Origin of the sequence: Bacillus sp. AFS055030, from assembly GCF_002574545.1 — a bacterium.
Taxonomy (GTDB): Bacteria; Bacillota; Bacilli; order Bacillales; family Bacillaceae_G; genus Gottfriedia.
The window spans coordinates 1-57,671 of the sequence record NZ_NUGT01000002.1 but is presented as its reverse complement, the minus strand read 5'-3'; the positions used below and the strand labels follow the sequence as shown (position 1 = coordinate 57,671).

General features: G+C 33.2%; 51 protein-coding genes, 2 tRNA genes and 2 other annotated features (1 of these 55 running past the window's edge). Of the genes, 47 read left to right on the top strand and 6 right to left on the bottom strand.

Annotated elements, in window-relative coordinates:
• Positions 1 to 158, bottom strand: the 5' portion of a protein-coding gene (locus CN925_RS00670; RefSeq protein WP_056472461.1) for a helix-turn-helix domain-containing protein. 67 nt of this gene lie to the left of the window's left edge; the window shows 158 of its 225 coding nt (coding positions 1–158); its start codon is at positions 156 to 158; its stop codon lies off the left edge, out of view.
• A 200-nt stretch (positions 159 to 358) separates the two neighbouring features.
• On the opposite strand from CN925_RS00670, the gene CN925_RS00665 reads away from it, so the two are divergent.
• The 15 genes from CN925_RS00665 (at position 359) to CN925_RS00595 (ending at position 18,182) form a co-directional block, all read left to right on the top strand.
• On the top strand, positions 359 to 1,402 hold the full coding sequence (locus CN925_RS00665; RefSeq protein ID WP_098843837.1) for a GerMN domain-containing protein: 1,044 nt from the start codon (positions 359 to 361) through the stop codon (positions 1,400 to 1,402).
• A 157-nt stretch (positions 1,403 to 1,559) separates the two neighbouring features.
• Complete coding sequence (gene rph / locus CN925_RS00660; protein ID WP_098843836.1) at positions 1,560 to 2,300, top strand: ribonuclease PH; 741 nt, start codon at positions 1,560 to 1,562, stop codon at positions 2,298 to 2,300.
• A 24-nt stretch (positions 2,301 to 2,324) separates the two neighbouring features.
• Positions 2,325 to 2,945 (top strand): XTP/dITP diphosphatase, encoded by a 621-nt coding sequence (locus tag CN925_RS00655; RefSeq protein ID WP_098843835.1) that lies wholly within the window; start codon positions 2,325 to 2,327, stop codon positions 2,943 to 2,945.
• Positions 2,945 to 3,451, top strand: a complete 507-nt coding sequence (locus CN925_RS00650) for a metallophosphoesterase family protein (RefSeq protein WP_098843834.1) — start codon at positions 2,945 to 2,947, stop codon at positions 3,449 to 3,451. The genes CN925_RS00655 and CN925_RS00650 overlap by 1 nt, the downstream gene beginning before the upstream one ends.
• Positions 3,452 to 3,697: 246 nt before the next feature.
• A tRNA-Gly gene (locus tag CN925_RS00645) sits at positions 3,698 to 3,771 on the top strand.
• Between the two features lie 3 nt (positions 3,772 to 3,774).
• A tRNA-Arg gene (locus tag CN925_RS00640) sits at positions 3,775 to 3,848 on the top strand.
• A 204-nt stretch (positions 3,849 to 4,052) separates the two neighbouring features.
• A complete protein-coding gene (locus CN925_RS00635) occupies positions 4,053 to 4,610 on the top strand; it encodes a DUF4240 domain-containing protein (protein ID WP_098843833.1) in 558 nt (185 codons plus the stop codon).
• A 137-nt stretch (positions 4,611 to 4,747) separates the two neighbouring features.
• Entirely contained in the window at positions 4,748 to 5,731 is a 984-nt protein-coding gene (locus tag CN925_RS00630; protein ID WP_098843832.1) for a hypothetical protein, read from the top strand.
• Between the two features lie 419 nt (positions 5,732 to 6,150).
• Positions 6,151 to 7,431, top strand: coding sequence for a trigger factor (gene tig, locus CN925_RS00625; RefSeq protein ID WP_098843831.1), 1,281 nt, complete (start codon positions 6,151 to 6,153; stop codon positions 7,429 to 7,431).
• A 357-nt stretch (positions 7,432 to 7,788) separates the two neighbouring features.
• Positions 7,789 to 9,060, top strand: coding sequence for an ATP-dependent protease ATP-binding subunit ClpX (gene clpX, locus CN925_RS00620; RefSeq protein ID WP_098843830.1), 1,272 nt, complete (start codon positions 7,789 to 7,791; stop codon positions 9,058 to 9,060).
• Between the two features lie 187 nt (positions 9,061 to 9,247).
• On the top strand, positions 9,248 to 10,945 hold the full coding sequence (gene lonB, locus CN925_RS00615) for an ATP-dependent protease LonB (protein WP_098843829.1): 1,698 nt from the start codon (positions 9,248 to 9,250) through the stop codon (positions 10,943 to 10,945).
• A 286-nt stretch (positions 10,946 to 11,231) separates the two neighbouring features.
• Positions 11,232 to 13,556: an endopeptidase La gene (gene lon / locus CN925_RS00610; protein ID WP_098843828.1), complete on the top strand. Its 2,325-nt coding sequence runs from the start codon at positions 11,232 to 11,234 to the stop codon at positions 13,554 to 13,556.
• The gene (gene yihA, locus CN925_RS00605) at positions 13,553 to 14,137 is read left to right on the top strand and encodes a ribosome biogenesis GTP-binding protein YihA/YsxC (RefSeq protein ID WP_098843827.1); all 585 of its coding nucleotides are present in this window, start codon (positions 13,553 to 13,555) and stop codon (positions 14,135 to 14,137) included. Before lon ends, yihA begins: the two co-directional genes overlap by 4 nt.
• 732 nt (positions 14,138 to 14,869) lie before the next feature.
• Positions 14,870 to 17,668 carry a DUF3289 family protein gene (locus tag CN925_RS00600; protein WP_180232771.1) on the top strand — a complete coding sequence of 933 codons (2,799 nt, stop codon included), beginning with the start codon at positions 14,870 to 14,872 and terminating at the stop codon, positions 17,666 to 17,668.
• Complete coding sequence (locus tag CN925_RS00595) at positions 17,661 to 18,182, top strand: hypothetical protein (protein ID WP_098843825.1); 522 nt, start codon at positions 17,661 to 17,663, stop codon at positions 18,180 to 18,182. Before CN925_RS00600 ends, CN925_RS00595 begins: the two co-directional genes overlap by 8 nt.
• A gap of 498 nt (positions 18,183 to 18,680) precedes the next feature.
• Here CN925_RS00595 and CN925_RS00590 read toward each other — a convergent pair whose 3' ends face one another.
• The gene (locus CN925_RS00590; RefSeq protein WP_098843824.1) at positions 18,681 to 19,163 is read right to left on the bottom strand and encodes a LiaF transmembrane domain-containing protein; all 483 of its coding nucleotides are present in this window, start codon (positions 19,161 to 19,163) and stop codon (positions 18,681 to 18,683) included.
• Positions 19,164 to 19,383: 220 nt separating this feature from the next.
• Between CN925_RS00590 and hemA the strand changes: the two genes are divergently transcribed.
• From hemA to ysxE, 8 genes are all read left to right on the top strand, one after another.
• Positions 19,384 to 20,736, top strand: coding sequence for a glutamyl-tRNA reductase (gene hemA / locus CN925_RS00585; RefSeq protein WP_098843823.1), 1,353 nt, complete (start codon positions 19,384 to 19,386; stop codon positions 20,734 to 20,736).
• Between the two features lie 10 nt (positions 20,737 to 20,746).
• The gene (ccsA, locus tag CN925_RS00580; protein WP_098843822.1) at positions 20,747 to 21,580 is read left to right on the top strand and encodes a cytochrome c biogenesis protein CcsA; all 834 of its coding nucleotides are present in this window, start codon (positions 20,747 to 20,749) and stop codon (positions 21,578 to 21,580) included.
• 12 nt (positions 21,581 to 21,592) lie between these two features.
• Positions 21,593 to 22,525: a hydroxymethylbilane synthase gene (gene hemC, locus CN925_RS00575; protein WP_098843821.1), complete on the top strand. Its 933-nt coding sequence runs from the start codon at positions 21,593 to 21,595 to the stop codon at positions 22,523 to 22,525.
• Positions 22,518 to 23,282, top strand: a complete 765-nt coding sequence (locus CN925_RS00570; protein ID WP_098843820.1) for a uroporphyrinogen-III synthase — start codon at positions 22,518 to 22,520, stop codon at positions 23,280 to 23,282. Before hemC ends, CN925_RS00570 begins: the two co-directional genes overlap by 8 nt.
• Positions 23,283 to 23,313: 31 nt before the next feature.
• On the top strand, positions 23,314 to 24,300 hold the full coding sequence (gene hemB / locus CN925_RS00565) for a porphobilinogen synthase (RefSeq protein WP_098843819.1): 987 nt from the start codon (positions 23,314 to 23,316) through the stop codon (positions 24,298 to 24,300).
• A 6-nt stretch (positions 24,301 to 24,306) separates the two neighbouring features.
• On the top strand, positions 24,307 to 25,593 hold the full coding sequence (hemL, locus tag CN925_RS00560) for a glutamate-1-semialdehyde 2,1-aminomutase (protein ID WP_098843818.1): 1,287 nt from the start codon (positions 24,307 to 24,309) through the stop codon (positions 25,591 to 25,593).
• 353 nt (positions 25,594 to 25,946) lie between these two features.
• A complete protein-coding gene (gene spoVID / locus CN925_RS00555) occupies positions 25,947 to 27,743 on the top strand; it encodes a stage VI sporulation protein D (RefSeq protein WP_098843817.1) in 1,797 nt (598 codons plus the stop codon).
• An 86-nt stretch (positions 27,744 to 27,829) separates the two neighbouring features.
• A complete protein-coding gene (gene ysxE / locus CN925_RS00550) occupies positions 27,830 to 28,861 on the top strand; it encodes a spore coat protein YsxE (protein ID WP_180232770.1) in 1,032 nt (343 codons plus the stop codon).
• Between the two features lie 101 nt (positions 28,862 to 28,962).
• Here the strand turns inward: ysxE and CN925_RS00545 are convergent, their stop codons facing one another.
• The gene (locus CN925_RS00545; protein ID WP_098843815.1) at positions 28,963 to 29,727 is read right to left on the bottom strand and encodes a sporulation protein; all 765 of its coding nucleotides are present in this window, start codon (positions 29,725 to 29,727) and stop codon (positions 28,963 to 28,965) included.
• A 226-nt stretch (positions 29,728 to 29,953) separates the two neighbouring features.
• Positions 29,954 to 30,189 (top strand) — a binding site (T-box leader).
• Positions 30,190 to 30,244: 55 nt separating this feature from the next.
• Between CN925_RS00545 and CN925_RS00540 the strand changes: the two genes are divergently transcribed.
• From CN925_RS00540 to CN925_RS00485, 12 genes are all read left to right on the top strand, one after another.
• Positions 30,245 to 32,887 (top strand): valine--tRNA ligase, encoded by a 2,643-nt coding sequence (locus CN925_RS00540; protein WP_098843814.1) that lies wholly within the window; start codon positions 30,245 to 30,247, stop codon positions 32,885 to 32,887.
• 105 nt (positions 32,888 to 32,992) lie between these two features.
• Positions 32,993 to 34,294, top strand: a complete 1,302-nt coding sequence (locus CN925_RS00535) for a bifunctional folylpolyglutamate synthase/dihydrofolate synthase (protein WP_098843813.1) — start codon at positions 32,993 to 32,995, stop codon at positions 34,292 to 34,294.
• A 296-nt stretch (positions 34,295 to 34,590) separates the two neighbouring features.
• The gene (locus CN925_RS00530; RefSeq protein ID WP_098843812.1) at positions 34,591 to 35,556 is read left to right on the top strand and encodes a hypothetical protein; all 966 of its coding nucleotides are present in this window, start codon (positions 34,591 to 34,593) and stop codon (positions 35,554 to 35,556) included.
• A gap of 315 nt (positions 35,557 to 35,871) precedes the next feature.
• The gene (locus CN925_RS00525) at positions 35,872 to 36,432 is read left to right on the top strand and encodes a Maf family protein (RefSeq protein WP_098843811.1); all 561 of its coding nucleotides are present in this window, start codon (positions 35,872 to 35,874) and stop codon (positions 36,430 to 36,432) included.
• A 21-nt stretch (positions 36,433 to 36,453) separates the two neighbouring features.
• Positions 36,454 to 37,140 carry a RadC family protein gene (gene radC / locus CN925_RS00520; RefSeq protein ID WP_098843810.1) on the top strand — a complete coding sequence of 229 codons (687 nt, stop codon included), beginning with the start codon at positions 36,454 to 36,456 and terminating at the stop codon, positions 37,138 to 37,140.
• A gap of 135 nt (positions 37,141 to 37,275) precedes the next feature.
• Positions 37,276 to 38,316: a rod shape-determining protein gene (locus CN925_RS00515; RefSeq protein ID WP_098843809.1), complete on the top strand. Its 1,041-nt coding sequence runs from the start codon at positions 37,276 to 37,278 to the stop codon at positions 38,314 to 38,316.
• A 171-nt stretch (positions 38,317 to 38,487) separates the two neighbouring features.
• Positions 38,488 to 39,345, top strand: coding sequence for a rod shape-determining protein MreC (gene mreC / locus CN925_RS00510; protein ID WP_098843808.1), 858 nt, complete (start codon positions 38,488 to 38,490; stop codon positions 39,343 to 39,345).
• 7 nt (positions 39,346 to 39,352) lie between these two features.
• Positions 39,353 to 39,871, top strand: coding sequence for a rod shape-determining protein MreD (gene mreD / locus CN925_RS00505; RefSeq protein ID WP_098843807.1), 519 nt, complete (start codon positions 39,353 to 39,355; stop codon positions 39,869 to 39,871).
• 47 nt (positions 39,872 to 39,918) lie between these two features.
• Positions 39,919 to 40,605 (top strand): septum site-determining protein MinC, encoded by a 687-nt coding sequence (minC, locus tag CN925_RS00500; protein ID WP_098843806.1) that lies wholly within the window; start codon positions 39,919 to 39,921, stop codon positions 40,603 to 40,605.
• Between the two features lie 2 nt (positions 40,606 to 40,607).
• Positions 40,608 to 41,402, top strand: coding sequence for a septum site-determining protein MinD (gene minD / locus CN925_RS00495; protein ID WP_098843805.1), 795 nt, complete (start codon positions 40,608 to 40,610; stop codon positions 41,400 to 41,402).
• A gap of 171 nt (positions 41,403 to 41,573) precedes the next feature.
• A complete protein-coding gene (locus CN925_RS00490) occupies positions 41,574 to 42,344 on the top strand; it encodes a M23 family metallopeptidase (RefSeq protein WP_286138228.1) in 771 nt (256 codons plus the stop codon).
• Positions 42,337 to 43,197 carry a site-2 protease family protein gene (locus tag CN925_RS00485; RefSeq protein ID WP_098843804.1) on the top strand — a complete coding sequence of 287 codons (861 nt, stop codon included), beginning with the start codon at positions 42,337 to 42,339 and terminating at the stop codon, positions 43,195 to 43,197. The genes CN925_RS00490 and CN925_RS00485 overlap by 8 nt, the downstream gene beginning before the upstream one ends.
• 663 nt (positions 43,198 to 43,860) lie before the next feature.
• Here the strand turns inward: CN925_RS00485 and CN925_RS00480 are convergent.
• Positions 43,861 to 44,427 carry a glycosyltransferase family A protein gene (locus tag CN925_RS00480; RefSeq protein WP_098843803.1) on the bottom strand — a complete coding sequence of 189 codons (567 nt, stop codon included), beginning with the start codon at positions 44,425 to 44,427 and terminating at the stop codon, positions 43,861 to 43,863.
• A 226-nt stretch (positions 44,428 to 44,653) separates the two neighbouring features.
• Here CN925_RS00480 and CN925_RS00475 point away from each other — a divergent pair, with 226 nt between their 5' ends.
• From CN925_RS00475 to CN925_RS00440, 8 genes are all read left to right on the top strand, one after another.
• A complete protein-coding gene (locus tag CN925_RS00475; RefSeq protein WP_180232768.1) occupies positions 44,654 to 46,111 on the top strand; it encodes an Rne/Rng family ribonuclease in 1,458 nt (485 codons plus the stop codon).
• Positions 46,112 to 46,172: 61 nt separating this feature from the next.
• Positions 46,173 to 46,250: a sequence feature (ribosomal protein L21 leader region), on the top strand.
• A 13-nt stretch (positions 46,251 to 46,263) separates the two neighbouring features.
• Complete coding sequence (gene rplU / locus CN925_RS00470; RefSeq protein ID WP_025672164.1) at positions 46,264 to 46,572, top strand: 50S ribosomal protein L21; 309 nt, start codon at positions 46,264 to 46,266, stop codon at positions 46,570 to 46,572.
• A 9-nt stretch (positions 46,573 to 46,581) separates the two neighbouring features.
• On the top strand, positions 46,582 to 46,917 hold the full coding sequence (locus CN925_RS00465; RefSeq protein WP_098843801.1) for a ribosomal-processing cysteine protease Prp: 336 nt from the start codon (positions 46,582 to 46,584) through the stop codon (positions 46,915 to 46,917).
• A 16-nt stretch (positions 46,918 to 46,933) separates the two neighbouring features.
• Entirely contained in the window at positions 46,934 to 47,224 is a 291-nt protein-coding gene (gene rpmA, locus CN925_RS00460; RefSeq protein ID WP_025672162.1) for a 50S ribosomal protein L27, read from the top strand.
• 252 nt (positions 47,225 to 47,476) lie between these two features.
• Positions 47,477 to 48,019, top strand: coding sequence for a Spo0B C-terminal domain-containing protein (locus CN925_RS00455; protein ID WP_098843800.1), 543 nt, complete (start codon positions 47,477 to 47,479; stop codon positions 48,017 to 48,019).
• Between the two features lie 15 nt (positions 48,020 to 48,034).
• On the top strand, positions 48,035 to 49,321 hold the full coding sequence (obgE, locus tag CN925_RS00450; RefSeq protein ID WP_098843799.1) for a GTPase ObgE: 1,287 nt from the start codon (positions 48,035 to 48,037) through the stop codon (positions 49,319 to 49,321).
• A gap of 111 nt (positions 49,322 to 49,432) precedes the next feature.
• A complete protein-coding gene (locus CN925_RS00445; protein ID WP_098843798.1) occupies positions 49,433 to 50,002 on the top strand; it encodes a transposase in 570 nt (189 codons plus the stop codon).
• Between the two features lie 142 nt (positions 50,003 to 50,144).
• Positions 50,145 to 50,714 carry a transposase gene (locus CN925_RS00440; protein ID WP_142339169.1) on the top strand — a complete coding sequence of 190 codons (570 nt, stop codon included), beginning with the start codon at positions 50,145 to 50,147 and terminating at the stop codon, positions 50,712 to 50,714.
• A gap of 171 nt (positions 50,715 to 50,885) precedes the next feature.
• On the opposite strand, the gene CN925_RS00435 is transcribed toward CN925_RS00440, so the two are convergent.
• Both CN925_RS00435 and CN925_RS00430 read right to left on the bottom strand, forming a co-directional pair.
• Positions 50,886 to 51,428 carry a transcription repressor NadR gene (locus CN925_RS00435; RefSeq protein ID WP_098843796.1) on the bottom strand — a complete coding sequence of 181 codons (543 nt, stop codon included), beginning with the start codon at positions 51,426 to 51,428 and terminating at the stop codon, positions 50,886 to 50,888.
• An 8-nt stretch (positions 51,429 to 51,436) separates the two neighbouring features.
• A complete protein-coding gene (locus tag CN925_RS00430; RefSeq protein ID WP_098843795.1) occupies positions 51,437 to 52,567 on the bottom strand; it encodes an IscS subfamily cysteine desulfurase in 1,131 nt (376 codons plus the stop codon).
• Positions 52,568 to 52,705: 138 nt separating this feature from the next.
• Here CN925_RS00430 and nadB point away from each other — a divergent pair, with 138 nt between their 5' ends.
• From nadB to CN925_RS00410, 4 genes are all read left to right on the top strand, one after another.
• Complete coding sequence (gene nadB / locus CN925_RS00425) at positions 52,706 to 54,187, top strand: L-aspartate oxidase (RefSeq protein ID WP_098843794.1); 1,482 nt, start codon at positions 52,706 to 52,708, stop codon at positions 54,185 to 54,187.
• Between the two features lie 12 nt (positions 54,188 to 54,199).
• Complete coding sequence (nadC, locus tag CN925_RS00420; protein ID WP_098843793.1) at positions 54,200 to 55,027, top strand: carboxylating nicotinate-nucleotide diphosphorylase; 828 nt, start codon at positions 54,200 to 54,202, stop codon at positions 55,025 to 55,027.
• 25 nt (positions 55,028 to 55,052) lie between these two features.
• Positions 55,053 to 56,162, top strand: coding sequence for a quinolinate synthase NadA (gene nadA, locus CN925_RS00415; RefSeq protein WP_098843792.1), 1,110 nt, complete (start codon positions 55,053 to 55,055; stop codon positions 56,160 to 56,162).
• A 212-nt stretch (positions 56,163 to 56,374) separates the two neighbouring features.
• Positions 56,375 to 57,671, top strand: a 1,297-nt coding sequence (locus tag CN925_RS00410) for a LysM peptidoglycan-binding domain-containing protein (protein WP_142339168.1), incomplete at its 3' end; no start/stop codon positions are given.

Genomic DNA, 57,671 nt, shown 5'->3' with positions numbered 1-57,671 from the left:
TTCTGCATTGCATTTGAAATATGATTTCTCACAGTTTTTTCACTTATAAAAAGCTCTTCAGCAATTTCTCTTGTAGTCTTATCTTGAACAAGAAGCTCGAATACTTCTTTTTCACGCTTTGTGAGTGTGTGCTTTGTTTGATAGTCTCTATCCTTCAACTGTGCTAACCCTCCTTGCTTGACCGAGCTGTTCTTCGGATGGGTATTCATTTAGTCTTTTTATCATATGAAAGATAGGTCTTTTAGGTGAATATTTCCAGTAAATTTAGAGCTAGATTTAAATTATTTATTTTTTTCTATTTAGCTTGTTCTAAAAAATGTACAGGCTCGTATAAATAGTAAAAAAGCGTGGGGGGAGTATGTTGATGAAAAAAAGATTGTTAGTAACAGCGGCAGCGGTATGTGGAATCGCAACTTTGAGTGGATGTAGTTTGGTCCCAACGAAATCTTCAACTGATATTGATCCACCTAAAACTGTAGTTTATAAAAGTGATCAACCTTCAAAAGAAGTAGCAAAGAAGGAAGAAACGGTAAAAAGGGAATTATATTTACTTGACCGTAATGGTTATGTTGTACCACAAACCTTCCAATTACCTAAATCTACCAGCCTAGCTAAACAAGCGTTAGAATACTTAGTAAAAGATGGTCCTGTTACAGACGAATTACCGAATGGTTTCCAAGCAGTTTTACCTCCAAATACAGAAGTTCTAGGTGTTCAAACTCAAAAGGATGGTACAATCATTGCTGATTTTTCACCAGAATTTAAACAATATCGTGCTGAAGATGAATTAAAAGTATTTCAAGCTGTTACTTGGACGTTAACTCAATTTGAAAATGTGACAAAGGTGAAAATTCGAGTAAACGGAAAAGAACTAGCATCGATGCCAGCAAATAAGGCTCAAATTGGTGATGGGTTAACAAGAGATGATGGAATAAACTTTGATAAAGGTGATATTGTAGATATTATGAACTCCAGACCAGTTACCCTATATTATGTATCTCAAGGGGAAATGGGAGACACTTATTATGTACCTGTAACGACTAGGATTTCAAATGCTGAAACAGATCCATATACAGCAATTGTAAATGAACTTGTAAAAGGTCCTTCTGAATATTCAAATTTAGTTTCCGATTTTGGAAGTGATACGAAACTAGTTAGCCAACCTGTATTCAAAGGCGGTAAGCTAGTCCTTAATTTTAACGATGGTATCTATGGAAATATTGCCAAAAATATGATTAATAATGATGTATTACAGCCATTAGTTCTTTCTTTAACTGAGCAAAAAGGTGTGAAGTCCATTGAAATTCAAATCAATGGTAAATTAACTGCGATCGACCAGCAAGGCAAGCCTTTAAGCCAACCAGTTTCTAGACCTAAGGATGTAAATACGAAAAAATTGTAAGCCTTTGTTATGTAAAGATCCTATTAACCTTGTACAAAAATTGTGAGGATTTTTGTACAAGGTTTTTAATTTTATCTTTAAATTTACTCAATAAGTAGAAATGAAATCACATTTTTGTCTATACTAGTATTTGGAAGATTTTGTAGGAGGAACAATCATGACAAGAACAGATGGAAGATTAAATAATGAACTTAGACCTATCGAGATTATTACTCACTATACAAAACATGCAGAAGGTTCTGTGCTAATAAGTATTGGTGATACTAAGGTAATTTGTAATGCAACAGTTGAAGACCGTGTACCACCATTTTTAAGAAATAGTGGAAAAGGTTGGATTTCTGCTGAATATTCTATGTTACCTAGAGCTACTCAAGAGCGTACAATACGTGAATCATCTAAAGGTAAAGTAACTGGTCGAACAATGGAAATTCAACGATTAATTGGAAGAGCGTTAAGAGCAGTTGTCGATTTAGAAGCACTTGGCGAAAAGACAATTTGGATCGATTGTGATGTCATCCAAGCAGATGGAGGAACACGAACAACTTCAATTACTGGTGCATTTGTTGCAATGATGCTCGCTTTTGATAAATTAGTTAAAATGGATAAATTGAAATCATATCCTGTAAAAGATTATTTAGCAGCAACTTCAGTTGGTATTTTAGAAGACCTTGGACCGGTTCTAGATTTATATTATGTAGAAGATTCGGCTGCAAGTGTTGATATGAATATTATTATGACTGGAAAAGGACAGTTTGTTGAACTTCAAGGAACTGGTGAAGAATCAACTTTTTCAAGAGAAGAATTAAATGAGTTATTATCTTTGGGTGAATTAGGCATTAAATCTCTAATTGAAAAACAAAAAGAAGTGTTATTACAAGAAGGTATTAAATTTCAATAATCATTTCGAGGAGAAACTTTAAGGATGGAAACAATCATTATTGCGACAAATAATCAAGGCAAAGTGAAGGATTTTGAAGTGCTTTTTAACCCAATGGGATTTCAAGTTAAATCTTTAAAAGACTTTCCTGAAATTCAAGAAATTGAAGAAACAGGAACTACATTTGAAGAAAATGCGATCTTAAAAGCTGAGTATTTAGCGAGTGAGTTAAATGCACCAGTCATTGCAGATGACTCTGGTTTAATAGTGGATGCACTTGAAGGTAGACCAGGTGTTTATTCTGCTCGATATGCTGGATTACATAAAAGTGACGAAGATAATATGCAAAAAGTTTTAAGTGAATTAGAAGGCGTTTTTCCTGGCGAAAGAACTGCGCGATTTTATTGTGCATTAGCTTTAGCAGTTCCAGGTAAAGAAACGATTACTGTTCATGGTACAGTTGAAGGGTATATTGCTAACGAAAAACGAGGAACAAACGGTTTTGGCTACGATCCGATTTTCTTTTTGCCAGAATTGGATAAAACGATGGCTGAATTAACAAAAGATGAAAAAGGTGGCTTGAGTCATCGCGCAAATGCAATCAAATCATTAATGAATGTAATCAATAAAGAAGATAAAGACTTATTATTTAAAGGTTCAAATTAATGAAAGTACTAATCGTAAGTGATAGTCATGGATTGACAAAACCATTGCAAGAAATCGCCGATCGATATCGTGACAGAGTAGATCTAATGATCCATTGTGGGGATTCGGAATTAGAAGTTAATGCTAAGGAACTAGAGGGTTATCATGTTGTAAGAGGAAATTGTGATTTCAGGGGAGAATTCCCTGAGGAATTTATTCACCGTGGGAATGAATATACTATCTTTGCAACACATGGTCATTTACATGGAATAAAACAGTCATTACAAAAGCTGTATTATCGTTGTAAAGAAGTTGGTGCTACAATTGCTTGCTTCGGCCATTCACATGTATTAGGAGCAGAATTAATTGATGGCGTGCTTTTTATTAATCCTGGCAGCATTTTACTACCGAGAATGCGAAAAGAAAAGACTTATGCAATTCTTGAAACAATTGAAAATAAAGCTAGTGTTACTTTCTATCATACAGATGGAACAAAGCTTTTAACATCTACATTTGAATTATCATGAATAAAAGGTGGTTAGTAGCTCTTATGACGCTACTAACCATATATAGAAACAAAATAATTCGGAGTAATAAAAGCTTGAAAACCCTAATAAACTAAGGTAATTATACAACTTTAAAATTTTTTCCTTTATTTTGGAAAAAAAGTTTAAAAATAGTGTTGACTTTATTTTGCATAGTGACTATAATAAATTATGTCGACAGGGTGATGTCGCCAAGAAATAAAAAAGAATCAAGAAAATGAAAAATATGCGGGTGTAGTTTAATGGTAAAATAGAAGCCTTCCAAGCTTCGGTCGTGGGTTCGATTCCCATCACCCGCTCCATATGTCCTGGTAGCTCAGCAGGATAGAGCAACGGCCTTCTAAGCCGTCGGTCGGGGGTTCGAATCCCTCTCAGGACGTCCAAAAGACACTTGTTTTACTTAATGTAAAATAAGTGTCTTTTTTTGTATTTTAATGAAATGACCTAAGAAATAAAATGATGAAATACGTTTACTATATAAATTAGTACATATTCCGATTCTTAAATAGAAAACTTTGATCATCATAAAATTTATACTAGTTATGTTATTCTAAAATATAAATAAAAAAGTGGAGTGATATAAATGAACGAAAAAGAATTTTGGAGCCTAATATCTAAAATGCATATTGTTGAAGAACCATATGAATGGGTAATCAATCATTTAGCTAAACAATCTGATGATGAGATAGCTAGTTTTGAAATTCAATTTGAAACTTTATTTTCCAAAGCATATACCGCAAATCTTTTAGGAGCTGCATGGATCATTATGGACGGCTGTTCGGAGGATTCGTTTGCCCATTTTAGGGCTTGGTTAATCGGTCAAGGAGAACAAGTTTACAAGAAAACATTAAATGACCCTGATTATTTAGCTGAATACATTTTTCCTATTTATGAAGAAGAAGGACTTACGCCAGAATTAGAAGATATGTTAGATTTGGCTTTACAAGCATATTCAATCAAGCGTAAAGGCGATGATGATTGGGATGATCAATTGTGGAATGAGTTCAATTCACTGATCGAAAACAAAGGTTACGAATATCCTCAACAACAATTAACAATTGATTGGAAATCAAAAGACGAATTAAAAGCTAAATTTCCAAAGTTATGGAAAAGATTTGGCAATAAACCATTAGGGTACTAAAAATAGCCAAATGCAGTGTTATCATAAAAACGATTCAACTATACTCGTATCATTAATATTTTAAATAATTTTAATTCATGATACACTTTTTCATAATTAGTTTGTGCAGGAAATAACAAATGTTAGGGGAGAGTAACATGGATGACAATATTGTCTTTTTTCCTAAACTGAAGGATCGGATCATAAATTTAGGTAAAAAAGCATTAGAAGAAAAAAACTTTAGTAAAGCTTTAATGTTATGTAATCAATTAAAAGAAATGAATGAGCATAACTCTCAAACAGAGCTTGCTGCAGTCGCGTGTCTATTAGAAGGAAATCGGGCTAGGGAAGCTAAGGAAAGATGTGAGTATTTAGTTTTCGGTCCATTTGAGAGTGATGAAGCAATTGAAGTATACATAAGCATTTTATTCCAATTAAAAGAATATGAAGAAATACAAAAAAATATAAAAAGACTACTCGCTCAAAAACGGATTGATGAAAATCAATTGAATAAGTTTCAGGCAATGCTCTCATTATCAAATAAAGTAATTTCAGATCGTGAAGGCATTAAGGGTGAAGTTGTTAATTTACATAAGATCGTTGGAAATTCTGTGCCGATTGATAAGCAGCTTGAATTAATTAATGAATTAAGGGGAATAGATTGTAACTTAGTTATCGACCAAATTAGCGAAATTTTAAAAAGTCCAAAAGCAAATCCGTTAATTCAAAGTTTTATTTTGTTTATTCTACAGGAACAATCAATCGAGAAAGATTTTGAACTGAACAAAGTCAACCAACGAATGATTTGGAATACATCAGTTTCAGTCGAAGAACATAAAAATTTTGTAGATGCTATATTAAAAAAATTAAGTGACGTATTAGAAAGTGAAGATCCTTCAGCTTTCGAAATCGCAAAAACGCATTTCCAACATTTTATGACAATTTACTTCCCGTTTATCCCAATGCCAGCGGATCGAAATATTTGGGCAGCCTGTTTCTATTGCATCGTCCAACAATTTTTTGATCGCAGTGTAGATGAAGAGGAAATAAAAGATATATTTAATGTAGAATATTTTCCTGTAAAAAGTGCAATTGCTTTAGTGAAGCGCTTTGAAGATGAAGGATATTTTAATATAAAATAATATGAAATTGTTGGAAAAAACATAGATGATCCAATCGGGCTTCTATGTTTTTTTCGTTAAAAGAATTAAAAATGTTGGAGATGGGGGAGTCATTTTTATAGTAGATGTAAGAAGACCAAGCATTCGTATAGGTAAACGTGACTAGGTATCCCTCGAAAAGAGTAGTCATCAAAAATGAAGATCAGTTTTCTAAGTAGTAGTAGAAACGATTTCCGTTCCCAATTAAAAAATCCTAATATTTTCTCCTTATAAAAATAGGAAATATTGAAACAAAAAAGGAATGTGTTATAATAGAATGGTTGTAACGACTATTTACTTAATTATACATGAATTTTCTATATGAAATATGGACAGGCATGTATAGTACGAAAATACGTAAACACATATATTTTTTTAGATAATTTTGGAGGGAACTAACAATGACTGCTAAATGGGAAAAATTAGAAGCTAACGTTGGTCTATTAACTGTAGAAGTTGAAGCTTCTGAAGTAGATAAAGGTTTAGATGCAGCTTTCAAAAAAGTTGTAAAAACTATCAATGTACCGGGATTCCGTAAAGGTAAATTACCTCGCCCAATTTTCGAACAAAAATTTGGCGTTGAAGCACTTTACAATGATGCTTTAGATGTAATCTTACCAGAAGCTTACAGCAAAGCGATCGAAGAAGTTGGTATTGAGCCAGTTGACCGTCCAGAAGTTGACGTTGAGCAAATGGAAAAAGGTAAAACTTTAATCTTCAAAGCAAAAGTTACTGTAAAACCTGAAGTAAAATTAGGCGAATACAAAGGCTTAGAAGTTGAAGAAATGGATGCAACTGTAACTGACGAAGACGTACAAGCTGAATTAACTAAATTACAAGAGCGTCAAGCTGAGTTAGTAGTTAAAGAAGATGGTACTGTTGAAAACGGTGATACAGCTGTTATTGATTTCGAAGGTTTCGTTGATGGCGTAGCTTTCGAAGGTGGAAAAGGTGAAAACTACCCATTAGAAATCGGTTCAGGTTCTTTCATTCCTGGATTTGAAGAAGCTTTAATCGGTGCTAAATCTGGAGTAGAAACAGATGTAAATGTAACATTCCCTGAAGAATACCACAGTGCTGAATTAGCTGGAAAAGCTGCTACTTTCAAAGTAACTGTTCATGAAATCAAAGCTAAAGAACTTCCTGAGTTAAACGACGAGTTTGCTAAAGATGTAAATGACGAAGTAGAAACTTTAGAAGAACTTAAAGCAAAAATCAAAAATGACTTAGTTGAATCTAAAAAATCTCAAGCTGAAGGTAGCTTACGTGATGCTTTAGTTCAAAAAGCAGCTGAAAATGCTGAAATTGAAATCCCAGAAGTAATGTTCGAAAGCCAAGTTGACCGTATGGTTAAAGACTTTGAACAACGTATTGCACAACAAGGATTAAACTTAGAGCTTTACTACCAATTCACTGGTACTAAAGAAGAAGATCTTCGTGCTCAAATGCGTCAAGATGCTGAAGCTCGTGTAAGAATCGACTTAACAATCGATGCGATCATCGAAGCTGAAAAAATTGAGGCAACTGAAGAAGAAATGAACGAAGAATTAGCTCGTTTATCTGAAATGTACAATATTCCTTCTGAGCAATTAGTAACAATGCTAGGTGGAACTGACGCTGTACGTGACGATATTCAAATCCGTAAAGCTGTTGAGTTATTAGTAGATAGCAGAAAAAAATAAGCGTTAAATAAACATATATTCACTTAAAACAAGGCGCGAGATTTTTCGTGCCTTGTTTTTAAATAAAGAAATATTTGGTAAAGTGAACTGTTTCCTTTAAAATACACATATACATATGTTAGAATCTGTTATACAGATTTTAAAAAATTATTGTGGCTATACTAAAAATAATTCTTCAAAAGAAGGATTATTGACTTTAGATTAGAATATATATATTCTAAAAATTTAAACAATTTTAGAGTAGTAATTAATTGCTTTGTTTGTTTTGTATGCTATTATATAGCTACAAGATACATATTTTTTTGGGATTACATACATATTGAGTGTTTTTTAGAAATTTTTAGAGGGAGTGAACATATGTTCAAATTTAACGAAGAAAAAGGACAGCTAAAATGTTCGTTCTGTGGGAAGTCACAGTCTCAGGTTAGAAAATTAGTGGCAGGACCTGGTGTATATATTTGTGACGAATGTATTGAGCTTTGTACTGAAATTGTTCAAGAAGAGCTAGCAAAAGAAGAGGAAGTAGAGTTTAAAGACGTTCCGAAACCGAAAGAGATTTGCGAAATTCTTGATGAATATGTTATTGGTCAAGACAATGCAAAAAAAGCCTTATCAGTTGCTGTTTATAATCACTACAAACGTATTAATTCAAACAGTAAAATTGATGAGGTTGAGTTATCAAAAAGTAATATTGCAATGATTGGGCCAACTGGTAGTGGTAAAACATTACTAGCTCAAACTTTAGCACGTATTTTAAATGTACCATTTGCGATTGCAGATGCAACTTCATTAACAGAGGCTGGATATGTTGGGGAAGATGTTGAAAACATTCTTTTAAAATTAATCCAAGCAGCTGATTATGATGTAGAACGTGCTGAAAAAGGTATTATTTATATCGATGAAATTGATAAAGTTGCACGTAAGTCTGAAAACCCATCAATTACACGTGATGTATCAGGTGAAGGTGTTCAGCAAGCACTTTTAAAAATTCTTGAAGGAACTGTTGCAAGTGTACCTCCTCAAGGTGGTCGTAAACATCCACATCAAGAATTCATTCAAATTGATACGACAAATATTTTATTTATTTGTGGTGGAGCATTTGATGGCATCGAACAAATTATCAAACGTCGTTTAGGTAAAAAGGTAATTGGTTTCAGTGGAGATTCTGAAAAGAGCGATTTAAGCTCAAAAGAAATCCTAAACCACGTATTACCAGAAGACTTATTACGCTTTGGTTTAATTCCAGAGTTCATTGGACGTTTACCAGTTTTAGCTAATTTAGAGCAACTTGATGAAGCATCATTAGTTGAAATTTTAACTAAACCTAAAAATGCTTTAATTAAGCAATATCAAAAATTGCTAGAGCTTGACCAAGTTGAACTTGAGTTTGAGGATAGCGCTTTAACTGAAATTGCTAAAAAAGCAATTGAGCGTAAAACTGGAGCTCGTGGACTACGTTCGATCATTGAAGGGATTATGTTAGATATTATGTTTGAATTACCTTCACGTGAGGATATTCAAAAATGTATTATCTCAGCAGAAACTGTTAAAACTGGTGCAGCTCCAAAGCTTGTATTAGAAGATGGAACAGAATTAGAGTTAAAGAAAAAAGCAAATAAATTAGCATAAATAAAAAACCAAATGCATTTGCATTTGGTTTTTTATTTTCACCTTTTTTTAGTGAGTTTTTTGAATTTTTTATAAATGCATTGGGATTTTACTAGGTACACCATGTCTTTAATTTTTAAAATTGGTTTATCCTTCCATTTTAAGGGCGATACTAAAAGTAATTTCTACTTCAGTGGAGGGGTAAAGAATGAGTTTAACAACTATTATTTTATTAGCTCAATTAGCATTAGGTACAATCGTTGCATTGTATTTTATTCATTTATTAAAAGGTCAACGAACAACTAAAGTTTCGATTGATAGGGAATCTAAAAAAGAAATGGAGCAGTTACGTAAATTAAAGTCAATCTCGTTAACAGTTCCGTTAGCAGAAAGAGTTAGACCAACCACTTTTGATGATATAGTTGGCCAAGAGGATGGAATAAAAGCATTAAAAGCTTCACTTTGCAGTGCGAATCCTCAACATGTGATCATTTATGGGCCTCCTGGTGTCGGAAAAACGGCAGCAGCAAGACTTGTATTAGAAGAAGCGAAAAAGAGCCCGAATACACCGTTTAAACAAGATGCAGTATTTATCGAATTAGACGCAACAACTGCTAGGTTTGATGAAAGAGGAATTGCAGATCCTTTAATTGGTTCAGTTCACGATCCAATCTATCAAGGCGCAGGTGCGATGGGGCAAGCGGGTGTTCCTCAACCTAAAAAAGGTGCTGTAACCGATGCGCATGGAGGTATTTTATTTATTGATGAAATAGGTGAGCTTCATCCAATTCAAATGAATAAAATGCTGAAAGTACTTGAAGACCGTAAAGTGAAATTTGAGAGTGCATATTACCAAGAAGAAAATCCTTCTATCCCCGCACATATTCATGAAATTTTCAAACACGGTTTACCAGCAGATTTCAGATTAGTGGGTGCAACAACAAGATCACCGGAAGATATCCCGCCGGCAATTCGTTCACGTTGTTTAGAAATATTTTTTAGAGAATTAGAACAAGATGAAATTCAAGCAGTAGCTAAACGATCTGCTGAAAAAATTGAATTAAGTCTTTCAGAAAAAGCGTTAGAATTAGTTGGTACATATGCAAAAAATGGTCGTGAAGCGATAAACTTAATTCAGTTAGCTGGTGGTATGGTTTTAACTTCTGGTCGAAAAGAATTAATTGAAGATGATATTGAGTGGGTTGTATCTGTCAGTCGTTTATCACCAAGACTTGTTAACAAAATTCCAGAAGCTCCTACTGTAGGATTGGTAAACGGTTTAGCTGTTTATGGAGCAAATATTGGTGCGTTACTACCAATTGAAGTTAGTGCAATGAAAGCAAAAGAAATCGGTAAAGGTACAATTACAATTACTGGAATTGTTGAAGAAGAAAGCTTAGGTAATCAAGCTAAATCGATTCGCAGAAAAAGTATGGCAAAAGGCTCATTAGAAAACGTTACGACAGTCTTACGAAAAATTGGTGTACCAATCGATGACTATACGATTCACATTAATTTTCCGAGTGGTGCATTAATTGACGGCCCATCGGCAGGGATTGCCATGGTAGTAGGTATTTTTTCAGCTGTTAATAATGTCCCAGTATTAAATACAATCGCTTTGACTGGTGAAATGAGTATTCAAGGCGATGTCAAACCAGTTGGTGGTGTTCCAGAAAAAGTAAAGGCAGCGGTTAAAGCAGGAGCAACTAAAATTATTGTACCGAAAGACAACGATCAAGCTACAATACATCAGTATAAAGATGTAGAAATATTAGCAGTAGATCGCATTGAAAAAGTTCTCCACGAAGTCTTTAAAGATAATTGGAAATTTGAATTACCAACTCAAACAAAAAATGATTTCCAGCAATTAACATTGTTTGAAGAGAATCAATCGCAATCTATGTAGATAAAAAGAAGTGTTCGAATCATTTCATATTGAATAAATAAAGAATACAAACTATTTTTGCATTCTATTTTTCAATGAATTGATCGAACACTTTTTATTTTGTAGAAATGATTTGCTTTTAGTGTTAATCAATAAAATCGCTAAAAACAATTATTTATGTTATGTTCTAGACAGTTTTTGATGGATTTTGTCGCTTCTTTTTTTCTTTTAATGCATATCATTGTAAATGATATATATGTTAAGGTAAAATAACTAAATAGAATGAAAAACATGGAGGTGTAACGTAATGAATGTTACAAAAGAAAAAGTTGTACCCCTCCTACCTTTAAGAGGAATTAGTGTATTTCCTGCCACTATTGCACATCTAGATGTAGGAAGAATGAAATCGATAAAGGCTATACAAGAAGCTGATGAGTTAGATCATTTAATTTTTGTTGTTACTCAAATAGATGCAGATACAGAAAATCCAAAGATTGACGAATTGTACCAATTTGGAACTTTAGCTAAATTAACACAAAAGATTACACTTCCAAATGGCACTGTTCGTATCACTGTAGAAGGATTACACAGAGGGAAAATAAAATCAATTATTGATCAAAATGATTTCTTAACTGCAAAGGTAGAAGAATATCCAGATGTAGAAGACGAATCTAAAGAGCTACGTGCTTTAATGAGAACTTTATTGCAGCATTTTAAACAATACAGTAAATTATCAAAGCGTATCTTACCAGAGACGATTGCTTCAATTGTTAAGCAAGACCGTCCAGGTAAACTTGCAGATGCAATGATCGATTCAATTCCATTAAGGGAAGAAGAAAAACAAAAAATATTAGCAACAATTGATGTTACAGAACGAATACATATTATCTTAAATTTCCTTCAAGATGAAAAAGAATTATTAAAGCTTGAAGAAAAGATTGGTTTACAAGTTAAGAAAAATATTGATAAAACTCAAAAAGAATATTTCTTAAGAGAGCAACTAAAGGTAATTCAACGTGAGCTAGGTGATCGTGAAGGTAAGACCGAAGAAGTTGATAAGTTTTTAACAAAAATTGAAGAAGCTAATATGCCAGAAGAAACGAAGGAAGTAGTGTTAAAAGAATTAGCTAGATATGAGAAACTTCCTCCTAATGCTGCTGAGGCAGGTGTAGTTCGTACATATTTAGATTGGATGGTAGCACTACCATGGTCTAAGCAAACAGAAGACACACTAGATATACATCGTTCTGAAAAGATACTAAATAATGAACACGAAGGTCTTGAAAAAGTAAAAGAAAGAATTTTAGAATATTTAGCTGTTCAACAACTTACAAATTCATTGCGTGGCCCAATTTTATGTCTAGCTGGTCCTCCTGGTGTTGGTAAAACATCTTTAGCGAAATCAATCGCAAACGCTTTGTCTAGAAACTTTGTACGTGTTTCTCTAGGTGGCGTTAGAGATGAATCAGAAATAAGAGGACATAGAAGAACTTACATTGGAGCTATGCCGGGTCGTATTATCCAAGGTATGAAGAAAGCAGGAACAAATAATCCTGTATTCTTACTAGATGAAATTGATAAAATGTCTAGCGATTTTAGAGGAGATCCAGCTTCAGCAATGTTAGAAGTTTTGGACCCTGAGCAAAATCATACTTTTAGTGATCATTACATCGAAGAGCCATTTGATTTATCTCAAGTATTATTTGTAGCTACTGCAAATGATTTATCAACTATTCCAGGTCCATTGCGTGATCGAATGGAAATTATTACTTTATCTGGATATACTGAACTTGAAAAAGTTAATATAGCAAAAAAACATTTATTCCCTAAAAAATTAGCTGAGCATGGCTTAAATAAATCTACTGTACAAATTCGTGAAAGTGCATTGGTTACAATTATTCGTCATTATACACGAGAAGCTGGAGTTAGGTCTTTAGAGCGAGTTTTAGCTACATTATGTAGAAAAGCTGCTAAGTTGATCGTTTCAAACGAAAGACAAAAAATAATCTTTACCGATAAAAATATTGAAGAATTTTTAGGTAAGAAAACATTCTCTTATGGTCAAATGGAAAGTGAAGACCAAATCGGGGTAGCAACTGGTTTAGCGTATACTGCATTTGGTGGAGACACACTTTCTATTGAAGTATCACTATATCCAGGAAAGGGTAAACTAACTTTAACTGGTAAGCTAGGGGATGTAATGAAGGAATCAGCACAGGCTGCGTTTAGCTATATTCGCTCAAAAGCAGAAGAGCTGAATATTGACGAAAATTTCCACGAGAAATATGATATTCATATTCATGTTCCAGAAGGTGCTGTTCCAAAAGATGGTCCTTCAGCTGGTATAACGATGGCTACAGCATTGATTTCGGCATTAACAAATAAACCAATTCGTAAAGAGGTTGGAATGACTGGAGAAATCACATTACGTGGTCGCGTATTACCAATTGGTGGGTTAAAAGAAAAAATGCTTAGTGCGCATCGTGCAGGTTTAACGACTGTTATCATACCAAAAGAGAACGAAAAAGATTTAGAAGATATTCCACCATTGGTGAAAGAAGGTTTAACTGTTATTCCTGTTTCACATTTAGATGAAGTACTTGCGCATGCAATAGTAGGAGTGAAAAAATGAAAGTAACAACAGCGGATATTGTCATAAGTGCAGTCCGACCAAATCAATATCCAGATACACAATTTCCTGAAATCGCTTTGGCAGGTCGTTCAAATGTTGGGAAATCTTCATTTATAAATAAAATGTTAAATCGTAAAGCATTAGCCCGAACATCATCAAAACCTGGAAAAACTCAAACATTAAATTTCTTTCTAATTAATGAACAGCTTTTCTACGTTGATGTACCAGGTTATGGTTATGCGAAAGTTTCCAAAAAGGAAAGAGAAGCATGGGGTAAAATGATCGAAACATATATAACAACTCGTGAGCAATTAAGAGCTGTTATATTACTCGTAGATTTACGTCATTCACCAACAGAAGATGATGTAATGATGTATGATTTCTTAAAGCATTACGGGATCCCAGTCATCATAGTAGCTACTAAAGCTGATAAAATCCCAAAAGGAAAATGGGATAAACATGCAAAAGTAGTTCGTGAAAAGTTACAGATTGAAGAAGGAGATGAATTAATTTTATTCTCATCTGAAACTGGTATGGGGAAAGAAAAAGCATGGTCTGTAATTGATCGTATGTGTAAATAAAAAAACTGGTGGAGAACATTCCACCAGTTTTTTTGTGCCTCAAACCGCTACTTTCTTAACTTCAATTCTTCGATTAATAGAAAAAGAAGGCTCAAAGAATGAAAATATTGTTTCCAATTTTTTACATTTACATAAACAAAAGTTTTAAAGGAATCTGACTATATATAGGTTCAATCGCTAAAGAAAGTTCATTATACATATGGCGGATAATAATATTTTAGGGAAAATTTACCTTTTATTCCATATTTTTAATCTGTAAACTATTACTTAGTTATTTTTTTGGGAGGAAAGGAGAGAAATGGATTTTTCCCTCTAGAACGATAGGAGCTAATACTGTTTTTTTAACCTCTACAATATTTTTGACATTATTCCGCATTCCAAGAACCACCAATCATCCCTTAACATGCTTCAAAAAAACACTTAGGAGCCAAACAAGATCCATTAATTTGTTAACAGAAAAACATATCTAGTAAGTTAAAAAATAATTAACTTTAACTATTCTTGTCTGCTTACTTTTTATTTCACAGAAAATTCCGCACTCATATTGTTTTGTATATAAAATTCAACTATCACTTACTTTTACTAACTAGTTGCATTTTGCATTACAAAAAAACACTTACATGTAGTTAGATTTAATCAGTTATCTTTAGGATTTAGATAATATTTCTTTGGAATAGAACTCGAGATATCGTATTTAGGAAAATTACTATTTTAATAGAGGAGACAAATATGATGGCAAATAAAGTGAGAATACTAATGAATTTTTTATTGATCTTTGTAATGATTCTTAGCGGATCTGGTCAAGCTGTGTATGCCCAGAGTAAAAACGTTGCTAATCAAGGGGGGGATACAAATTCTAGTGAACGAAATGTGAAGCAGTGGTTAAGTGAATATGAATTCTATGAAGATACTAGAATAGCAAAAATCTACGATCAGACTGCAATTAATGAATTAAAGCGCTTCGTACCAGTCATAAAAGAAACTAATGCTAAGTTTGATTCCAAACTGATCGCGCAAATTGATGATACCAAAGACTTAAAACAAAGGGATATAAATGAACTTGATACACTTCAACAATTGATTAATGAATATGAACAAGCTATTGAAGAGGAATACATACAAGAAGAAATTCTTAAAAGTGATCGGCTTATGGAAATCAAACATAAGCTAACCATATGTCTTTGGGGATATGTAACAAAAAATGATTTTAATGTACCAACTGAAGTACTCCTTTCAGATATACTCTTTAATTTTTATTTATCTGATAAAATCGTCAATAAAAATGCTATAGGCATCTTCAAAGATATATCAGATCATGTAGAACACAACGGTAATAAACTAAAAGCTCATTTGAATAACGCTGTGAAAATGTCTGAAAAAGCTAACGGATTTTTAGAAAAAGATCTTGCAATCCCTGCAGCAAAATCTTATCAAAATGCATATAAACAAGTTTTATTTGGACTTGAGAAAGCCGGCTATTCATTTAACACAAAATTCTTTGAATCTACTTCAGACACGGATGGCGACTCTATAACAGATGGAATAGAATTCCGAGAGGGAATGAATCCATTTAAAAATGATACAGATGGTGATGGGTTGCAAGATCATACCGAATATGAGGTCAGATCATTTCTTTCCCCAACAAAATACGATTCAGATCAAAATGGTATAAGTGATGCAGATGAAGATATCGATGAAGACGATCTAAGGAATATAGATGAGCAATCTTATCAAACTAATTTAATTAAGGGAGATTCAGACCAAGATGGTTTAACTGATGGATTTGAAGTACACCAGTTCAAATCATTACCTAATACATTTGATACAGAAAACGATGGGCTAAGTGATGGAGATGAATATGCGCTTAAGACGAATCCGAATGCTAAAGACAGCGACAATAACGGAGTCGAGGATACAAAAGAACTCTTTACACAATCAATTAGAAAATCATTGATTCAACCTGATCAATCAGAAATTAAAAGCGTTGAAGTTGAGTTTAGAACAAATGATAACATTAATAAAACAACTAGAATTAGTAACTCTAACAATCTAAATATTAAAACAACTAATTTACAAGGTATTATTGGTTCTCCTGTAAGCATCAATACGTACTCGAAATTTGAAAAAGCAAGTATTAAGTTTACGTATGATGAAACGAAATTAGAAGATTCTTCGGAAAAGGATCTAGCCATTGTTTGGTACAACGCAGATGAAGAAATGTATGAAAGCCCTCAAGCTGAGTTAAATACAAGTGAAAATACAATAAGTGTGGAAACTACTCATTTTGGCGAATTTATGGTGGTTGATAAGAAAAAATGGTTGGAACTTTGGGGGAGAGAAATCGACTACTCAAAACCTGATATTTCAAATGAAATGCTGTTTAAAAACAGTACAATGAAAACTGGCCTAGAAAATTATCTAGCTAAAAGCAACGAGAAATCAAATGGCATTGTTACTAGCGATGATTCAGATGATGGAGGTACAGAACCGAAAGATTCTGATGGGGATGGTTTATACGACGTCTATGAAATTAAAGGAATGAAAACACCATACGGTATAATTTACTCAGACCCTAATAAGAAAGATACTGACGGAGATGGATTAACTGATGGTCAAGAAATGGGGCAATTAAAATCTTTTACGATCGTAATTTTTGGCATAACGATTCATTTTGAAGGATTCTTTCCAACAAGTTTCCCAGACCGAAAAGATAGTGACGGAGATGGAAAGTCTGATAAAGAGGATTCAAGTCCGTTTTATGCTGAATATTCCGATACAGTAGTGTTTCAGTCAGATAGGCCAGCAGGCTATGATGAAAATGGAAATGTAGCGAACGATATGACAACAAATGATTATACAGAAGATGAATTAAAAGACATTAGCTGGATGTTCAGACTTCAATTACTTGAATCTTATTTCCCGAATATACTCTTTTCTGAGTTCAAGGATATGTCGACAAGTTTATTTTCAATGGGAGATATGGAAGATGTTGTTTTAGATATGATTGATCATTTTAAAGATGGAACTGGAACAGATTATAGAAACCAGACATTAACGAAAGAAGCGAGTGAGCATGAAACAACGAAATCCTATATTGAATTTGTCAAAAATGCATTAGTTGATGAGCTAAAGACTAATGGAGGGAATTTGACCGCACTTAAGTTTGATAAAAGTACAAAGAATACAAATGAATTTTATAATTTTGTACAGAGAAATGCTAGTTATCCGACGTTTAGCACATGGAGTGATCGAGTAGGTGGACTTACAATTACAGTAAATGATACTTGGGGAAATACCATCACCGTAAAAAACTATTCTGTAGAGAATAATCACTTTAAAGGTGTTATGCGTGTTCGTTTATATGATCATTTCGGGTTGGATCAGCCAGATGTGGAGAAGGTGTATGTCAACTTAGCAGGATTCCGTTCTTGGTTTGTCTTACAGCATTATGATGATTATGATGGGAAGTATAGGCCATTTGTTACTGTAATGGAAATGGATATACCATTTGAGGGGAATTTAAGTGATTAAGTTTAATGTTAAAATGATCGTTTTAATGTTTATTATATTTATACCTTTATTATCCTTAATAGGATGTAATAAGAATGAGGAATCAAGTGGAGAAATAAAGATTTTTGAAATAAATAATACAGAAGAAATCGTAGGAAAAAAGAATGATGAAGAGGTACGCTATAAAAAGCATTATATGATTCTAAATCCACCAAAAAATCTAAAAGAATTGAAAGAAATAATTGAAAAATACAGTAAGGAACATCCAATTGATGAAGAAAAGAAGGATATAGAAGGTGAAAATAGGATCTTTGAAATGTCCTTCTATAGGGAAAGTAAGGATTTACCAAGCGACTGGGAGCCGGATGAAAGTTACATGAATACAGATCGACTAGAACATCATAAGAATGATCTAATTGCCTATATCGTTTGGTCAGATGCGAAACCAGAAAAAGAATACGATTTATATGATAAAAGTAAGAAAGGTCAGATAAATAAAAGGATGCGTTTTATTGGGGATCAACTTATTAAATGATAAATTGTGAAATTTGAACTTGAACTTGAATATTCATTATAGACGTTGGACCGCTATCGCGCATTTAAGTACTTACCTATAAGACCATTATCTTAAATAAAATACCCTATAGAATAGATACTTAATAAAAGTCTATTCTATAGGGTATTTATAATCCGCCAGCTTTTAATCTTTAACACATCTCTATCTTATTTTCCGATTGCTTTTAATAAATACTCTTCACAATAAATAATATAAACGATCAGTAGAATCACTCTTTTAGCTTTTGAATATTCAACTGTTCATTTATCGCTAATAAGGTTGCTCCTTTTTCAAATAAATGTAGTAAGGCATCTTCATGCGTTTTCCATTCTTTATTAGGCTGTATGCCATGTATATTGCTTCCATCAAAAAAAGTTGAAATCTAATTAAAAGAGACAAATTTTTTCCATAGCACAAGGAAGTATAACAAAGTTCTGCCTCCTTTAAAAACTGCTAGTTATGTATAAAAAGGTATGCTTATTTTTTTGAGAATAGAAGATATAGACCGATAACAGCAATTAAAATTGGCCAATATTGTTGAAAATAAGTTACTTGTGATTGGAGTGAACCAAGCATTGTTGAAAGCTTTTCATTAAAAAGGAAAAATAAAGACATAATAAATAATAGTAAACCAGGTAATACCTCACCTTTTCCTTTTCGAGATTGTAGTAACATTCCGATTGAAATGATGAGTGTAAGTACGGACCAGTGGTTTGGCCAAGTTTGAAAGTGCTCGATCGCATAAAAATGAACTCCAAACCCTAGGACGACAATTCCGGGAAATACATAGTGGGTTTCTCTTCCTTTAAAAGCTTGAACTAAAAGTGCAATACCAGTAATCAAGATCGGAGTCGTCCAAAATGTGAAAATCTGTAAAGCCGGGACTTGCCATTTTGAAATAAGATAATAAATGCCAAAGCCAATTAATAGGATTCCAATAAATAATCGATTTTTTTTCATTTGCAACTCCTGTTTAACATTATTTGTAATCACTTTTATTTTAAAATTATTGTATAATAAAATTTGTGAACATTTAATAGTATAAATCGGATTAAAAATTCTACAAAATACTACATTTATGATAGCATATTGATGTAGAACATAGATATGATATTTTGCTTTAGCAAAGATAGAGATAAAAACACAAGTTTGTACAAAGTTTTTAGGGGGGCTTTAGGGCATGCACATCATTACAATAGGGATTAATTATAAAACTGCCCCAGTTGAAGTGCGAGAAAGGGTAGCATTTGCTCCAAATGAACTACAGGACGCAATGAACTCATTAAAAAATGAAAAAAGCATTTTAGAAAACATTATTGTTTCTACTTGTAATCGTACGGAGATTTATGCAGTTGTTGATCAAGTTCATACTGGTCAATATTATATGAAACGCTTTTTATTACAACGCTTCGGCTTAAAAGATGAAGAGTTATCGCCATATTTAATCATTAAAACTGGAAATGATGCAATCAATCATTTATTCACTGTTGCAAGTGGTTTAGATTCAATGGTAATAGGTGAGACTCAGATTCTTGGACAAGTAAAGGATAGTTATTTACTTGCTCAGGAGAATAATGTAATTGGTACGATCTTTAATCAATTATTTAAGCAAGCCATTACATTTGCTAAAAAAGTTCACTCAGAAACTGGAATCGGTGAAAATGCTGTATCTGTAAGTTATGCTGCTGTAGAGCTATCAAAAAAGATATTTAGCAATTTAAAAGGATGCAATGTACTGATTGTTGGAGCAGGGAAAATGAGTAACTTAGCTTTACAAAACTTGTATGCTCAAGGTGTAGGAAAAGTAACAGTTATAAACCGTACTGTTGAAAATGCTATTAGACTTGCAGACCAATTTAATGGAATTGGAAAAGGGTTAGAATCACTTGAAAACGCTTTGAAAGAAGCTGATATCGTTATTAGTTCAACCGGATCAAAAGAATACGTGATTACTGAAAAAATGATTCGTCGAATTGAAAAATCAAGAAAAGGTAACCCATTATTCTTAGTTGATATTGCTGTTCCAAGGGATATTGAACCTTCAATTCACCATATTGATAGTGCATTTTTGTATGATATTGATGATCTTCAAGGTATTGTTGCAGAGAATTTAGCAGAGCGTGAACGTGAGGCAGTAAAAATTAAGAAGGCAGTATCTGAAGAAATTGATAATTTTCAAACTTGGTTATCAATGCTAGGTGTTGTTCCAGTCATTTCTGCGTTACGTGAAAAGGCGTTAGATATTCAAGCAGATACAATGAGTAGCCTAGAGAGAAAACTTCCTCATTTATCTGAAAGAGATTTAAAAATTATTCAAAAGCACACAAAAAGTATCGTAAATCAACTTTTACGCGATCCAATTATGAAAGCAAAAGAAATGGGTACATCTAAACACTCAGAAGCACAAATTGCCCTTTTTAAAGAAATATTTAGTCTAGATGAACTTTTACAAGAATCAAAAGAAGAAAAACACATGCAAACTAACCAAGAAAAAGAGACTATTTCTTTAAAACAAAATTTAGGTTTTTTATGAGGTTTAGTTAGTGGCGCTTTTGGAAAGTAGTTTTATATATCACTTATTAATCTTATTGTTTGCATGGAGTATCGTTTTTTCTTTTATAGATTTTATAGATACAAATAGGATGGCAAGTCGAGTAGCATTTTATTTGCTAGCAATTGTTTGGGTGTTTTCTTCTGTTTTAATGATTTACACCGTTAGCCATTATAGCTTATATTCCTTTATTACTTCCAGGGAAGGGCTATATATTTATGTATGGATTATCATATCGTTATCAATGGTTATTAATTGGGTAGTAAAGCTAGAGTACTTAGTTTTCTTTACAAATGTTGTTTCATTTTTAGTTTTTTCATTATCAATTTTAATTCCGAAAGCGGGTAAGACTGCAACATTAGTTGACCAGTTAAAATCGGAGTTATTATATATCCATATTGGACTTGCTTTCTTAGCATACGGCGCTTTTACACTGTCCTTTATTTTTTCGGTTATGTACATTTTTCAATATGTTTTATTAAAAAAGAAGAAATGGTCTACACATTTAAAGAAATTGGGGAGTTTAGGCAAGCTGGAAAAAATGTTTATTACATTTAATTTATTCGGGGTTCCACTAATGCTAACTTCCCTTATTTTAGGTGTGATTTGGGCAAGTATTCGAGTACATACCTTTGTTTGGTATGATATGAAAGTGATAGGCTCATTTTTTGTTTTAATCATGTATAGTACATTTATGTATTTAAAGGTAAGCAACCGTTTTTATGGCAAATCTCTTTGCATATTTAACATCTGTTGCTTCTTAGTTTTGTTCGGAAATTATGTTGTTTCAAATCTATATTCAAAGTTTCATTTATGGAGTACGTAAGGAGATGTAGCAATGCGTAAAATAATAGTTGGTACAAGAAGAAGTAAACTAGCATTAACACAAACGAAATGGTTTGTAGAGAAACTAAAAGAAGTAGCACCTGATTATGAATTTGAATTAAAGGAAATCGTTACAAAAGGTGATGTGATACTTGATGTAACCTTGTCAAAAGTTGGAGGAAAAGGTTTATTTGTTAAAGAAATTGAACACGCAATGCTTACGAGTGAAATTGATTTAGCTGTACATAGTATGAAGGATATGCCGGCTATTTTACCAGAAGGTTTGATGATTGGTTGTACTCCAAAACGTGTTGATCCTAGAGATGCTCTACTTTCAAATAGTGGCAAAGGATTAATGGAACTTGAAGAAGGATCAATTGTTGGGACAAGTAGTTTAAGGAGAAGTGCTCAAATAAAAGCAGTTCGACCAGATCTACAAATTAAATGGATTCGTGGAAATATTGATACACGTATTCAAAAGTTAAAGGATAATGAGTACGATGCGATTATACTTGCTGCAGCTGGATTAACAAGAATGGGTTGGGCAGAGGAAAGTATAACTGAATACATTGACGAAACAATCTGTGTACCAGCAGTAGGTCAAGGTTCACTTGCTATCGAGTGTCGTGAAAATGATACAGAAATCCGTGAATTACTAAATAGACTTAATGATGAATTAACATATACAACTGTAGAAGCTGAACGTGTATTTCTTCATAAAATGGAAGGTGGTTGCCAAGTTCCTATTGCTGGATATGCAACGATCGATGAGAAAGATGAAATCTCGTTAACTGCATTAGTAGCTAAACCGGATGGAACAATCATTTTAAAAGAAACAGTAAAAGGTACTAATCCAACTGAAATTGGTGAAAAAGCTGCAAATCTATTAATTGAACGTGGAGCAAAGGATATTATAGATTCTGTAAAAGAGGCAGCGGATGAATAATTCCTTAAATGGAATGAAAATATTAGTGACAAGGGCAGCGCACCAAGCTGATGAATTTAATCAATTAATTCATCAGTTTGGTGGATGTCCTATTAATCTTCCACTTCAAAAAATAGTTAAAATTGATATTTCAATTAATGAATTGGAAAAATTAGTTCTTGATTCAGAATGGATTTTATTCACAAGTGTAAATTCAGTCAATTACTTTGTGCAATGTATTACAAAGCAGCTTAAAGAAAAAATTCTTCAAAAAAAAATTGCTGCTGTCGGCGAAAAAACAAAGAATCGATTAATTGAAGAAGGATTTGAAGTAGCGTTCCTTCCAAGTCAATTTACTGGTAAAACATTTGCTTCTGAGTTAAGTTACATAGTAGAAAAAGGAACAAAATTTTTATTTATACGTGGCTCTTTAGCGAGTGATAACGTACCAAAAATACTAGGAGCAAATGGTCATATTGTTCATTTATTAACTGTTTACGAGACCATTGCAAATCAAAGTATAAAAAATGAACTGTTGAACCTATTAGTAAATAATAAGTTAGATGTGATTACATTTTTGAATCCATTCAGTGTAGAACAGTTTTGTTATTTGATAGAAAATGCAATTAGTATGGGAGATTTAAAAAACATTCAAATTGCTTGTATCGGGGAAGTAACCGCACAAAAAGCTAGAGAAAAAGGTTTGAATAATATTATTGTTCCTAGTAAATTTACAACTGAGGCTTTAATAAAAAAATTAGTAGATGATCTTGGTTAATCAGATTGTCTTTAAAAAGAAGGAGAAAAAAATGACTTATTCTATTCCGTTTGATCGTCACCGTCGTTTAAGAAGAACACAAGCATTACGCTCTATGGTTAGAGAGACACATTTACATAAAGAAGATTTTATTTATCCTCTTTTTGTAGTTGAAGGACAAGGTGTAAAAAATCCTATCAGTTCAATGCCTGGTGTATTTCAATTTTCATTAGATGAATTAAAAAAAGAAATGGATGAGATTGTATCATTAGGTATAAAATCTGTCATATTCTTTGGTATTCCTGATGTAAAAGACGCAGTAGGTTCAGAAGCTTATTGTGCAACTGGAATCGTTCAACGCGCGATTTCACAAACGAAAGAACAATATCCTGAAATGATAGTGATTGCAGATACATGTTTATGTGAGTATACAGATCATGGGCATTGTGGAGTTTTAGAAGATGGGTATGTTAATAATGATGAATCGTTAATACTATTAGCAAAAACAGCAGTAAGTCAAGCACAGGCTGGCGCAGATATTATTGCCCCTTCAAATATGATGGATGGATTTGTAGCAACAATTCGTCATGCTTTAGATGAAGCTGGATTTGATAATATTCCAATCATGTCATATGCCGTAAAATATGCTTCAGCATTTTATGGACCATTCCGTGAGGCAGCTCAAAGTGCTCCTGGACAAGGTGATCGTAAAGCTTATCAAATGGACCCAGCAAATCGTTTAGAAGCGTTCCGTGAAGCAGAATCAGATACAGTTGAAGGTGCAGATTTCCTAATTATTAAACCAGCTCTATCATATTTAGATATCATTCGTGATATTAGAAATAACTATCACCAACCAATCGTTGCTTATAATGTAAGTGGAGAATATGCAATGGTTAAAGCTGCTGCTTTGAATGGTTGGATTGAAGAAGAAAAAGTTGTAATGGAAAAATTAATCAGTATGAAACGTGCTGGTGCAGATATGATTATGACTTATCATGCTAAAGATGCTTGCAGATGGTTATCAGAAGGGAAGTAAAAATAAATGAGATCATATAACAAGTCAATTGAAGCTTTTGAAGAGGCAAAACAAGTACTTCCTGGTGGAGTAAATAGTCCGGTACGTGCATTTAAAAGTGTTAATATGTCACCAATTTTTATGAGTCATGGAAAAGGCTCTAAAATATATGATATTGATGGAAATGAGTATATCGATTATGTACTTTCATGGGGACCTCTAATTTTAGGTCACTCAAATGAGCGTGTAGTTGAAGGTTTAAAACGAACAGCAGAAACTGGTACTAGCTTTGGGGCACCAACATTAAAAGAAACAGAATTAGCTAAACTTGTTATCGAAAGAGTGCCTTCGATTGAAGTTGTTCGAATGGTTAACTCAGGAACAGAAGCGACTATGAGTGCCCTTCGTCTTGCACGCGGTTATACTGGTCGAAACAAAATCTTAAAATTTGAAGGATGCTACCATGGGCATGGGGATTCTTTATTAATTAAAGCAGGTTCTGGTGTTGCTACACTTGGATTACCAGATAGCCCTGGTGTACCTGAAGGCGTTGCATCTAATACAATCACTGTCCCTTATAATGATTTAGAAAGTATAAGATATGCGTTTGAACAATTTGGAGATGACCTAGCAGCGGTTATTGTTGAGCCGGTTGCAGGGAATATGGGGGTCGTTCCACCAGTTGAAGGTTTCTTAGAAGGTTTAAGAGAAATTACGACTCAATACGGTACATTATTAATATTTGATGAAGTTATGACTGGCTTCCGTGTAGGGTATAATTGTGCACAAGGTCATTTTGGTGTAACACCTGATATCACTTGTTTAGGAAAAGTAATCGGTGGAGGTTTACCAGTAGGTGCATACGGTGGTAAAGCTGAAATCATGAATCAAATTGCTCCAAGTGGCCCGATTTATCAAGCTGGAACTCTTTCAGGAAATCCTTTAGCGATGACAGCTGGTTACGAAACATTAAGTCAGCTATCAAAAGAAGATTATGTAGAATTTAACCGTAAAGCTGATCTGCTTGAAGCTGGTTATAAAGCTGCAGCTGAGAAATACAATATACCACATTGTATTAATCGTGCAGGATCAATGGTTGGATTCTTCTTTACTAATGAAAAAGTTGAGAATTACGAAACAGCAAAAACTTCTAATTTAGAAATGTTTGCTAAATACTATCAACTAATGGCTGAACAAGGTGTTTTCTTACCACCATCACAATTCGAAGGTTTATTCCTATCAACTTCACATACAGACGAAGATATTCAAAAAACGATTGCAGCTGCTGAATACGCATTTTCGCAATTAGTTTAAATAAAAATGGTGTCCTTTTTTAGGGCGCCATTTTTTGTTATCGAAATAGTGTTGGTAAAGCTTAGAGAAAAGATGTTGAGAATTATCGATGCTTCATGCTGTATCTGGATATCGAAAAAAGTTGCACCCAATATTGAAAAGGACCCTGCATGTAAAATACGAAGAAATTTTTTCGTGATACTATTCGTACATTGCTTACTAAATCATAATCTTGATTTCTGTTTTTCCTTCATTCTGCGATTTTTAATCCTTTCTAAATATAAAATAACAATCTTTTCTTCATAAATTTTTCGTTTCTTTCATAAAAATGTAATGTCATAGACCAAATTGGACGATGAGAGGAGGACATTAAGGTGTCTTCAGAAAATCAAACAAACATTCGCTTTTCATTGAAAGAAACTGTCTGGTTCCAAAAAGGACAGGAAGTTAAAGAGGTAAGGTCACTCTCGTTAAATCCAGACATTACTATACAGCAATTTGAAGAATATGTTCAAGTGAAGGGTGTCTTAACCTTAGAAGGTAATTACACACCTGATTTGGAGAATCAAGGTGATTATTATTCATTAAGAGAATTAGCACCTTCAAGAATGATCGAAAATGTAATCGTTCTTGAAGATGGAAGTTGTGATTTGAATCATCAGTTCCCTGTAGATATTTCAATTCCACTAACTAGAATTACTGATCTTGAAAATCTATGTGTTTCTGTTGAGACATTTGATTATCAACTGGCTGAAAAAGGCAGTATTCAAATTGCTGCTGATTTATGTATTTCTGGTCTTCATGATCATAATAGGGCAGTAGAAACTTATCAAGAACAAAGAGGGTATGAGCAATATAATAACTACTCATACGAAAATGATTACCGTTCAAGTAATGAAGCAAATGAGTATCAAGAAGAAAGGGAAGAAGAAGAACAATTCCAGTACTTCCATCAACCAACTTCAAATCAAGAAACAAGTGAACAAGATAATCTTTACGGTAGTGATTGGATTCAATCCCTTGAGGAGGAAGATGAGCAAGAAGAACAAGACACATATCCAGGGCAACCTACTTACTTAGAGGTCTTTTCGCCTGAAGAAGTAGTTGAAGATCGCGTCGAAGCAGTTGAAAATGAAGCTGAACATTATTATGAGTTAGAAGAAAGTAATGAACAAAGTTTTGATCAAAATAATGAACAAAGTAATGAACAAAGTTTTGATCAAAGTTTTGAAGAGGAACAACAAGAAGAACATTCTAATGTTGAAATTATGGCCCAGTCGGAGCAATCAGAACAGTTGGAAGAACAGTCAGAAGCTCATGAGGTAGAAGAATATGAAGAAGTATTTAGGGGCTTTAATATTTCAACTGAGGCATTAGAGCCACAAGCAGTGGATAAAACCCCGAGCTTTTTAATGAATAATAATCAAGCAGAATCTAGTCAAAGTGAGAATGATACACAGGTATCTAACAATGTAAATAATACGTATAATGAGCGACCTAGTTTCTTGAATAATGATTTTAATGTACACAGTTATTTAAACAATTCATTAAATAGTAGACCTAGTTTCTTAGATAATGATTTTAGCACTTTGCAAAATGCTACTAACGAAAGCAATGCACAAAAAGAAATCGAAAAATATGAGGAACTATATAATCGATCTTTAGAGCAAAACTATCAACCGTATGTTAACCAACAATATCAGCAAGCACCATTTGCATATAATCAAAATCAGCAACAATTCTATCAAAATCCATTCCCTGCAGTAAATCAAGAGAATACTGTGGCGAATCCAAATGATGTTCGTCAAACACCACCTTATTATGCGGATTATTATCAAGCTCAAGTAGAGCAGCAAGAAGCACCACCTGAATTGCCAAAAGTAGAAATAAAAGCTGAATCAGTTGTAAATGAAGAAGTAAAAGAAGAAGTAAGCGAAGCAAGAAGCGTTAAAAGTGACAATCTACTTTCAAGTTTGTTTACTGGTGAAGGAAGAGAAGATTCTTATACTAAACTAAAATTATATTTAGCTCAAACTGGAGATACAATTGAATCCGTAGCTAAAAAATACAACCTACAAACACAGCAGTTAAATCGCGTTAATAACTTGAATGATGAATTTTTATCGGAAGGGCAAATCATTTATATTCCTGTATCTGCTATAAAACAATAACAATATGGTGAGAGCTTTGTATTAGTTAGCACACTTGTCTACTAATACAAGGCTTTTACGCATTTAGAAAGTGAGAGTGACGCATCTTGTATAGAAAACCAAAAGATGAAATAAGCGTCATTTTAGCACAGTATCACATTGTTCCAAATTATTTTGAAAAGGTCGGTAAGGTCGTTAAAATCTATACGAATCAAGGTGTATTTGCACTAAAAGAAGCTAATGTGAATCGAGTTTATAGAAATAATTTGATTGAAAATGTTCGTTCCCTGCAAGATAAAGGTTTTCGAAATGTTGTACCAATCTATCATACCCAGAGTGGAGATTATATTGTTGAATTTAATACGAAGCATTACTATTTAATGCCGTGGATTGAAAGTGTTGATGAAAAGTCAGATGAGAATTTACATTTTCAACGAATGTTTACTTCACTAGGTAAAATGCACAACAGTACACAAAAAGAGAAAAAGGTAGATAAAGATCAATTACAAACCCATTATGATACTTTAACAAAAAGGTGGAGTAAAGATAAAGAAGTATTGGAAAACTTCATTGAAGTTGCTGAAGGAAATTGGTATATGTCACCTTATGAACTAAGTTATTGTACGTATTTTCATAAAATATTAAGTGCACATCAATTTGCTAAGGGACAGTTAGAAGAATGGTTTAAAAAAATGAAGGAAACTGAAAATACTAGAGTTGTCATGAATCATGGAAATTTATCTATTTCTCACTTTCTTGTAAATAAGAGAGGTGAAGGTGTCTATATCAATCTAGAAAATGCACAAGAAACTACTCCAATTCAAGATTTAACTAACTATTACAAGAATTCTTTTAAAACATACCCTATACAGCAACCTGATCGTAATAATTGGCTTAAAATGTATGAAAAGAATTTTTCATTAAGAGAAGAGGAAAGAATGTTATTTTTAAGCTATATGGCATATCCAACTCAGTTTTCTTCCAAAATCTCTAAATATTTAAAGCGAAAAGGGGTTAATAATGAAAAAGACAATGTGAGAGATTTATTAAATGCATACTGGCATATGATTAATATTGAATATTTTGTCTCTAAAATACAAGAAGATATTGAAGCAGCGAAATCGATAGATGGTTTATGATTTTAGATTGCTTAATTAAGAGAAAAAAATTAAAAACATCTATCCAAAAAATGGATCACCGCATTAATATAAGCAGCATGGATAGATGTTTTTTAATTTAATTATTTTACATGTCGTTTAATTGCGTTTACTATACTTTTACGTACAAAATCCTTGTCTTTAATATGATCTTTTGAAAAAGAAATTCGAACATTATTTTCATCCGTACTAAAGAACTTAGCAAACTTACCTGTAGTTTCTTTTTGTTTTTGATTTAGCTGAAGAATTACGTCGACCGTTTTGTCAAAGCTTATATAGTTAACTTCAACCTCCTCTAATTTTCCGCGGAATTCACCGTTCATTGGGTAAAATTCAAATTCTTGAATAATTTTCCCATATTTCTTTTTGTTTTCACTATCTCTTAATACAAATCCTTCTTCTTGAAGTGCTTGGATTACCGTTTTTAATCCTATTGAAGGAACTACTTGAACGCCATCAGCATCGTATTGGTCAACGGCTTTTTCTATTTCTAAATGAGTTTTAATCCAAATATGGGATTTATGAAGTGATACCGGTGTATTTTCAGATAAGGTGAAAAAGAAAGGAATAACAACTTCTTCATTTGCATTAATTATTTGGTCAACTGATACGATAAATTTTTGTAAAGTACCATTTTTGTTTATAATTTTATCATTTGATTCAACTTGATATTCAGTCATTACATGTAAAAAGACGGAATCTAGTTCTTGTTTAACTCGACCACCTTTTATATATAACTCACCTTTTACTCGTTCACCAGCTTGATATTCTTTTTTTTCAAGCTTCGTATCGATTCTCGTTCCACCGATTCCGAGAACACGAGCTAATGTATTTTTAAATAAACCCATGAATATCCCCCTAAAATTATATCTACATACTATATAATTATCGCATAATTAAATAAGTACTAGTATACCAAAATGTTAAATAATCATTACAATTATTTTTCGTATTTTTTTTATGCATTAAAAAATGTGGTACTTTATTGACACATCTTGAATATTCTAGAAAGAAATTAGAAATAATGTTGACTAAGCTTAAGTAAATTTTGTAGACTATTACATATATTCATAATGAAATGCAATGATAGGGAAGAGTACAACGAACTAGTTCTTCAGAGAGGAAACCATTTGGTGGGAGGTTTCTAGAAAATAGAGTTGGAATGTCGCCCTTGAGCAGTGACTTCGAAAGCTTTTCGTGATTAGAAGTTACCGGATGATCCGTTATCTTTTTTAAGTGTGTCAGTTAAACACAAGTTTTTACTGACAAAAAAAGGTGGTACCGCGAATTCAACTCCATTCGTCCTTTTCAAGGATGAGTGGAGTTTTTTTATTTTTAAATAATTATTAGAGGAGATGAATCCGAATGGAAACAACAAAAAAATCATTACCAACAAAATATGATCCGAATTTAGTTGAAAAAGATCGTTACCAATTTTGGTTAGATGGGAAATTCTTTGAAGCACAAGTGGAATCAGAAAAGCCAAAATATACAATTGTAATTCCTCCACCAAACGTAACTGGAAAACTACATTTAGGTCATGCTTGGGATACAACATTACAAGATATCTTAACACGTACTAAACGAATGCAAGGTTATGACGTACTGTATTTACCAGGTATGGACCACGCTGGTATTGCTACACAAGCAAAGGTTGAAGCGAAATTAAGAGAAGAAGGCTTATCAAGATATGATCTGGGACGTGAAAAATTCCTAGAAAAAGCTTGGGAATGGAAGGAAGAATATGCTTCTCACATTCGTTCTCAATGGGAAAAAATCGGTTTAGGTTTAGATTACTCTCGCGAACGCTTCACATTAGATGAAGGTCTATCTGATGCAGTAAAAGAAGTATTCGTAAAGCTGTACAACAAAGGATTGATCTATCGTGGTGAATATATCATCAACTGGGATCCAGCAACTAAAACTGCCTTATCAGATATCGAAGTTATTTATAAGGATGTTCAAGGTGCATTCTACCATATGCAATATCCATTAACAGACGGAACTGGAAAAATTCAAATTGCAACTACTCGTCCTGAAACAATGCTTGGAGATACTGCAATTGCGGTTCACCCAGAAGACGAAAGATATAAATCAATGGTTGGTAAAACTGTTACTCTTCCGATCGTTAATCGTGAAATTCCAATTATTGCAGATGAATATGTTGATATGGAATTTGGTACTGGGGTTGTAAAAATTACTCCTGCCCATGATCCTAATGATTTTGAAGTTGGAAACCGTCATGACTTACCTCGCATTCTTGTAATGAATGAAGATGGTACGATGAATGAAAAAGCAGGAAAATACAATGGTATGGATCGCTTTGAATGCCGTAAGCAAATCGTTAAAGATTTACAAGAGATGGGTGTTCTTGTTGAAATCGAAGAACATATGCATTCTGTAGGTCATAGTGAACGTAGCGGAGCAGTTGTTGAGCCATATTTATCAACTCAATGGTTTGTTAAAATGCAACCACTAGCTGATGCTGCAGTTGCATTACAAAAATCTGACGATAGCGTAAAATTTGTACCAGATCGTTTTGAAAAAACGTATCTACGTTGGATGGAAAATATCCGTGACTGGTGTATTTCACGTCAATTATGGTGGGGACATCGTATTCCAGCTTGGTACCATAAAGAAACTGGTGAGATTTATGTAAATCAAGAGCCACCAGCTGATATAGAAAATTGGAATCAAGATAATGACGTTTTAGATACTTGGTTCAGTTCAGCATTATGGCCATTTTCAACTTTAGGTTGGCCAAATGAAGAAAGTAAGGATTTCCAAGCTTACTTCCCAACAAATGTATTAGTAACTGGTTATGATATTATTTTCTTCTGGGTATCTCGAATGATTTTCCAAGGAATTGAATTTACTGGTAAACGTCCATTTAACGATGTTTTAATTCATGGCTTAGTACGTGACGAGCAAGGCCGTAAAATGAGTAAATCACTTGGTAATGGTGTTGACCCAATGGATGTTGTTGAGAAATATGGAGCAGATTCGTTACGTTACTTCTTAACAACAGGTAGCTCACCAGGTCAAGATTTACGTTTCAGCATTGAGAAAGTTGAAGCTACTTGGAACTTTGTAAACAAAATTTGGAATGCTTCTCGTTTTGCTTTAATGAATATGGAAGGTTTCACATATGAAAATATTGATTTAACGAAGGAAAAATCTGTTGCTGATGAATGGATTTTAACTCGCTTAAATGAAACAATTGAAAGTGTAACAGCTTTAATCGATCGTTATGAATTTGGCGAAGTAGGCCGTGTACTTTATAACTTCATTTGGGACGATGTTTGTGACTGGTATATTGAAATGGCAAAGATTCCATTATATGGTGACAACGAAGATGCAAAAAATATGACTCGTTCGGTTCTTGCACACGTATTAGAAAGTACGATGAAGCTTTTACATCCGTTTATGCCATTCGTTACGGAAGAAATTTGGCAATCTCTACCTCATCAAGGGGAGTCTATTACTGTTTCTGCTTGGCCAACAGTTAAAGAGGAATTAACAAATAAAGAAGCTTCTGAAACAATGAAAATGTTAGTTGAGTTAATTCGTTCAGTTCGTAATATTCGTGCAGAAGTTAATACGCCAATGAGCAAAAAAGTTCAACTAATGATTTCTGCAAAGGATGAAACGATCGCAGCTTCATTAGAAGCAAACCGTTCATATATCGAGCGCTTCTGTAATCCAGATGAATTAACAATTTCTACTAACTTAACTGCACCAGAAAAATCAATGTCAGCAGTAATTAGTGGTGCTGAGCTTTATCTTCCTCTAGAAGGTTTAATTAATCTTGAAGAAGAGAAAAAACGTTTAGAGAAAGAATTAGAAAAATGGACTAGTGAAGTTGAGCGAGTTCAAAAGAAATTAAGTAATCAAGGGTTTGTGGCGAAAGCTCCTGCAGCAGTTATTGAAGAAGAGCGTCGTAAAGAAAAAGATTATCTTGAAAAACAAGAATCTGTAAGAGCTCGAATTGCAGAATTAAGTAAATAAGTAGTTCAAGCAGTCGTTCTAATTGACTGTAATAAAAGTAAGTATGATAAAAACGACGAATTGAGTTAAAGATTCGTCGTTTTTTACTATAAAGGTAGGGTTAAGATGGTTGATACATATGATGAAGCACTGAAATGGATGTATAACAGAACAAAGTTTGGTATTGTACCTGGCTTACAAAGAATGGAAGAAATGCTTGTTAGACTCGGAAATCCACAGCAAAGTGTCAAAGCAATTCATGTAGCGGGTACGAACGGTAAAGGCTCTACAATTTCTTTTCTTCAAAGTATTTTATTAGAAGCTGGTTATACTGTAGGAACTTTTACATCACCATATATAATAGATTATCGTGAGCAAATCATGTTTTGCGGTGAAATGATTAGTGAACAAGAATTTATTGAACTAGTAAACTGTATGATTCCAATTGTTGAAGAAGTTGAACAATTACCTTGTGGTGCTCCAACTGAATTTGAAATCATTACAACAATGGCTTTTTACTTTTTCGGTAAAATAAAAGAACATGACATCTTTTTAGTAGAGGCAGGTTTAGGTGGATTAGAGGATTGCACGAATGTAATGATCCCTCTAATTAGTATTATTACGAGTATTGGCCATGATCATCAACAAATTCTTGGTGAAACAATAGAAGATATTACGAAACATAAGGCAGGAATTATTAAAAAGAGAATTCCAATTGTTACAGCAGAATTAAAAGAAAAAGCTTTAACGATTATTCAAAATGCCGCAATCAACAATGAAGCTGAGTATTTTGAATATGGTAAGCATTTTTTTGCTTCTCCATTGAAAGATTCACTTTATGAAAAATTTAATTATAAAGGACTTGAAAGGCTGATTGAAAATATTGAGTTATCAATGCTTGGACACCATCAAATTAGGAATGCTGCTTGCGCCATCTGTGTAGTTCAATTATTACAAAATAAATATGGAATGAAGTTTAGTGAAGATCATATCAAAAGGGGATTAAAAATAGCTCAAAAAGCAGGTAGATTAGAACTAATAGCTTTTAATCCTGTCATTTATATTGATGGTGCACATAATGTTGAAGGAATAAAAAGTTTAGTGGAGACGATGAATAATCGTTTTTATAATAAGAAAATAAAAATTCTCTTCTCCGCATTAAAAGATAAAAATGTTGAAGAGATGGTAAAAGGATTACAGGAAATAACTAATAATATTTTAATGACAACTTTTGATTTTCCAAGAGCGATGAATAAAGATGAATTAATTTCGAATGCAAATAAACTTAATATTAAATATGAAAGTGATTTATTTAATGCAATAGATGAGAATATAAAGGATATTCAGGAAAACGAAATATTATTAATTACCGGTTCACTATATTTTATCTCAGTAGTAAGAAAATATTTGCTAAAAAAATTCGCTTAGCCGATTAAAATTAATGATGCTACATTTCTTTTATTAGTTGCTGATCTTTTAATAAATTAATTAGCCTATTCGATTCTAAGCTTGAGAATTACAAAAAATGCTGGAAGAAATAAAGTGGCAATATATAGAAAATAACCACTGGGAATACTACGGTGGTTATTTATTTATGTATGGGCAAGTTTTGTAATTTTTTGTTGCACGATACCTGTATGTCCTCGACAAATGTCGGCGTGTTTTTCTGGAATTATATGTTAGTATTTTTTTACGTTTTAAAATAAAGTAGTAGGAGGATTCATATGGACAAGTCCTCAAAGATCTCAATTAAAATTAATGGCGAGGAAAAAGCGTTTGAAGAAGGTGCCGTGACTTCTCACGAACAGGAAAAGAAGGACGAGGAATTTGGTTGGGTTTTACCTACTCCAGACGGGTTAGGAAAAAAAGTAATCGTTTTAGATGATGTTAAAAAAAAGAAAAAGATTAAGCCAGTGCAAAAAATAAAGGAGAAAAAGAAGATTACTTTTTTCACAAAGAAGTCACCTTCAAAAAGTATTATTATTTCAATTATAGGTGCAAGTTTAATAGGGCTATGCTTTGGATTTGTATTTTTAGGGATATTTAAACAATCAAAGCCAGATGCGCTGAGCCCAACTAAAAATAGTGTATCGGTTTCTGGTACAACAACTACTCAAGTACAAATGAAGATTCTAGCAGTGAAATTTGATTTAGCACAAGTTGGAATGTATAAAAGTATCGAGTCAGCAAAGAAAAATGTAAAAGAAGTATCTACAAATGGCTTAACCCCAGTCATTTATGAAAAAAATGATAATTATTTTGTCGTTATTGCTCTGAGTGGGAAAGATAGCACGTTTTTAACAGATGAAGTTAAGAAAAAATTAAAAAGTACTTATTTAAAAGAAGAAACAGTTGGTGGGCAAGAATACAAAGGTCCAAAACAATCAGTAGATATGTACAAAGCCGAAGTCGAAACATTTAATTTTATGCTATCTTATTTAACAGATCAAAACTTTAATAATGAGAAACAACTTGAACAAATAAGTTCAACAATACTAATCTTGAGCAACCAAAAAGACTATATTAAAAATAAACAATTACTAAAGGGGCTTAAGCATTTACAAAACATCGAAAAAATTATGTCCTCAAGTAGTAAACAAAATCTAACAAAGGTAACCCAATCGGTCCAATATGATTTACTATCCTTATTTAAAATATTAAAAGAACAAAAAAATACACTAACAAATTAAATTTTGTTAGTGTATTTTTTATTACAAATCGAATGAAAGAAATTAATATTTATCATAAAGAATGTCTTATTGTAATTTAGATCTATTAAAATTTTAAGCAAATTTTAACCTGAAAAGACTAGATTTAGACATAAAATATTTAAAAATGAAATTTTATTATTAGGGTATTTTAATACTTAACAAAACTTTCATTTTTATTACATTTTAATAACGAATAGGCAACGAAAAGTGTTTTTTATTAATTTGTGTTATAGTGATTATCTGGGTAGGATAGTCATGTATCCTTCCTTTAAATAAAATAATTAGGTGAATAAAATGAAAAAACTTATATTAGCCTCTGCATCTCCTCGAAGAAAAGAACTACTTAGCATGTTAAATATCCCTTTTATCATTGAAACTAGTGATGTTGAAGAAGTAATGGAGCAGAACTTGCAGTCTTCTGAGATTGTAATGAAATTGGCGGAAGAAAAAGCAATAGATGTGTCCAATAAAAATCCAAATGCAGTAGTAATCGGTGCTGATACAATCGTTACTTATAATGATAAAAAACTAGGTAAACCTACCTCAAAAGAAGATGCATTTGCCATGTTAAAAATGCTATCTGGAAAAACACATGAGGTTTATACTGGAGTTTCAATTATTAATAACGGTGAACGTAGTAGCTTTTATGAATGTACTAAAATTACCTTTAGTGAACTAAGTGATCAAGAAATAATTGACTATATCAATACGAATGAACCAATGGATAAAGCAGGTTCTTACGGTATTCAAGGATATGGCGGTACATTTGTAGAGAAAATTGAGGGTGACTACTATTCTGTAGTTGGACTTCCGATCAATAAAGTTAAGAGAAAACTAAATGAACTAAATTTTTAACTTTTGATTTGAGGTGGTACTTTGTCAAATTCGCTTCTCATTAAAGATTTTCCAAAAGATGAAAGACCTAGAGAGCGATTGTTAAAATTTGGTCCCAGTAGTTTGACTAATCAGGAACTACTTGCGATCTTATTAAGAACTGGGACAAAAAATGAATCGGTTTTAAAAGTTTCAAATGAACTTTTATTGAAATTTGATGGACTAAGATTATTAATGAACGCGTCTGTTGAAGAAATATCAAATATTAAAGGTATTGGTGAAGCAAAAGCCGTACAGTTATTTGCTGCCTTTGAATTAGGAAAAAGGATTAACCGGCTTCAATATGACAAAAGATTTAGTATTAAAAGTCCAGATGATTGTGCTAAATTTATGATGGATGAAATGCGATTTCTTGAACAAGAGCATTTTGTATGTTTATACTTAAATACGAAAAATCAAGTTATTGCCCGCGAAACTATTTTTAAAGGTAGTTTAAATGCTTCGATCGTCCATCCACGTGAAGTTTTTAAAGAAGCTTTTCGAAGATCTGCAAGCTCGATTATCTGTTTACACAATCATCCAAGTGGGGATCCAACTCCGAGTCGAGAAGATATCGAAGTTACAAAACGATTAGTTGAATGTGGAAAAATAATTGGAATTGAATTACTAGACCATATCATAATTGGTGAACATAAGTATGTCAGTTTAAAAGAAAAAGGTTACGTTTAAGGGTGTTCATTATTAGCTAATTGTTTTATAATGTAAGTTATGGATAAAAACCTGTTATTTACTAACGATAAGAGAATATAGAATAGATATATTAAATTTGAATATTAGTTGTACGTTTTAGAAAGGAAGATACATATGTTTGGATTAGGTGGATTTACTCGAGATTTAGGAATAGACTTAGGTACTGCGAATACTTTAGTTTTTGTAAAAGGAAAAGGAATTGTAGTTAGAGAACCTTCTGTTGTTGCTTTAAAAACAGATACGAAACAAATTGTTGCTGTAGGGAACCAAGCAAAGCTTATGATTGGTCGTACTCCGGGGAATGTTGTTGCAACTAGACCAATGAAAGATGGAGTTATTGCTGACTTTGAAACAACAGCAACAATGATGAAACACTATATTGATCAAGCTCAAAAGAGTAACGGATTTTTCTCACGTAAACCTTATGTAATGGTATGTGTGCCATCAGGCATTACTGCTGTTGAAAAAAGAGCTGTTATTGATGCAACAAGACAAGCGGGTGCACGTGATGCTTTCTTAATTGAAGAACCTTTTGCCGCAGCTATTGGTGCTAATTTACCGGTTATGGAGCCAACTGGAAGTATGGTTGTTGATATTGGTGGAGGAACAACTGAAGTAGCTATTATCTCTCTAGGTGGAATTGTTACTAGCCAATCAATTCGTACTGCTGGTGATGATATGGACGAAGCGATTATTCAATATATTAAAAAGAACTATAATTTATCTATTGGTGAACGTACTGCCGAACAGTTAAAACTTGAAATTGGTTCAGCTATTAAAACTGAATCAGATGAACAAATGGATATTCGTGGACGTGATTTAATTTCAGGTTTACCTAAAACAATTACAATTCACGGAGAAGAAATTGCAGCTGCATTAAGTGATACAGTTGCCGCAATCGTTGAATCTGTAAAAAATACTTTAGAGAAAACACCACCTGAATTAGCAGCGGATATTATTGATCGTGGAATCGTTCTTACTGGCGGTGGAGCACTTCTTCGTAATATTGACAAAGTAATTGCTGAAGAAACAAATATGCCTGTAATTGTTGCGGAAGACCCTCTTGACTGTGTTGCAATGGGAACAGGTAAAGCATTAGATAATATCGATATTTTCAAAAAGAATTATTCTTCTTCAGGATCTTCATATCGATAAAATTGCTTTGTCATATAAAAATTTGTCTAGTGATCTAAATAGTTGAACTACTATATTAGTTCTTTAATAAGAAGATTAGTTAAAAATAGGTAATCCTCACTACGTTTAGTGAGGATTACATTCATGAAATCGTTAGAACAAAAAGTTGAATTGTTATAAGAGGGTGTAAGAATGCCACATTTTTTTCAAAATAAACGTTTAATGATTGTCTTAGCTGCTATTATCTTACTAGTGGCACTTCTAGGTTATTCTTTAAGAAGTAATAGAAACCTTTCAATTCCTGAGCAGTTTATTAAAGATACAGTAAGTTTGACTGAAAAAGTATTTAATAAGCCCGCACAACTTATTGCGGGTTTATTTAATAATATAGCGGACTTAAAAGATACATATGATGAAAATCAAGTTTTAAAAAGTAAGCTCGATAAATATGTTGAATTATCTGTACGTGAGAAAGCATTAGAAAAAGAAAACAAAGAATTAAAAGACATGATTGGAATCACAAAAAGCTTAAGTGATTATGATACATTTCAAGCTACAGTTACTATAAGAGATCCAGATAAATGGCAACAAATCATTACCATTGATAAAGGATCGCTAAGTGGAATTGAAAAAGAAATGGCAGTAATCACTTCTAAAGGCTTAATTGGTAAAGTTAAAAATGTTTCTAAATTTTCATCAACTGTACAATTATTAAGTTCTTCAGATCGAACCAATCGAATTTCTGCTAAAATTCAGCAAAAAGGTGATACGGTTTTTGGTTTGATAGAAGGTTTTGATGTTGAGAAACAAGCTTTATTATTTAAACGAATTCCATCAAATGCAAAAGTAAAAAAAGGACAAACAGTTGTGACTTCGGGTCTTGGCGGTGTTTTTCCAGCTAATCTAGTAATAGGAAAAGTTGAGGAAGTTGTTCCTGATGAACATGGACTAACACAAACAGCTTATATTAAGCCACAAGCAGATTTTAATGACATAAATCATGTATTAGCTGTTAAGCGTTCAATTGATCAGCCTCAGAAAGGAGAGTAATTTGTAAATGAGTAAGTATGGTTTACCTCTCCTTTTAACAATTCTGTTTATTTTAGAAAATATTTATGTATCAACTGTATCGCCAAACATTCTAGGACATAATGCGATAGTTGTTCCACATTTTTTATTTTTTGGCTTATTATTTATTACACTATATTACAATCCGAAGAGGGCGCTTATTTATAGTGTTATTTTTGGGCTCATTTATGATATTGTTTATACAGAGATTATAGGTATCTATTTAGCTGCATTTCCGTTATTTGTCTTTTTAATAAGTCAAGCAATTAAAATACTTTACGCGAATTTATTCGTTCGAAGTATTCTTGTTTTAATATGGACAGCAGCTTTAGAATATTTAGTATACGGCTTAAATGCGTTATTCGGATATACTAATATGAATAATACATACTTTTTGAATCATCGATTATTTCCGACACTATTACTGAATGCACTATTTATCTTAATTTTTGCATATCCTTTCTCATCATTATTAAGAACGATTCGTGAAAATAATGAGGAAAAATAAAGGATTTTTCGGGTGCATGTCGAATTATACAATCGGGGTGAACACTTATCATGGAACAGAGGCAACAATATGTTACAATAAAAGGAACGAAAGATGGTCTAACACTGCACCTCGATGATACATGTTCTTTTCAAATTCTAGTAGATGAAATTGAAGAAAGACTGTCTACCCACTTGTTTGAGAGCAATGATCGTCCCTTACTTGCAGTTCGATTAAAAATAGGAAATCGTTTTTTAACTCCTGAACAAGATGAAATTATTCGTTCAATTGTTCGTAAAAAGAATAATCTTGTGGTTGAAGCAATCGAAAGTAATGTGATTTCCAAGCAAGATGCTATTGAATGGATGAAAAGGGAGGAAATTGTACCTATTTGTAGAATGGTAAGATCCGGTCAGATTCTCCAAGTGAAAGGTGATTTACTGTTAATCGGTGATGTTAACCCAGGTGGAACTGTTATTGCGGGTGGAAATATCTTTATTATGGGTGCACTAAGAGGTACTGCTCATGCCGGTTTTAATGGTAATAAGGAGGCAGTTATTGCGGCATCGATAATGAGACCAATGCAGTTGAGAATTTGCAGCATAATGAACAGAGCACCGGATCATTATGGTGATGAAGGCAATGAGATGGAATGCGCGTATATAAACGAAGACAGCCAAATCATTGTCGATCGCATACAATTTCTGACTCATCTTAGACCTAGTTTGACAAGGTTAGAAAGGGGCATGATGTAACTGTGGGAGAGGCTATAGTAATTACATCTGGTAAAGGTGGAGTTGGTAAAACAACTACATCAGCAAATTTAGGAACAGCATTAGCGATGTTTGGAAAAAAAGTGTGTTTAATTGACACTGATATCGGCCTACGTAACTTAGACGTTGTCATGGGATTGGAAAATCGCATCGTCTATGATTTAGTGGACGTTGTTGAAGGTCGCTGTAAAACGCACCAGGCACTAATAAAGGATAAGCGATTTGAATGCTTATATTTATTACCTGCTGCACAAACAAGCGATAAAACTGCTGTTTCTCCTGAACAAATGAGAGAGCTTGTAGATGAATTAAAAAAAGACTATGATTATATATTAATAGACTGCCCTGCTGGTATTGAGCAAGGATATAAAAATGCAGTAGCAGGTGCAGATAAAGCGATCGTTGTCACAACTCCTGAAGTTTCTTCAATTCGTGATGCAGATCGAATTATTGGATTATTAGATCAAGAGGATATTGAACCTCCTAAACTAGTAATCAATCGTATTAGAGGTCATATGATGGAAAATAGAGACAGCTTAGATGTAGATGAAATTACGTCGATGTTAGCTGTAGATTTAATTGGAATTGTCCAAGATGATGAAAACGTTATTAAGGCAACTAATAGTGGTGAACCTGTAGCGATGAATCCAAATTCCAAAGCTTCTATTGCATATAGAAATATTGCAAGAAGAGTGCTAGGAGAATCTGTACCACTACAATCATTAGAAACTGAAAAGAGTATTTTCTTTAAAGTGAAAAAATTATTTGGTATCCGATAACACTTCGTAAAAAACGAAGTGTTTTTTCTTTGCCGAATTTTTCAAATGTCCTCTTTCATCAATTCCATAATCCAGCTTAATAGCTTTGTCCACTTTTAAAATTATCTACTCATAAGTTGTCCTACCGAATCATATAAATTAATTAACTAGTTTGCGAGGAGAGGTGACACTTTGAGTAAGCGCGTAGATGAAATAAGAAAGCGAATCGCTAAACGGCGTGAACAAGAAGAAAAATGGGGTAATCCGAATCAATTAATGAGCAAATTTCCGGTAAAAGAAGTGCAAAATACTGAGGGCGGATACACTTATACTTATGATGACTTGGTTGAAGAGCAAGGTAATAAAATGATGAATAACTCTAACTTTATATTTAGAAGTTTATTATGCGCGATTATTGTACTAGCTTTGGCTATCATCTTAAAAAGTAACTCACCTATTGCAACTCAAGTTCGGCATGGACTATCACTAGTTTATGAAAATGAATTTCAATTTGCTTCATTACAGAAATGGTATGAAGATCGGTTTGGAAGCCCTCTTGCTTTTTTACCGCAATTAAACGATCAAAAAGAGAATGTTGGAAATGATATTTATGCTGTTCCTGCTAGCGGTAAAGTACTTCAAAGTTTTAAAACGGACGGTCAAGGGATATTGATCCAAACTGAAGCTAATCAAAAAGTAGAGTCAATCAAAAAAGGACGTGTACTTTTTGTAGGAAAGAAAGATGATTTAGGAAATACGGTTATTATTCAACACGCTGATGGTTCAGAATCTTGGTACGGAAAATTAGGAACAACTAATGTAAAAGTTTATGACGAAGTGGATAGTAAAAAGGTGATCGGAACAGTATCACCTAGTGATGATGGGAATCTTGGTACTTATTATTTTGCAATAAAAATGGGGGAAAAATTTATTGATCCGAAACAGGTGATCTCATTTGAATAAATGGTTAAGTCTTCCTTCCAAAATATCTGTTCATCCACTCTATTTATTAATTGCTTGTATTGGTATTTTGACAGCTAATTTTTGGTCGGTACTATTTGTATCCATTATTATTTTCTGCCACGAATTAGGTCACGCCATTGCAGCTACTTCATTTAATTGGAGAATCAATAAAATTACGCTACTTCCGTTTGGGGGAGTTGTAGATCTTGATGAACATGGAAATCGTCCAATTTATGAGGAGTTTATTGTGACAATCTCTGGTCCTATTCAACATTTAACTTTATATCTAATTGCTAACTTCCTATTTAAAATGAATTTAATGCCTGAAAACCTTTATACGCTTTTTATCAATTACAATATTAGTATTCTTTGTTTTAACTTATTACCAATTTGGCCTCTAGACGGTGGCAAATTTATCTATCAGTTATTTTCTTTGATTTTTCCGTTCGTTAGGGCTCATATATATAGCTTGTACACATCATTTGGATTTTTAGCATTATCCTCTATACTTACGATCATCATTCAGCCTATGAATATTACAATTTGGGTTTGTTTATTATTTTTAGTCGTTTCATTATGGGGAGAATGGAAAAATAGGCATTTCGTTGTTATCCGATTTTTAATGGAACGTTTTTATGGAGACAAACAATATATTCAGAAAATCAAATCAATTTCCTTGAATAAAGAAACAAAATTATTTCAAGTTTTTTCTAACTTTCAAAAAGGATACAAATACAACGTTGTCTTTTCTCTTGATAAAAAAAATCAACAAATGTTAGATGAAAATGAATTATTACATGCTTACTTTACTGAGAAGAAAGCAACTTATTCGCTTGAAGAACTAATTAGTTAGATTTTATGTTAAATTTTTTCTATAAACTCAAGGTGGATTAATAATTAAATGAGTTAGTCAAATAACAATTAGCTTTAATTGTTAGAGTTAAAATTTTATACAAAAAAAGATGGTCTTTAGTTGAGACCATCTTTTCAGAGTGTTGAAATAAATTGTTATCAATATCGAAAAATTGGAACACTATATGAATTTAAAGGAAAAATAGTATTTTTATTATTTTTATCATCTTATTGATAAACCAGTGCTATTTGTTGGAATATAAATGTTTTAACTAACTGTCAAAAATAAAAATATCTTCTTTTTTACAATCAATATTTTAAAGATGTGTAAGTATCATCATTAGTTTCATTTTGATATTAATGAATAATGGTAATTCATTCTTTAATTGACTATTCTGTTGTTTTTAAGATTATTATTTTTCATAAAGAAAATGATTGGAACGAAAGGGTGCCGGGCTCCTATGGGAGATGCGGGAAGGCTGAGACCCAGCAAGGCAACGCCGAGGAGGCAAAGAATCTCGCCCCATGGAAAGCGAGCAACCTGTAGTGGAAATCTGAGACACATCTTATTTTCAATGATTAGATATTCCAATATTTCAATTGACAAATTCTTTTTTCACCAGCATTAAAAAATGGTCTCAAGTGGGGGACCATTTTTTAATTTCTATACATACCACGATGAGTCTTTTGGGATATAGTCATAGTAATACAATATAGAAGGGATTCTCTTTTGAATTTTTATATCGTTTGAAACTCGTCTGCCCCATTCATCGTCTTCTCCAAAACTGATATTGAGAAATTTATGTGCCAAGGCAATCTTTTTTGAATAGCACATTAAATGATTTGGTTTTCGATAGTAATAATTTTCATCTTCCCCATGTGCAAACTCTTTCCCATATTTACAAACTTTGGAGTATTGGTTATTAAAATTTACTAAAACGTCAAATACAATACAGTCAACATTAGGCGTTTCATTGATTGTTTTGCACAATAATTCGATGTAATTTGGTTCTATTCGATCGTCATCATCTATAAATACTACATAATCTCCTTTTGCTTGTTCAATGAGTACATTCCTTTTTTCACCGATGCTTCTTTTTTTATTTTCCAAAAGGACTAATATTTCAACAGGATATGGCTTACTTTGTTTATCTAATTCATTCATAATTTTATTTAAATATCCCATTCTTTCGGGGACGCTTGGAATAAGAATTGATAGAATGATATCCATTTAATCGCTCCAATCTCAATCAGGATTCAGTAAAAGAAAGGGTGATACACGAAAAGAAAATAGGGGGAGTAACGTTTCTTTAAAGAAGAATAGAATAGAAATCTAAATATAATATTCAAATTTTACTATTCATGTGAGTAGACTAACTAATTAGATTATGATAACTAGCTTTTTTCTATTTAAATGAATAAAATGATAGGTACTATACATAGTTAGGAAGATGAATTTGAAGAAAGTTATTATGAATGTCAAACATTCAGAGAAAAGAATTGCTGTAATCGAAAATGACCAGCTAGTTGAATGGTTTTCTTCGGCAGACAAAAATACATATGTGGGAAATATATATGTCGGACAAATCCAAGAAGTGATGCCTAAATTGAATGCGATTTTTGTAAATATTGGTTTAACTAAAAATGGCTTCATGAGATTGGAAGATACAATCGAGGGTAAAGAATCTGAAATGAATCAAGAGGAATTAATAAGAAAAAAGTTCCAAAAAGGACAATATATTTTGGTTCAAGTCATAAAGGATGCTTTTGATGAGAAAGGTCCAAAGTTAACAAATAATCTTGAGTTCTCAGGTGATTATGTAGTCTATTTTCCTCTTACAAAACAAGTTGCAGTATCAAATAAAATAAAAAGAGAATCAAAACGAAATAAATTATACTCATTAGGTCGAGATTACACTAATGGTAATGAGGGGGTAATCTTCAGATCTTCATGTGAAAATGCAAAATCAGATGAGATTTTAAATGAGTTAAAAGGCTTTCAAGCATTTTATGAGTCATTAAAAAACCAAAGTTTAAAGAAGATTACTTGTGTATGGGAAACGAATTCCTTATTTACTAAGTTTTTTAAATTGCATCCTAAAGATACAATTAGTGAGTTAATCATAGATGATTTAGCTGCTTATAAAAATTATTTGCCTTTAGATCTACAAATAACTAGTTATAGAGGAAATGAAAATATCTTTGTGGCGTATAAAATTGAAGAACAAATAGAGAAATCTTTTAAACAAATTGTATGGTTAAAAAATGGTTCATTTTTATTAATCGAGCAAACTGAAGCTATGACAGTTATCGATGTAAATACAGGGAAATTTAGCGGGAAAAATAACCGTGAGGAAACTGTTTATCATACAAATCAATTAGCTGCAATTGAGATTGTCCGCCAATTAAGACTTCGTGATATTGGAGGAATGATTATTATTGATTTCATAAATATGAAGTCCATTGAACAGCAAAAAAGTATAGGAGATCTATTAAAGGAAACATTTAAAAATGACAGAGCTTATACAAAGCTTTTTGGATTTTCAGACCTTGGTTTATTTGAACTTACACGAAAAAGAACAGCTCATTCACATATCGAAGCAACACATCAAAAGTGCCCCGAGTGTAATGGTAGTGGACTTGTAAAAAACACAGTTCAGACAGTTTTTGAGCTTGAAAGAGCACTTTGGGAACTTTCTGCAAGTAATGATATTGAGGCTTTACTTATTGAATGTAGTGAAGATGTTGCAAAAGCATTTAATGGAGATCAAAATAAACATGTACAAAGATTAGAAAAAGCGATGTTTATAAAAATTTGTATAAAAATAAGACCTTCAAAATCACCATTTTATAATATTGTTAGAACTGGTACGACGAAGGAAATAACAAGCTATTTAGAAACAATGATTAACTGAAGTAGTTGTTGACATTCGACATGGGTCGTGTTAACATCATAATGTTATTGTTTGTAGCGCACCCGTGCTACAACCGCACATAGTAGGTATTAAATTGCTATTCTTAGCATGCCTATTTATGGCGAGTCTTAGACTATTGAGGAGGTGCAATTATGTACGCAATTATTGAAACTGGTGGTAAACAAATCAAAGTTGAAGAAGGTCAAGCAATCTACATCGAAAAACTTGATACTAACGCAGGTGAAACTGTAACATTCGACAAAGTTTTATTCGTAGGTGGCGAAAACATCAAAGTTGGTAGCCCAACTGTTGAAGGAGCTACTGTAACTGCAAAAGTTGAAAAGAACGGTAAAGCTAAAAAGATTCTTGTATTCAAATACAAATCTAAAAAGAACTACCGTCGTAAGCAAGGTCATCGTCAACCTTACACTAAAGTTGTTATCGAAAAAATCAACGCTTAATTTAAAGCAATGACTAAAATAACAATTGAACGTTTAAAAGATGGACGTATAAGTTCCTTTAAAATAAGTGGACATGCATTTTTTTCTGATGCTGGTACTGACATTGTTTGTGCCGGTATATCAGCAGTTTCAATAGGAACTGTAAATGCTTTGGAAGCAATTTGCCGTATAGATTCCGAATTAAATACAGTAATCGATGAAAAGAAAGCTTTCTTGAAGTATCAATTACCGATTAATTTAAATGAAGATAATATGCAAAAAGCGCAACTTATCCTTGAAGCGATGATCGTATCTTTACAAACTATCGCTGCAAGTTACGGTGACTATGTCACTATAAACGAGTAAAACAGGAGGTGTAACCATGTTAAAATTAAATCTTCAGTTATTTGCTTCTAAAAAGGGAGTAGGTTCTACAAAAAACGGTCGTGACTCAATGTCAAAACGTCTTGGCGCTAAACGTGCTGATGGACAATTCGTAACTGGTGGTTCAATTCTTTACCGTCAACGCGGCACTAAGATCTATCCAGGTGTAAACGTTGGTCGTGGTGGAGATGACACATTATTTGCGAAGGTTGATGGCGTAGTTAAATTCGAACGTTTAGGCCGTGACCGCAAACAAGTAAGTGTATACCCTGTAGCTCAAGAAGCTTAAGAAACTAACTTAGAAACTCTAACCTTTTAGGTTAGAGTTTTTCTGTACTTAAGACATTTTATTTATAATAAATGCTGATCAACATATAAAAAATTGTTGGTATAGTAACCTCTCAAACAATATGCTCCAAAGACTCGGCATTTTACAAGCTACACCTAGTTTGAGATTTACAAAATGATCAATCAAAATGCCGAGTCTAACTATTTTATTACCTTCATAAATACCAAAAATGTAAACCTATAGGAGAATACAATGCAAGAGAAATGGGACGTTCTAGAGGTATTAAGACATTCACGTCATGATTGGTTAAATCGAATTCAATTAATAAAAGGATACATGGCCACAGGTCAATCTGACCAGTTAGAAGAAACGATTACGAAAATTGTTGCTGATTCTTTGAATGAAGCTAAAATTTGTTCGTTACAAATTCCAGCGTTTGCAGAATTTATCATTACTTATAACTGGAAGCCTCGTACAATTGTACTAGATTATGAAATTTTAGGAGAACCATGTTCACTTAAAAATTTAGACGAAGTGATGACAGTATGGATTCAAAATTTTTTAGAAAAACTAGAATCTTGGGTACATATTTATGAGGAAAATTTTGTTAGTTTAACAATTGAAATAAATGATAAAACAGTTAGTTTCTTTTTTGACTTCAGAGGTAAACTAACAAAGAAAGAAGATATGTTGAAGTGGATTGTTTCATCATCAAATGACAATTCAAAAATTAGAATGATGTCTTATTTTTGTGAGACAGAAGAGTGCAGTATCGAATTTAAAATGGAAAAATAAAAGAGTGGTGGATTTATGTTTATTGATCAAGTCAAGATATATGTAAAAGGTGGAGACGGTGGAAACGGTATGGTAGCCTTCCGTCGTGAAAAATATGTTCCAAAAGGTGGCCCTGCTGGTGGAGACGGTGGTAAGGGAGCTAATGTTGTATTTCAAGTAGATGAAGGCTTAAGAACATTAATGGATTTCCGTTATAAACGTCATTTTAAAGCAGATCGTGGACAACATGGTATGTCTAAAAATCAACATGGTAAAAATGCTGAAGATATGATTGTAAAAGTACCACCTGGGACGATTGTAACAGATGCTGATACAGGTGAATTAATAGCTGACCTTACAATGGATGGTCAAACAGCCATTATTGCAAGAGGTGGCCGTGGAGGCCGTGGAAATAGTCGATTTGCAACACCTGCAAATCCGGCTCCAGAAATAGCTGAAAATGGTGAGCCAGGTAAAGAAAGAAACATTAAACTAGAACTTAAAGTTTTAGCTGATGTTGGATTAGTTGGTTTCCCAAGTGTTGGTAAATCAACCTTACTATCTGTTGTAAGTTCTGCTAGACCAAAAATCGCTGAATATCATTTTACAACAATTGTTCCTAATTTAGGTGTTGTAGAAACTGAAGATAATCGTAGTTTTGTGATGGCAGATTTACCAGGGCTAATTGAAGGAGCACATCAAGGTGTCGGACTAGGACATCAATTCCTACGTCATATCGAAAGAACACGTGTAATTGTTCATGTAATTGACATGTCAGGTCTTGAAGGCAGAGACCCATATGAAGATTACTTAACAATTAATCAAGAGCTAAAAGAATATAATTTACGTTTAACTGAGCGACCTCAAGTAGTCGTTGCAAATAAAATGGATATTCCAGAAGCTGAAGAAAACTTAATTAAATTTAAAGAACAAGTTGGAGATGAAGTTCAAATTTTCCCAATTTCTGCGGTAACACGTCAAGGTTTACGTGATTTATTATTTACCGTTGCAGATTTAGTTGAATCAACTCCAGAATTCCCACTTCATGATGAAGAAGAAGACAAACCATTACGAGTATTATATAAATATCAAAAAGAAGAACCTACTTTTGAAATTACTCGTGAAAGTGATGGAACGTTTGTCGTTAAAGGGGAAGAGCTTGAAAAACTATTCAAAATGACTAACTTTGAACGTGAAGAGTCAATTCGTCGATTTGCACGTCAAATGCGTGGAATGGGGATCGACGAGGCACTTCGTCAACGCGGTGCGAAAAACGGAGATATCGTTAAAATTTCTGAATACGAATTCGAATTTATCGATTAATAATGAGTATATAAAAGAGGGTGGTTTTAGGGGCTGTTGACAAATTAAATAGGAATTTGTAAACCTGTGTAGAAATTAATCTATACAGGTTTTTTTATTGGAGGAATTCTTATGATGGGTCGAAAAGAAGATAGTCAAAATAAATTAGAGTTTATTGATTTAAATGATTTTGTACCTAGTAACCATATTTTACGTCAAATTAAAGAAAAGATAGATTTCACTTTTATCTATGAGAAAATGGAAAAGTATTATTCAAAATTAGGAAGAAAATCTTTGGATCCTGTCCTTTTATATAAAATGTTATTAATTGGCTACCTATTTAATATCGAGTCAGAGCGTGAACTTGAACAGGAAGTCATTTTAAATATCGGTTATCGCTGGTTTTTAGGTTTAGACCTATCTGATCCCGTGCCAGACCATTCAACATTTAGCCAAAATAGACGAAGAAGATTTAAAGATAGTACAGTATTTCAGGATATTTTTGACCACATTATTAGACTTTGTATTGAAAAAGGATTCGTTACTGGAGATGTGATTGTGACAGATTCGACGCATATAAAAGCTAGTGCGGCAAAAGAGAAAGTTCAACAAGTGGCTGTAGAAAAATCACCTTCACAATACTTAAATACCCTTGAAGAAGAAGCAAAAAAAATTGAAGCAGAACAAGAAAAAAAAGAATAGACTCTGGAAAGAATAAGAGAGGAAGAAAACCAAAGGGACCTTCTTTAAGTACAACCTCAATTGTTCGAACAGATTCTGATTCAGGAGTGTTAAATCGTCCTGGAAAACCTTCAGGACCTCACTTGTAGAAAGATAAAATGTCATCCAAGAAAAGTTTGAGTTAGATATAAAAAATGTCGGAGCAGATCGCGGGTACGATACAGCTCCTATTCATCATGGCTTAAAGAAACTAGAAATTACGGGTTATATTAGCCCAATCAAAAGTGGAACAGCTTTTAACACTATGTCTTATCGAGAATTTAGATATAGCAATGAAACAGACAGATATATTTGTCCAAACAATAAAGAACTTTCGTTTACTCATTTAAAGAAAAGTAAAGGACAATTTACTAAAGTCTATTCAGCAAAAACGAATGAGTGTAAAATCTGCCCATTTCGAGAAAAATGCTTCGGTAAAACTTCAAGCAAGAGAACCATTGAAAGACCAATCGCACATGAATTAACTGAAGCAAATCTAAAGAGAACAAAGACAGAAAAATATAGACAAGTTCAAAAACAAAGACGAGTTTGGTGTGAAGGTACTTTTGGGACGATGAAAACAAAACATAATTTATATAAAACTTATAAAAGGGGCATTCAAAAAATTCTTGAACAATGCCTCTTTTCAGCGATGGCTATAAATTTAAAAAGGATGGTAAAAGCAATAAATTAAGCTAGATGATGTGAATAGAACAAGTTAAAACACAATTTATTAACCTAAAAAACAAAAAGGGAAAGGAGTTAAATCTCCTTTCCCTTTTTGTCAACAGCCCCTTTAGGCACCCTCTTTTTATTTATTCAAAATTAAATCCTGACTTTAGCTCAAAAAGAAATTTAACTTTACTTATGGCTGGTCTACTAAAAGTCCTTCATTTTTTAACTGTAAGATGGCACTTTCTAGCTGCTGTTCACTATCTGCCTCGATTGTATGAAGATGTGTACCATTTGTTAAATTTGATAGCGGGACGGAATTGGTTTCTTCCATTTTTTGAAGAAATAAACTTATATCAAAACGGTTTGAAATTTGTAATTGAGCTGTGATATATCCATAGACGGGATGTTCAACCATTACATCTTTAACTGTAACACCGTGATCGACTAATATTTCAAGTTCTTTTTGAGTTTCTTCAGCTGTATGGTGACAAATGATTACTTTTCTAATTTTGTCAGATTCCTTATTAGGATGTATATAAATATATCCTTGGGCAGTTGCTAGTATCGGTTCATTTTTCGCTTTTAAAAGTGTAATATCACCTACTACAACTTGTCGACTAACATTCGCTCTTTTAGCTAAGGAATTGCCTGATAAAGGTGATTCAGACTCCTTTAACCATTGTAAAACTTTCTTTCTTCTTTCTTCTCCTAAAAGTTTTTTATTCATTTTAATTTCCTCGATTAAAAATTTTGATTTATGATTAGTTTTAACACAGACGAAAATTTGATGATGTCTTCTTCTGTCGTCTGTTTCCCGACTGACACTCTAAAGAACTGCTTTGCTTCATGAGGGTCTCTTCCAATTGCTAACATCGTTTCTGAAGGTTTCTGCATGCCAATTGCACAAGCGCTACCCGTTGAAATCGCTAATTGATGTCGGTTACATTCAAGCATGACAAACTGACCTTCAAGGCCAATGATCCTCATTCCAATTATATTTGGAATACAATCATTATCGGAACTTTCGAATTTTACAAGATGATGAACATCTTGTAATTGTGATTTTAAAACATTTTTTAAATAATGACATCTCTTTTGTTCTTCGTCTTGATTTTTTATTATATGTCCGGCTGCTGTTACGAATGATGCAATAGCTGGAACATTAACAGTACCTGGTCGTATCCCACTTTCATGAGATGTACCAGGATAGATTGGTTGACAAGTTAATTTGGGATTTAAATATAGGGCTCCGATTCCTTTTGGTCCATATAATTTATGACCTGAAATACTAATACTAGAAATTTCATATTTTGAGACATCTATCTCTATTTTTCCAAATGATTGTACACAATCGCAATGAAGTAAAATATTTGAAGACATAAATAAATTTGCAATCTCGTTAATTGGTTGAATGGCTCCAATTTCAGAATTTACATGTTGAAAAATGCCTAATACAGTATCCTCACGAATTGCATTTTCAATCACCTCTAATGAAATAATCCCGCTATTTGTGACCGGCAAATAAGAGACTTCATACCCTTGATCTTCTAGTACTTTTAAATAATTACTAATTGAAGAATGCTCTAATGTTGTTGTTAAAATATGTTTTCCGACTTTTTTTGTACTCTTCAAGAGGGTTTGAATGGCAATTAAATTTGATTCAGTTCCTCCACTTGTAAAGTAAATTGAAGCGGGACTAGCATTTATAAATTCAGCCAATTGCTTACGGCATGCTTCAAGTAAAAGTGACGCCTTTGAGCCAATATCATGTAAACTGCGCTCATTTCCAAAATAATTTTTAGAGGCAGTCACAAATGTCTCAATGGCTTCTTCACTCATTGGAGTTGTAGCAGCATAGTCTAAATAAATCAAATTAAAGTCTCCTTTTTTACTCATTAAAAAAAAATTTCTTGTCATTAGTTTAAATATATGTAAATATAGGTGTCAAGACAGCTTTTTTATCTATAAGATAAAATTTAAATAGATATACATTAAATGGAGGGGGCAACTATGCGAACTGCAGACGTTGTCATTATTGGCAGTGGGATTGCTGCTTTAATGGCTGCTGAGGAAATTTGTCAGTCTAAAAATGTGATTCTATTCACAAAGAAAAAAATTTGGGATAGCAATTCGATGCTTGCACAAGGTGGAATTGCAGCTGTAATGTCTGAAGATGATTCTTTTGAACTTCATAAACAAGATACGCTCGAAGCGGGTTGTCATGTAAATAATATAGAAGCAGTAGAAGAGCTAGTAAAAAACGGAACATCGTCCATTAAGGATCTTGTTTCTAATGGCATGGAATTTGATAAAGATGAATCAGGCAAGTTTCATCTAGGTAGAGAAGGAGCGCATCGGAAAAATAGAATTTTACATTCTGGCGGAGATGCGACTGGAAAACATGTAGTTGAAACAGTTTATAATCGAATAAAAGATAAACTAACAATAATTGAACATGAAATGGTAATTGATTTCATTATACAAGATGGAATATGTAAGGGTGTTTATATTCTTAATAAAAATAATGAATTAGAATCTTGTTATGCCAACACAACACTCCTTGCAACAGGTGGTATTGGGGCAATGTATCAATTTAGTTCTAATAATAATGTGATAACCGGAGATGGCATAGCTATGGCATATCGAGCGGGTTGTGAGATGGCTGATTTGGAATTTATTCAATTTCATCCTACCATGCTTTATATTAATGGGGAGTGTAAAGGACTAATATCAGAAGCAGTTAGAGGTGAAGGAGCCTTTTTAGTAACAAAAACGGGTCGTCGCATTATGAAAGGAGTTCATCCTTTTGAAGATTTAGCACCAAGAGACGTAGTTAGTAGGGCGATCTTTAATGAAATGCAAAAAGGGGAAGAAATTTATTTATCCATCGAAATGGTAAATGGATTTGAACAACGTTTCCCAACAATTACGGCCAATCTTATTAAAAACGGAATTGACCTACAAAAAGGAATGATTCCTGTAGTTCCTGGTGCACATTTCCACATGGGTGGCGTAAAAACATCAGTTAATGGGGAAACGACAATTCCAGGATTGTATGCAGTAGGAGAGGTTGCTTGTACGGGTGTGCATGGTGCGAACCGACTTGCTAGTAATTCCTTATTGGAAGGGATTGTCTTTGGTAAGAAGGTTGCAAGATATATTGCAGAACTTCCGTTAACAAAAACAAATGTGAATCAATCGAAATATATGATTCCAAGATTTAGATTGTTACCTACAAAAGATGAAATTAAAGAAATAATGATGAAGTATATCGGTATTGTAAGGAATGAAGAAGATTTAAATAAAGCAATCACATATTTTTCTTACTTCTTAGAATCCAAAACAGTTGATTCACGGCCAATGAACTGTGAGGAACTCGAAAAATACAATATGCTAATTACTGGAAAACTAATTGCAGAAGCTGCTATAAGAAGAAAAGAAAGTATCGGCTCACATTTTATAGAATATATAGACCATCCAGCTACTATTTGAGGAGAGAATTTCATGAATACATTAAAAGCTAAAAAAATGATTGAGCAATTTTTACTAGAGGATATTGGAGAAGGGGATTTATCCTCAATTCATATATTCCCAATGCATGAAAGAACAACTGGAAAAGTACTTGCTAAGGCAGATGGAGTAATTGCGGGTACTGAATTAATCGAAGTAACTTATAAGTTACTTCATGAAGATATAAATGTAACACTACACGTTAAGGATGGAGAATCTGTTATTGCAGGGCAACTACTTGCAGAAGTAGAAGGTCCAGTTCAAGTGCTATTATCTGGCGAAAGAGTTATGCTTAATCTTCTACAACGAATGAGTGGGATTGCAACGCTTACTTCAAAAGCAGTTGAAACTTTAAACGATGAGAAAATCAAACTTGTCGATACGAGAAAAACGATGCCAGGTTTACGTTTATTTGATAAGTATGCAGTTACTTGTGGTGGTGGTGCAAACCATCGTTTCGGTTTATATGATGCAGTGATGCTGAAAGATAATCATATTGCCTATGCAGGTTCTATTAAAAATGCAGTAGATTCATTACGAAATAAATTAGGTCATATGATCAAGATTGAAGTCGAGACTGAAAACAAAGATCAAGTTCTTCAAGCTATTGAAGCTGGTGCAGATGTCATTATGTTTGATAATCGTACTCCAGATGAAATAAAAGAATTCGTTAAGCTTGTACCAGAAACGATTGTAACGGAAGCTTCTGGTGGTATTACTTTAGATAATTTAGCAAGTTTTCAAAACTGTGGTGTAAACGTAATTTCTTTAGGCTGTTTAACACATTCAGCAAAAGCATTAGATATAAGCTTCTATTTGTAAAATAGTAGGGATTGGAGTGGGGATCATGAACGTTTTAGATATGATACAAAAAAATGAAGGATATCAAATTCCTGATGAATACTATACATTATCAACTGAGGAAATGGAAAAAAGAGTAAAAGATATAAAAGAGAGATTAGGTGATGCTCTTTTCATTCCAGGTCATCATTATCAAAAAGAAGAAGTTGTTGTTTTCTCAGATTCGACAGGAGATTCTCTACAACTTGCTCAAGTTGCCGCTAATAATAAAAAAGCAAAATATATTGTATTCTGTGGAGTACACTTTATGGCAGAGACAGCAGATATTTTAACGGAAGATGAACAGATTGTTATTTTACCTGATATGAGAGCGGGCTGCTCAATGGCAGATATGGCAGATCACCATCAAACAGATCGTGCATGGGTAGAGTTACAGAAGCTTTTCGGTGACACAATTTTACCTTTAACATATGTTAATTCAACTGCTGCTATTAAAGCATTTGTTGGTAGAAATGATGGTGCAACCGTAACATCATCTAATGCTAAAAAGGTTGTATCATGGGCTTTCACACAAAAAGAACGTATATTATTCCTACCAGACCAACACTTAGGTAGAAACACAGCATTTGAATTAGGTGTACCTTTAGAACATATGGCAATTTGGAATCCAATAACAGATACTTTAGAATACGAGGGCGATCTAAATAACATCAAAGTAATACTTTGGAAAGGTCACTGCTCTGTTCATGAGAATTTTACAGTGAAAAATATTGAGAATGTGCGAAAAAATCATCCAGATATGAGGATTATTGTTCATCCAGAATGTTCAAGAGAAGTTGTAGCAGCAAGTGATGATAATGGATCCACTAAATATATTATTGACCAAATTGAAGCTGCTCCTGCAGGAAGTAAATGGGCAATTGGAACTGAGATGAATCTTGTTCAAAGAATTATTAAAAATCATTCTGATAAAGAGATTATTTCATTAAATCCGTTTATGTGTCCATGCTTAACAATGAATCGCATTGATTTACCACATTTATTATGGTCTTTAGAAAATATCGAAAAAGGTAACATCCAAAATATTATTAAAGTTGATAAACAAACTGCAAAAGATGCCATTAAAGCATTAGATAAAATGCTAGAGCTTGCTTAAAAATAGAATATCTTTAAATTTAAAATCATTTAGTTCAATCAGAGCTAAATGATTTTTTTATAGAAAAAACAAGAATAAAGTAAATACTTATACAAGCCTACTCGTCATAAATTAAACTACCTTCTATCATAAAAATAAATATTCAGACATACATTGTTGTGAGGTACTAATGTACAATCCAACGTAGAGGCAATTGGTCAGGAGGGGAAAAGGTGAGAATTCACATAGTAATGAAGGGCGATACCCTTAAGAGCATTGCTCAAAAATATAACATCGACTATGAAGAAATAGTTAAATTAAATGCCCAACTAAGTAATCCAGATATGATCTATCCTGGCATGAAAATAAAAGTGCCAGAAAGGGGAGAAAAACCAGCCCCGTTAGGTTCTAAAAAGGAGGTACAGCTTTCTCAAGAACCTAAGCCAAGTGTTGATTTGGAAGCAAAAGAAGGAAAAGTTCAACCTGTAGTTCAGACACAACCTGTTGTCTTGCCAAATACAAAGCCAGTTGATAATAATTTGAATATTAATGTAGAGGTTACACCGACAGTAAAACCTGTAATTCAAGTACCTATTCCACCTGCGAAACCAACTGTATTACCTGCGACAAATAATGCGAATCAACAAGTATCTCCTGTTCAAACTGGAAAACCAAATGCGAGCATACCGCAAGTTGTTTCGCCAGTGGCAGTTAAAAATCTGATAAATGATAATAAATCAAATGTGAACACCAAGGGAGGACAAAGCATGTCAGAGAAAAAGAACTACTTCCCAGGATCATTGGTATCTCCGACAACACCAAATCCGCAAGTATCTCCTGTGGAAACAGGAAAACCAAATCAACAAGTATCGCCAGTAACAACAGGAAAACCAAATCAACAAGTGTCGCCAGTAACAACAGGAAAACCAAATCAACAAGTATCACCGATCTCAACAGGAAAACCAGTGCAAGTATCACCAGTATCAACTGGAAAATCAAAAGAGCAAGTATTACCAGTAGCAACAGGAAAGCCGAATATGCAAGTATCACCGGTCTCAGCAGGGAAACCGAATATGCAAGTGTCACCAGCAGCAACAGGGAAACCAAATATGCAAGTGTCACCAGCAGCAACAGGAAAACCAAATGCACAAGTATCACCAGCAGCTACTAATAAAGCTCAAACATTACCAGCATATATGGGGCCAAATAATGCACCACAAACACTTCCAGCATTCCAAGGACCGAATTCACCACAAACATTACCAGCGTATGCAGGCCCAAATCCAAACGCAGCCCAAACACTACCAGCGTATGCAGGCCCAAATCCAAACGCAGCCCAAACACTACCAGCATATATGGGACCAAATGAAAACTTCCCACAAACAATGCCGGCATATATGGGACCAAACGCAAACTTCCCACAAACATTACCGGCATATATGGGACCAAACGCAAACTTCCCACAAACATTACAAGCATATATGGGGCCAAATGAAAACTTCCCACAAACATTACCAGCATATATGGGGC

What these genes read in the sequence shown, in the direction of transcription:
- CN925_RS00665 (WP_098843837.1), top strand. Translation starts at nt 359, where the DNA reads ATGTTGATGAAAAAAAGATTGTTAGTAACAGCGGCAGCGGTATGTGGA.
- rph (WP_098843836.1), top strand. Translation starts at nt 1,560, where the DNA reads ATGACAAGAACAGATGGAAGATTAAATAATGAACTTAGACCTATCGAG.
- CN925_RS00655 (WP_098843835.1), top strand. Translation starts at nt 2,325, where the DNA reads ATGGAAACAATCATTATTGCGACAAATAATCAAGGCAAAGTGAAGGAT.
- CN925_RS00650 (WP_098843834.1), top strand. Translation starts at nt 2,945, where the DNA reads ATGAAAGTACTAATCGTAAGTGATAGTCATGGATTGACAAAACCATTG.
- CN925_RS00635 (WP_098843833.1), top strand. Translation starts at nt 4,053, where the DNA reads ATGAACGAAAAAGAATTTTGGAGCCTAATATCTAAAATGCATATTGTT.
- CN925_RS00630 (WP_098843832.1), top strand. Translation starts at nt 4,748, where the DNA reads ATGGATGACAATATTGTCTTTTTTCCTAAACTGAAGGATCGGATCATA.
- tig (WP_098843831.1), top strand. Translation starts at nt 6,151, where the DNA reads ATGACTGCTAAATGGGAAAAATTAGAAGCTAACGTTGGTCTATTAACT.
- clpX (WP_098843830.1), top strand. Translation starts at nt 7,789, where the DNA reads ATGTTCAAATTTAACGAAGAAAAAGGACAGCTAAAATGTTCGTTCTGT.
- lonB (WP_098843829.1), top strand. Translation starts at nt 9,248, where the DNA reads ATGAGTTTAACAACTATTATTTTATTAGCTCAATTAGCATTAGGTACA.
- lon (WP_098843828.1), top strand. Translation starts at nt 11,232, where the DNA reads ATGAATGTTACAAAAGAAAAAGTTGTACCCCTCCTACCTTTAAGAGGA.
- yihA (WP_098843827.1), top strand. Translation starts at nt 13,553, where the DNA reads ATGAAAGTAACAACAGCGGATATTGTCATAAGTGCAGTCCGACCAAAT.
- CN925_RS00600 (WP_180232771.1), top strand. Translation starts at nt 14,870, where the DNA reads ATGGCAAATAAAGTGAGAATACTAATGAATTTTTTATTGATCTTTGTA.
- CN925_RS00590 (WP_098843824.1), bottom strand. Translation starts at nt 19,163, where the DNA reads ATGAAAAAAAATCGATTATTTATTGGAATCCTATTAATTGGCTTTGGC.
- hemA (WP_098843823.1), top strand. Translation starts at nt 19,384, where the DNA reads ATGCACATCATTACAATAGGGATTAATTATAAAACTGCCCCAGTTGAA.
- hemC (WP_098843821.1), top strand. Translation starts at nt 21,593, where the DNA reads ATGCGTAAAATAATAGTTGGTACAAGAAGAAGTAAACTAGCATTAACA.
- CN925_RS00570 (WP_098843820.1), top strand. Translation starts at nt 22,518, where the DNA reads ATGAATAATTCCTTAAATGGAATGAAAATATTAGTGACAAGGGCAGCG.
- hemB (WP_098843819.1), top strand. Translation starts at nt 23,314, where the DNA reads ATGACTTATTCTATTCCGTTTGATCGTCACCGTCGTTTAAGAAGAACA.
- hemL (WP_098843818.1), top strand. Translation starts at nt 24,307, where the DNA reads ATGAGATCATATAACAAGTCAATTGAAGCTTTTGAAGAGGCAAAACAA.
- CN925_RS00545 (WP_098843815.1), bottom strand. Translation starts at nt 29,727, where the DNA reads ATGGGTTTATTTAAAAATACATTAGCTCGTGTTCTCGGAATCGGTGGA.
- CN925_RS00540 (WP_098843814.1), top strand. Translation starts at nt 30,245, where the DNA reads ATGGAAACAACAAAAAAATCATTACCAACAAAATATGATCCGAATTTA.
- CN925_RS00535 (WP_098843813.1), top strand. Translation starts at nt 32,993, where the DNA reads ATGGTTGATACATATGATGAAGCACTGAAATGGATGTATAACAGAACA.
- CN925_RS00530 (WP_098843812.1), top strand. Translation starts at nt 34,591, where the DNA reads ATGGACAAGTCCTCAAAGATCTCAATTAAAATTAATGGCGAGGAAAAA.
- CN925_RS00525 (WP_098843811.1), top strand. Translation starts at nt 35,872, where the DNA reads ATGAAAAAACTTATATTAGCCTCTGCATCTCCTCGAAGAAAAGAACTA.
- CN925_RS00515 (WP_098843809.1), top strand. Translation starts at nt 37,276, where the DNA reads ATGTTTGGATTAGGTGGATTTACTCGAGATTTAGGAATAGACTTAGGT.
- mreC (WP_098843808.1), top strand. Translation starts at nt 38,488, where the DNA reads ATGCCACATTTTTTTCAAAATAAACGTTTAATGATTGTCTTAGCTGCT.
- mreD (WP_098843807.1), top strand. Translation starts at nt 39,353, where the DNA reads ATGAGTAAGTATGGTTTACCTCTCCTTTTAACAATTCTGTTTATTTTA.
- CN925_RS00480 (WP_098843803.1), bottom strand. Translation starts at nt 44,427, where the DNA reads ATGGATATCATTCTATCAATTCTTATTCCAAGCGTCCCCGAAAGAATG.
- rplU (WP_025672164.1), top strand. Translation starts at nt 46,264, where the DNA reads ATGTACGCAATTATTGAAACTGGTGGTAAACAAATCAAAGTTGAAGAA.
- CN925_RS00465 (WP_098843801.1), top strand. Translation starts at nt 46,582, where the DNA reads ATGACTAAAATAACAATTGAACGTTTAAAAGATGGACGTATAAGTTCC.
- rpmA (WP_025672162.1), top strand. Translation starts at nt 46,934, where the DNA reads ATGTTAAAATTAAATCTTCAGTTATTTGCTTCTAAAAAGGGAGTAGGT.
- CN925_RS00455 (WP_098843800.1), top strand. Translation starts at nt 47,477, where the DNA reads ATGCAAGAGAAATGGGACGTTCTAGAGGTATTAAGACATTCACGTCAT.
- obgE (WP_098843799.1), top strand. Translation starts at nt 48,035, where the DNA reads ATGTTTATTGATCAAGTCAAGATATATGTAAAAGGTGGAGACGGTGGA.
- CN925_RS00445 (WP_098843798.1), top strand. Translation starts at nt 49,433, where the DNA reads ATGATGGGTCGAAAAGAAGATAGTCAAAATAAATTAGAGTTTATTGAT.
- nadB (WP_098843794.1), top strand. Translation starts at nt 52,706, where the DNA reads ATGCGAACTGCAGACGTTGTCATTATTGGCAGTGGGATTGCTGCTTTA.
- nadC (WP_098843793.1), top strand. Translation starts at nt 54,200, where the DNA reads ATGAATACATTAAAAGCTAAAAAAATGATTGAGCAATTTTTACTAGAG.
- nadA (WP_098843792.1), top strand. Translation starts at nt 55,053, where the DNA reads ATGAACGTTTTAGATATGATACAAAAAAATGAAGGATATCAAATTCCT.